This window comes from Hyalangium gracile, assembly GCF_020103725.1.
GTDB classification, from domain to species: Bacteria; Myxococcota; Myxococcia; order Myxococcales; family Myxococcaceae; genus Hyalangium; species Hyalangium gracile.
On record NZ_JAHXBG010000043.1, the window covers coordinates 1 to 56619 of the forward strand.

The following is a 56619-nucleotide window of genomic DNA, read 5'->3' on the forward strand; positions in this document are numbered from 1 at the left end:
GACTACGCGGGAGCGCTGGAGCACTACCGGCGAGCGCTGGCGATAGGTGAGAAGGCGCTCGGCAAGGACCACCCCACTGCCCGAGTCATCCGCTCGAATCTTGAGTCGGTGTCGCCTCAATAGCGTGATTCATGGAACTCTGAGTATCGCGGCTCTCTGATGAGGCATCCATCCGCAGATGCGCCGATAGGAAGGATGGGGGCACTGCTGCGGGGAGCAGCCCGGGGCACCGCGGGGCAAGAGGGCTGCTGGAGGGGGCCCCCAAGCCGATGCGCCTGGCCGCTGGAGCGGCCGTGCAGCCCCCTTCAGGCACACCCCTGCCAACACCGTGCTCCCAGAGGGACTCGGCCAAAGGCTGGCGCGCCTTGGCTACGGCTGGAGTGCGTTCACCCCCACCACGCGCTCTGGGGGGGCCCCCGCGCCGGGAAAAGCCTCGGCGGCTGCCAGGGCAGTGCCAGGTGCTCCAATATCGCCCGCACTGCCTGCCGCCCCGTCAGGTACGCCAGAACCCTGCGCCGGCCCCCACACCGCGGGCAGCAGAACACTTCCAGCGCGAAGGTACGACGCAGAAGCCCGGCCCAATCCACCCTCGGCGCTCGCTCCTTTCTCGGCTCCTGCCTCGCGGGTGCCAACGGCGGCGCGCTGACCTCTTGCGGCCCGGCCTCCTCTACCTCCTCTGCCCTCGGCCACGCTTGGGGGACCAGAAATGGCCGCAGTTTGGCGCCGGGCGCGAAGATGCCGTGGAACCTCGTGAGGTTTGTCCGAGGTGGAGGCACCAAGGATGCCACACGCCGTAGAAGTTCCAGCCCGGTGAAGAGCAGGTGCGTGGTGCCGTCCGGCTGCGGGCGCTTCATGCGGTAGCGGATGCGGCCATCCTCCGCTCGTGACAACCGCTCCAGCGCCAGCGCGCCCCGCGCCCCGTAGCGGCACAAGCGCTCCAACCCCTGCCTGTCGTTGGCGTGAAGGTGCGTGTTGGCGTGCAGGCTGAAACCCTCCTGCATTGAACACCGGGGCTGCTTTCGCGGAGGGGGGCGTACCTCCACCTCTGCCCAGCGCAGCCGCTGCTGCAGCCCGTGCGCCTGGTACGCTTGCCGTGCGTCCTCTGGCCCTTGCGCGGGCAGTGCCCCTCTTTTCTCCAGCAGGCGCAGCACCCGGTGGCGTACCCACCTCAGCAGCCGCTCCACCTCTGCTTGCGTGGGCGGGGACAACGGCTCGAAATGCACTCCGCCCTCCCCTGGCACGAACACCCCGTCCGGCACCAGCGCGTGGAAGTGCGGCGTCACCTGCAACGCCGAGCCGAAAAACTGGATAAACGACACGGCCCCAGTCTGCCCCCCACGCAGGCTCTGCCGCCGGGCCCTCCGGCGATGCAGGGCGAACACCGCACGCAGGAAGACGGTGAGTACGTCCGAGAGCAGTCCCACCTCCTTCAGCAGTACCCACCGCACCCGGTGAGCAAAGGACAGCGTCCACTGCCGGTAGGGCACGTGTGGCAGCACGTTCTCCACCAGGTGCACCGCCGTCACATGCGCCCGCTTCGCGTTACAGGAGGGACACACCCCACGCCCCTTGCATGAAAAAGCGACGAGGAGCTCGTCCTTGCAGTTCTCGCATTGCACCCGCGCGAAGCCGTGCGCCAATACCCCACATTCCAGGTACTTGGCGAAGTCCCGCTCCACATACCGGGGCAAGCCTCTCCCCATCTCACTGGCCTCCGCCAGCAACGTGGCGAGGTGATCCCTCACCGCCTCGTACAGCACCGTCCCCTCCGGCTGCCTCCGCCGGTACTCCCACCCACGCTCCTGCACCTGCCCCTCCCCAACTCCACCTCGCCACTCCAGCGCACACCCTACCCTCCGCCTCCCACGGGCCTCCCGCGAGCCCTGCGAAAGGACTCTCGCCTCACGGGTCTCCTACATGGGGGCTCCAGCGGCGCCGCCCCCGCAACCGCGTTGCTCACCCAGGCCAACGGGGTCGGCAGATCGTTCGCGGAGCATCCAGACAACCGCTCTTTCCTCCCTTCACTTGGCTGCGCGGCGGCGCTCCCGCCGACATGCTCCGGGGCAAGCTGGCGCTCCCTCTCCAGCGTCCCCCCACGATTCTCCACGAAGGACCGGAGGTGGATGCTCGATGCACTCCGCACGACCGTCTCCGCCCAGAGCGACGCCGTCCTGGGTGGCAAGCGGCGCCGCACCTACCCGCCTGCTGCGATGCTGATCGCGTGCTGCGTGGAAGTGAGCAGGCTCATGTCCGTCCCGAAGACCCGCTCCGCCATGCCTTCCCAGGCTCTTAGTTCGCAGCCGAGTGCTTGGGCCTCCACTTGGCGTGGCACCCATGGAAGTTCTTGTAAACACTTGGTGATTCCGGTTGCGCTCTCGGGCCTGAGGCCACGAACGTGTTCGCAATCCGCACCGAATGGGGAGCAGAGAACGGAAGGGCCTCGAGCGAAAGTTCGAGGCCCTTTTCTTTTGCCCTCCCTTGCGGAGCCTGGGGGCGAGCGCTTGCCCGGTTCAGCGAATTACGAAGCACGCATCCGTGGCGAAAGTTCGTCTTTCTGGAGGGATGCAATGAAGGAAGCAAAGTCAGCGGCCAGGAAGTAGAGGTTGCGCTCACCTGCCTGCGCATACCCGTCCCAGTAGAAGACGGCCCCTGCGCTCTCCCCCGTCACCGCCAGACAGACCTTGTCCACCCCCTCGGTGGTGGCGATTGGAAGCTGGCTGGCCGGAATTCGATCTCTGAACACCGCGAGGTTCCAATCGAGATTGCACGACTCGACAGGATCCTTCAGCCCGAAGAACACATGGATGCGCCCCACCGAGTTGCCGCTGAGGCCAGGGATCGTCAGCAGATCGCGCTCGGGGCGCCCCCCATTCGTGGCCAACAGGAACTCTCTGTAAGCCGCTGGGAGGCAGAGCCCGTGCTCCTTCTCGAATGACGTGAGCTCTCCCTCACCGAGCGGAGGCCCCCCCTCAAACGTGCGCAGTGCAGCCACCCTCATAGGTCTCCCGAGAAGCCGCCGGTATGTCCCGTCTTGGCATGAGTCTCCGTAGGAACCAACTGCATGGTCGTTCGGTCTTGGTGATGGTGCCAGGTCATGCCCTTGGGAGTCTCCCGCAATCCCGCAGCAGCATTCGCGGCGGCGAAATCCCGAGCCCGAGAGCCCGTATATGTAATCTTGACCTCGGCTTTGACGGCCCCGGCCGCTCTGAAGTCAGGATAGCCCTCAGCATCGAACGGAACCCCCGTCACGGGGTGCCGTTGACCCGCCAGATGAGCATTCCGGATGGGAATATCGAGGAGAGGGGCCCCCTGTGTAGCAGCCGCTCCCCGGAGCGGCTGCGCAGCGCCAGGCTTCGCCGGGTTCCCTCCCCCAGGCTCGGGCTTCGCTTGGGAGAACACAGCCTGCGCCCGGGCCAGGTCGCCACGGGCCTCATGGAGGGCCACGGAGGCCCGCTCTCCCCCAGCGGCCACCATGACGGCCACCTCGCGACGGCCTTGAATCAGCAGCGCCAACTGCCTGACTCCGTCCTCCCCCAGCCGCACCCGCAGCCGTTCCGCCACCTCCTTCAACCCCTGCAAGCGCAGCTCCGGCACCTGGAGCCGCATTCCTCCCTCCCCTCCGCCCACTGCACCTTTGGCATCAGGGAGGTAACGCATTCCCTTGCCTCCAGCGTACAGGCTCACCAGCAGCGCCGCGGGCGCCAGCTCGCGCGTGGCCTGCTCGTACTGGCCCTGCGTCAGCGTGTACAGCCCATGCCCCGTCCCCGCCGCCAGGTGGCAGAAGCCCAGCGGCACGCCGAAGGTCAGGTGATCGAAGAAGCCCACCACCTGGTTGCCTGGAGCCAGACGCGCTTCGGTGAGGGTCCGCTCTGTCTCGTCAAAGGCCTCCTGGTAGGGCGGTGGCAGGTGGGCTCGCGTACCGTACACGCCGCTACCGCGCGCCCCATCCACCACGGGAATGGTGGCGGCCACGTCGTCGACGGCGCGGATCAGGCCCCGCCCCACGTCGCTGGGCTGTTCGTCCCGGTCCGGGTAGTTCGAGAGCTGGAAGCCACGCCGCGCCAACGCCTCGCGCACCGCCTCCATCTGCCCCAGCGTCTGGTCCAATTGCTTGTCCCTGGCCAGCAGCACCAACAGCTCGTGCACCTCGTCATCGAAGGCGGTGTCGAACAGGAAGAGGGTGAGGGCGGCCCGCGAGATGACCCAGAAGCAGCTCATCCGCTTGGTGATGCAGCGCTGGAGAACCGAGCGCGTCTACGAAGACCTCAAGGGCGAGTTGGGCCTTGACCACTATGAAGGCCGCCGCTTCCCAGGTTGGCACCATCACGTCTCCGTGGCTCTGTGCTGCTACGCGTTCATCGTTGCCGAACGTGTGCGGCGTTTTCCCCCCTCGGCCCAAGGGACGGTTCAAGCCCACCCGCAGCTCCTCTCGGCCTGAGCGCCACTTCCACGACAGCTTCATTTCCGCGCGCCTCGCCATGGCTCGGGTGATCGCCACCTGGTTGCCTCGGTGCCCCACCTGCCATCGCTCCAACTCCCATCACTCCTCACGCAACCGACCAGGTCTCCCCCTTCACCCGGCGGGGCCCTGACGCAGTAGTGCTAGGGGCGCCTCTGACGGAGAGGTCTCCCAAGAAAGGTTGGCCGCTTTTGAGGCGCCCGTGCGTCTTCTCCCCGGAACCTCTCACCCGATATCGGCCCTCATGCCCCCTGGCCCCCGACTCGCCCTCCTGACCGCGCTCGCGGTGTTCGCTCCGCTCCTCGCGGCCGGCAACCTGCGCCCGCGCCAGCCCCGGGTGCTCCGGGGGCGCTGCCCGCTCCCGAGGCGGCGGCCGTGCCACCCGAGGCGCCTGCTCCCTCCCGCCTCGAGGGGACGGTGCGCTCCCGGGGGACACGCATGCCCCTGGCGGACGCGGCGCTCTTCGTGGATGGCGCCCCCGAGCCTGCCGCGCTCACCGATGCAGCGGGGCGCTTCTCCCTCGAGCTGCCCCCCGGGGAGCACCAGGTGGAGGTCCGCGCCGCCGGTCATGATCGGCATAGCGCATAAGTCTGACCGCCGGCAGAGTAGCCCGCTGGCGCGGTGGCGTGAGGCTTCCGGCTGTCCGGTGGCATCTGCGCGCCCTTTCGAGGCGCGCACCTATGCTGCTCACCGAGAGCGCGACGGCGCGCTCGTCGGGCGAGCTGGCCTGGAATCCCACTCGCTTAGATCGCGCCGCGTACCTCGGGGCGACTCCGGACGGGATTGCGCGTGGAGATCTTCCGTGTCGGGCGCCTCGCGTTGCCGCTCCGGGCTGAAGCGGCGGTAGGCCCGCCGTGAGCGACGCCGAGATGGAGCCCAAGCCCTTCAAACCACCACCACCCACCGCCCGAACCCGTGCCACCTCCGCCAGCCTTCGCTGCAATCCGCGATTCCAATCTCTTTGTTTCACTGCACAACCCACCACCGGAGCACATACAGACATGAAATCCTTCAAACAAGGCCCACCAAAAATGTTGATGAAACGCCGCGCTTTCCTCACTGGTGCGGCTGTACTTGGCGCCAGCACTGGATTGTCCGCGTCGGCCCTCACGTCATGCGCCCCCGGCGGCTCGGACATCTGGCTCCGTGACCAAGACCTGCCATTTATCGGGGCGGAGGAGACCTTTTCGACTCCCGAGTTGTTGATGCTGAACTCCATCAACGAGGAGCACATAGCGTTCCTTGAGGAGATAGGTCTTTCGGATCTAGGCGAGCGCCGCATAGGCGATATGGACGAGGGGGGGCTCAACGTTCAAATCCTCTCTGCGCACACGCCGTCAGTACAAAATGTCCCGGGCCAGGAGGGCATCGACTTTGCCTATCGTCTCAACCGGCAGCTTGTCGAAGGGCCAATGGCCCGTTATCCGGGCCGCTTCAAGGCTTTCGCAACCTTGCCCTTGCAGAGCCCGGAGGCGGCTGCGGACGAACTGGAACGCTCGGTTCGGGAAGACGGCTTCTTGGGCGCGCTGACCAACGGGCACATCGGGAAGAAATACCTCGACCATCCCGAGTTTGAGCCCGTTCTGGCGCGTGCCCAAGCTCTCGATGTGCCGATCTACCTGCATCCCGGCTATCCAGCCGACGAAATCTTCCAAATCTACTACAGCACGACACGGTCGGAATACACGACCGAGAACCAAGACTATATTTTCAGTGGGTCTGGATATGGCTGGCACCAGGAGGTGCTGACCCAATGCATCCGGATGATCACGTACGGGGTTTTCGACAGATTCCCCAATCTGAAGATCATCATCGGTCACATGGGCGAAGGCCTTCCGTTCTACTACGAGCGGATCGCCCGAGACATGGGCGAGCCGACCGAAAACTCGCTTCAGAAGCCCTTTGAGCAGTACTTCCAGGACAACTTCTGGTTCACAACCAGCGCGTTCTTCCAGGATGAACTGCTCCATCTCTTGCTGAAGTATATCAGTGTGGATCGAGTGATGTTCGCAACCGACTACCCCTTCGCAGGCATCAAAGAAGGGACCGACTGGTTCCGAGCAGTCGATCTTCCGCGTGAGGATAAGGAAAAGATAGCGTTCCGCAATGCCGAGCGACTGTTCGGCATAAATATCTGACACACCGGCTCCGCACCGCGGTATCCCGCCCGTTCTCGTGTCAACGGTGGCGCAACAGCAGTGACTTTGGCTGTACCGTGAAGGTAAAGCCAAAGCCATGGGCGATCACCTGAGGCCCGCTGGACCTCCCCGATTTGGTGGACAGTCGGTCTATGCAGCCCATCCCTCCGTGTGCCAAGGCTCCTCGCGCTCTCTTTGCTGTTGATACTCACTCTTCGGACTCGACGCCACATAGTCAGGCTTCCACAAACTCCTCGAAGGGTCCGTCACGAAGGCAGCAGGTGGCTACGAAGCTGTTCTGGCAGGGATCCAGCCCCAGGTGGCGCAGGGAGTCCTTGAGCACCTCAAAGGTGAAGCGGTCCCTCACCCGGCGCGCGTCTCCTCGTACCCAGCCGCCGAGGCGCCGGGTTCCGGCGCCGTCGCCAAGAGCGGCACGACCATCCAGGTGAGCAACGCGAGCGGCACCCGCCCATCTTGTCACGCGCCGTGTCCGGGCCGAGGGACATTCCTGGCGCTGGCGACTGCCGGCCGCAGGTCTCCCGAGCGCGCGGCAACAGGCCGGGGAGTCAACGGCGGAGACGATGCGTGTCCGGCGCCTGGGAAGGTGGCTGCCCCAGCGCCCGACGCGCGAGTGACGCCGTCGAGATCAGCACCAGCAGAGACAGACACCCCCAGAGTTCGCAAGACATACTCATGTGCCGATTCCCGAAAGGTGCACGCCAGGCCGTGCCGCCCCCGAACGAGACAGGCTCCAGGGAGCATGCCGAGCCGACGTCGGGAGAGTGGTTCCGAGGATGAAGACGCAGAAGTGCAGCAAAAGCGGCCAACATCCTTCGGATACTCGCTCCAGTCCCTGGTGCGGGGTTACGCCCCACCCAGGAGCTTGCGGTGGCCGGTTTTGAAGGGGCTGTGCGTCCTTTCCTTCAACGAGTATGCAGTGAGGAGTCATCACGGACAGATGGAGCACCCAGCGGATGGACGTCGAGGCCGCCTTTCGCATGTATTTCCCCCGCATCCGGGAGAAGTGTCGCCGCATGCTGCGCGATCCCGGAGATGCCGAGGACGTGGCCCAGGAGACCTTCATCCGCCTCTGGAAGGCGAACCTGCAGGGAGGCGATGCCCGTCGAGTCATCGCCTGGGTGTACCGAACCAGCTCGCGCCTGGCGCTGGATCGGCTTCGCCGGCAGCAGGCGGGCCCGGAGCGGGTCGTCGATGAGCTGCTGTGGAGCGTGCCGGAGGACTCCCACCCCGAGACACGCGCCGAGGATCGCCAGCGGCTCCTGCAGTTCGCGCAACACCTGCCGCAGGACGAGCTGGAGATGGTGCTGCTGAGCAGAATGGATCGCCTGACGTATGCGGAGATCGCCGAAGTCTCACAGGTCTCGGAGCGGACCGTGCGACGCACCCTGCGGCGCTTCGAGGACCGCGTGGAGCAACTTCGACAGGGGCTGGAGCCATGAACCCAAAGGTCGAACACCCGTCGTACCTGGAGCTGGACCGTGTCGGGCTGGGCCTGGCGTCCCCCGCCTCTCAAGAGCATGTGCGCCGGTGCGGTGAGTGCAGTGCCTATCTGGAGCGTCTGGTGCGCACGGAGCCCCTTCCGGCCTGGGTGCAGGTCCTGCGCGAGCCAGCGCCTCCCGCGAGGATGCGCGCCCCCTGGTGGCGATTGCTGCCGCCGCTGCTGGCGACGGGGGCGCTCGCGAGCGCGCTGCTCTGGCTGCTGCCCGCGAGGAACCCGCCGGAGCCTGCCGCTCCCTATGTCGGTGTGAAGGGCGTGCCCGCCGCCACCGTCTTCATCAAGCGCGGCGACCAGGTGCGCGAGTGGGACGGAGCGCGCCCGGTCCTCCCAGGCGACAGCCTTCGCCTGCGAGTGAGCGCCTCCGGCTACCGCCATGTGTGGGTGGGGACGCGCGCTCCTGGGAGCGATTGGATCCCCCTCTACGAGGGGCCGCTCGCCGAGGGCGAGACGCTGCTGCCGGCGAGCTGGCGCGTGAATGCCACCGGGGATGCCGAGGTGCTGACCCTCCTGGTGAGCCGCGATGGCCTGGAGGGTGCGGCGCTCGAGCGCGCCCTTGCCGATGCTCCGCAGGGTGCCGAAGCATGGCTCATGGAGCTGCGGCTGCCCAAGACACCCGGGCCCTGAGGCGGCGACGCGGCGCGTTGACGGTTCCCACCCTGTGCACGCACCGCCCTGTCCAGGTCCGATGGCGCCAGGGGCGCCTCTGACGGACATGGCTCCCGAGAAAGGTTGGCCGCTTTTGAGGCGCCCGTGCGTCTTCTCCCCGGAACCTCTCCGTGGGAGGACGGGACCCTCGAGGGCAGGCCCCCCCTTCGGGAGCTGGCGGAGCTTTCACTCTTTCCATGAGCCCACAGGGAGGCCATGTGTCGCGAGCCTGGAGGTCGAACGCGAGATGAGACCTGCTTCGCGAGGGAAGGCATGGCCCCGCGTCTGCCGACTGCTGCTCGTGCTCCCCCTGCTGTGGGGGACGGCGCACGCGACGGAGCGGGCCCCCGCGCGGGCCGCGGTGGTGGTGGGCGCGAACGCGGCGATGGGCAGGCGCGCCGCCCTGCGCTATGCGCACGAGGACGCGCGCAGGATGGCGGAGGTGCTCACCCAGCTTGGAGACTTTCCTGCCGAGCAGGTCCAGGTCCTGCTTGATCCCGACCCGGGCCAGGTGCTCTCGGTGCTCGATGCCCGGCTGAAGGAGCTGGGGCGGCTGCCAGGCGAGACCCTGCTGCTCTTCTACTACTCCGGCCACGCGGATCAGCACGCGCTCTACCCCGGGGGACGCGCGCTGCCCCTGGAGGCGCTGCGCCAGCGGCTGGCGGGGAGCGGGGCCACGGTGCGCCTGGGCATCATCGACGCCTGCCGCGGGGGGGGCTGGACCCAGGCCAAGGGGCTGGAGCAGGAACCGGCGCCCTTCGAGGTGAAGCTGCCGCTGGAGCTGCGCAGCGAGGGCTCGGCGCTCATCGCCTCCAGCTCCGGCCTGGAGAACGCGCACGAGGCCGAGGTGCTCGAGGGCTCCTTCTTCACCCATCACCTCGTCGCGGGGCTGCGCGGCGCGGCCGACCAGACGGGGGATGGCGAGGTCTCCCTCCAGGAGGCCTTCTCCTATGCCAAGGAGTTCACCGTGCGCGACACGGCGCTGCTGGGCAGGGGGCCGCAGCACCCCAGCTTCGACCTCAACCTGCGGGGCAGGGACGATCTGCCCCTGACCCGGGTGGATGCCTCCGGCAACCGGCTCGTGCTGCGCCAGACGAAGGGCCCCCTGCAGGTGATGCGCGCCTCCACGGGGACGCAGGTGCTGGAGATCCCCGAGGGCCGACGCACCTCATGGCTGGGACTGGGGCCGGGCAGGTACCTCATCGTTCGCAGAGAGGAGGGAGGGGAGACGTTCGCGCGAGAGGTGGTGCTGACCGCTGGGCAGACGCTGGTCGTGGACGAGAGCAGCCTCACGGGCGTGCCCTCCCCGGTGCTGGCGCGCAAGCTGCTGGACGTGGAACGGCCGCCACGGCGGCGGGTGCTGTCGGCGATGTTCGTCCCCATCTATGACAAGGATCGTCCGGCGCTGGGCATCGAGTTCGAGCACACCCTCGGCACCCGCTGGTCAATCGCTCCCAGCGCCAACATCTCGTTCGCCGGCGATTTCGGCACGGTGCTGGTCGGACGCTTCTTCATGTCCGGCCAAGCACCGGAGGGGTTCTTCCTCGGCCCGCTCTGCGCATTCCACCGGACGAAGACCGTCCATGAAGGCGCCATCTTTCACCGCAGCAACTTCATCCTGGGGGGAACGATCGGCTACGCGCACATCGTGGGCAGCCGGCTCCTCCTGTCAGCGAGCCTGAACACCGGCGCGACCATCCTGGATGGCGACGAGCTGGGCTTCTGGGAGTGGGTGAACACAGCGCACATGAGGGTCGGCTTCGCCTTCTGACGCAACGCACCCGGTCAGCCGAACGCCTCGGGTGGAGACGATCCGCGAGAAGCGCGGGATTTCGATCGCGCTGAGCGAGATCGCCCGGACCGCCGCGGCGCCTCAAGTCCTTTTCAATTCAAGGCGTTACCGCGCCAGACGAGCCGCAGTCACGCGAATCGCTGGCCCGCGTTTTCGGGAGATCGCTTCCATCCTCTGAAAGAGGAGCGCGCCACCCAAGGCGACCTCTCCGCGCGTCATGGCGTTGCCGAGTTCAGGCTGGTGGACGTCGAGCGCCAGCGTGGCGACGTGCCGCCCACGCAACCCGTGCCTGAGCCGCGCATTCCGCTGGATTCCAGCTGGTAGGTCCGCCGACGACGGTTCCCGCTCAGCGGAGCTGCTACCTTCACCGGAATGACCTCTCCCCCCCCCTCCTGCGAACACCGGACAGTGCGCGGCTCTCCTGGACGAACTGCGAAGGTTCGTTCAGGAGCGGGAATGGGCGCAGTTCCACGATCCCAAGAACCTCTCGATGGCAGTCGCCTCCGAGGTGGGCGAGCTCGTGGCCCTACTCCGCTGGGTTCGGAACGACGAAGCCGACGCATTCGTTCGCCAGCCAGAGAATCACGCGCGCCTCAGGGCGGAAGTCGCCGATGTCGCCATCTCCCTGCTGTTGCTGTGCGATAGAGCTGGCATCGACCTCCAGCAGGCGATCCTCGACAAGCTCGAGGTCAACCGCAGGAACTACCCCGTGGAGAGCACCCGCGGTCGCGCGGAACGCCCCGAGCGCCATCGTCCCTGAGCGTGCCAGGGTCCCTTCTTCCGTCCCTACCTCACGCGTCCTGGTGAAAAGACAGAGCAACTACTCCGCTTCGCGGTGGCCGTCCCCATGGGTCGACCGCCTTGTCCCAGCGAGGAGCGGTTGTGTCTCTGTACTTTGTCCCAGCGAATCGCCAGAACCTGGAACTCTCGATCGAGCAGGACGTTCCCCCCGAGCGGCTTGCCCCCTTCGTGCCGGACGATGTCATCCGGGAGATCCAGGATCGAGCAGGAATGGAGGGCATCCGATGCTGGGCGATGACTCCCACCAAGCGCTCCATCTTCGATGCCATGCACCCGGGGGACATCGTCCTCATGTCGGAGAAGGGGACCAGACGCTTCACGCACTGCGCGCAGGTCACCTTCAAGCTCGAAAGCAAGGCGCTCGGCGACGACCTGTGGCCCATCCGGGGGGAAAAGTCCTGGGAGCTGATCTACTTCCTGCGAAACATCCGTCGCGTCAGCATTCCCAAGGCTGAGTTCGTGATCAGGTTCGGCTATCAGCCCAACTTCGACGTCGCGGGGGCTACGCTGGTATCAACTGAACGGGTCCGGGACTTCGAAGCAAGACATGGTCCTATCGAGGACTGGTTCGATCTCCCCTACTTCCGAGAGGAACTCCCGGAGGACCGCGTAGAACTTCATGATGAAGTGATCAGCGACTACTCGGCCGACAACGTCGCTGTTGTCACCAAGCGACGTCGCCTGCACGCGAAGTTCGCGGCGAAGATCAAGGCGAACTATGGAGCCGCCTGTGCCATGTGCGGCATCACGGAGCAGGACTTCCTTGTCGCAGGTCACATCGTCGCCTGGTCGGAGGACGAGAAGAACCGACTGAACCCGGCCAACGGGTTGTGCCTCTGCGTCCTGCATGACAGGGCATTTGAGCGCGGCTATCTCATCATTGATGACGGGTTCCACATCCGGATGAACCGCCACATCCACCCCGACTCGCCCTTGGGGAACCAGCTGAAGCAGCTGGATGGACTCCGCCTCCGCCTTCCTGTCAGCCATCCTCCAGACCTGGAGCTTCTGAAGCGGCACCGGGACAAGTTTCCGCTATGGAGCGGATAGGTGGTTCGGTTTTCGGACTCGACGCGCTGGATGTTCCGCGAGCCCACAGGTGTTACCAAGCAGGCTGGTTGGTGGGTGCATGGGCGGGGTGGTTGATGGGATATGGGAGAGCGGCGAAGTGCAAGGAACGTTGATGGGAAGAAGGGCGCGGCGAGCCATCCTCGCGTGTGACGGCTCGCCGCGAGCAGAGGCCTACGCGGCCGAGAGTACCTGACGGTCGATGACGGCGCGCACCAAGTCGCAGTCGAGGAGTTTGCGCTTGCGGCGCGCGCCCTCGCGCAGGCAGAGGGAGGCCAGCCGATCGAGAGCGCGGTGAGCCCCCGCACTGGCCTCGTGAAGCAGGGCGACGGCGTCCTGGGGGAAGAGCTCGCGCTCGCAGCCGGCCAGCTTGGCACGCCGCCTGCCACGAAGTAGTGCGGCCTGTCACGCCCGATCAGTGAGCTGACCGACGGTGCTCATCGGACGGATACGCTCGTCCAGCTCCGACTCATACTGGTCGATACACTCGAAGAAGCCCTCCATCAGCCGCGTGCGTCGCATCGAGGGTGAAGCGCGACGTGCGGTGAACCACGATGATGCTGATGGTGCTCGTCGGCTGCAGCACGTCACCGAGGGGCCGCTGCAGCACGGGCCTCCTCCGGTCCGTGCCGGAGGCTCCTCGCCTGCCCCGCGCTCCTCCTACTCGCCCGCCTGAGCGACTGCATCTCCCCCGCGGCCCCAGCGGATGCAGCCCGCTGGTGTCTTGAAAAAAGGCGCGCGGGCAGTCAGGAGCGCTTCCGTGCGCGAGCCGGTTTCCGGGCGGCTCGCGTCACCTGGCGCGGGCCTTGGCCGAGGGGTGGGATCACCACATGAAGCGCGGCATAGAGGTAGAAGTCGGTCTCGCCCCCCTCGTTGCCGAAATACCCGGTGGCGCTGTACGCACCGGAGTGGAAGAGCTGAACGACAGGTTCCTCCGAGGAGGCACTGTCCGCATCGCCCTCCACGGTGCGCGGCTTCACGGGGCCGTTGAACTCTGGCGGCGAAATGACCCACATCACTCCGAACCCCTGGGGCGCGTCCTCGTGAGCGGCGATGGGGAGGGCTTTCTCGAGCAACCACGGGTCCAGCAATCGCTCATCCAGCAGCTCTTGTTCTTCTTCGGTTGGGAATCGCTTCAACCGCCAGGTCTCATCAGCGCACATCTCGATGAGGTAGGGCTGAAGTGAAACAGGCAGGCCCGCCCTGAGCGCTGCCGCGGCCACCTCTTGATCGCGTCCTTTCAACCTGTGAAGGGCTGCGCCCCTCTGGGTCAGCGGCGGCAGCGTGCGCCGGAAGGCTGCTTCGTGGCTGTACATGTGGAAGCAGGGGAAGCCGAGCACACCGCCCCGCGGAAGGAAGTGGCGATCCGCCAGTGCTCGCTCCAACCCCTGCTGGAGCCGCTCCGCGGCTGCGCCAGAGGGCCTGGGGGCCGTGATGGCACCCTCCCCCCGGTAGAGGAGGTAGGTCAGCGTCACGCGCAGCCCCATCCACACCTTGTCGATGGCATGGTCCACGTCACCGAAGAAGGCCGCCCAGTGGATGCGCGAGGGCTCTGCCTGTTCGCTGATGTCCTGCCCCCAGTCGAAGACCTTGTGCGCGCCGCGGTGCGTGAGCACGAGCTGACCGTTGAAGAACCGCGAGGGGAGGCATACCACCAAGGTGCCCAGCATCTGGCTGCCTCGAGGCGTGTCCTTGTGAGGCTCGAAGTGGCCCTCCGTCCCGTACACGTTGACGTTGTACAGCACGGCGGTGAGGGGGGTAGGGTCGCCAGGGCAGAGCTGCTGGCGGACGACTTCAAGCACGCCGGAGGCGGCCGGATCGAAATTCAGGACGGTGAATGCCCCGCCTTCGGCCTTGAGGTGGAGGGCATCACGCACGCGGCGGTTGTACAGCGTCTTCCTGCCCTTTCCGAACGGGGCCGGCGAGCAGCGGGCAAGCAGCGGCTCAAGAGCGGTGTGTGGATCCGCGCCACGCTCCAACCGCGAGATGGGCACCTGCACTCCGTCCTTGAAGCGCAGTGTCACCGGAGCTTCGGGCACGAGTGTGCCGCTGCAGACGAAGGGCGCGGAGATGCCGTGGACGAGGTTGCTCAGCTCCTCGATGACAGTTTGTTGATGCGCTGAAGACTGAGGGATTCGATGGGGCATGGAAGGAATGTGCTCCCCTGGGTAGGGCCGCCGGCATGATACCTCAAAGGTATGGCTGGCTTCTTCCGGAACCGGAAGCTCCCCGGCGGTGCAAGGCTCTGACCCTGGCGTGGAGCCCGGGAATCCCAGAGAGCCCTTGCGCAGCTGGCTGCTCACGAAGTGCCGCCTGTCGAGCGGTCCGCTCGGTCTCTCATGGACCTTGCCGACGCGCTACTCTTGAGCCGCCATGACCGAACCCAGCGAACACGAGTTGATCCGCAACGTCGCGTGCGATGTCGTGGGCCGCCGCGATGGCACCTTCCGCATCGAAACGACCAACCGCGGCGAGGCAGTGACGCGACGGACTGCCCGGCTCTAATAACCGGCGGCCGCAGGCATGCGTAACGAAGGGTGGAGAGCATGTCGGCGAAGGAAGGGCGCACCTTGTGGCGGTACCAAGGACGGCACTGCGGTTTGTAGAGGACGTGCCCGTGCTGGGCGAACCACAGCACCGTGAGGCTATAGAGGAGCATGGCCAGCGGTGCTGTCCGCCGCACGGCCAGACCCCTGGTGGGTGGTCCACAGGCTCTTTCCATCCAGGCTCACCACGCCCATGGGAAACGGCAGCCTCGGAGTGTTCGGGTCCTTGAGCACCTGCTGCACCTACGCCCTCACCGTCTGCCGCAGGCCGTCCGGGGGCTGCTTCTCCAGCAAGCGCCACAGCGTCGAGCCCACCACCGCTTGCGACAGCCCCAGCCGCTTTCTCGTCCGTGCCCCCACGTGACCTGGACGGTCATGTCCGATTCCGCTCACCCCCTCCTGCGCGTAACCTCGCGTCCCCAGGGGCTTCTTCCAATCCTCGCCCCTGAAGACGCATCTCAGGCCTGCACCTGGCACTGAAATCGCTGCTCATTGGCGACGCTCCTCCAGAGCGGCCTCAAGTCCCTGGTGCAGGGAAGGCGCTGCCGGGTTCTCATCGAAGGTGACGGTTCGCAAGGTAGCGTTGTGCTCGATGGCGGCTCGCATCGCCTCCGCCCCGCAATTCCCGATCGCGTTGTGGCTCAGTCGAAGAATCTTGAGTGATGCGTTGTTGCGAAGGGCGGCGCCGATGCTTGCCGCGCCGGTATCACCGAGCTTGTTGTGGTTGAGGCTCAGCGCGATGACTGAGTCGTTGGAAGCGAGTGCCTCTCCGATTGCGGCGCCGCCGACATCACCAATCTGGTTGCGCCCGAGTCCCAGCTCCACCAGCGACGCGGACGAACGAAGCGCCTCTCCAATCGCCTTGGCCCCATCGTCTCCCACCCGGTTTTCGTTGAGACACAGCGTTGTAAGCGAGGCATTCGCTCTCAGGGCAGCTCCAAACGCCTTACCGCCAACGTCCGCGATCTCGTTGTTGAACAGCCACAGCTCCCTGAGCGCGGTGTTGTTGAACAGTGCGTTCGCAATGGCTACGCCGCCAGCGTCCGAGATCTGGCAACCGCCCATTGTCAGGATGGAGGTCTTGCTGGTCCCGAGCGCCTCGGCGATAGCCGCCACCTCGCGTTGCTGAAGTGCGCCGTGGACCGTAACCTCAACCTGTCCCGCGCGCAGTCGCACCACTGCTTCGGCTGCGTCCACCGTCACGGCGTCCCGCCTACAGACGACGTTGATGAATGGGAGAGTCGCGCCATCGCCCGCGGGCTCGTCGATTTCGGACAACTCGACCAGGCCGTACGGACCGAACTCTCGCCTCACCGATTCGGCGTCGTAGAAATACATCGGAAGCCCAGGCAGTCGCTCGTACCAGTCGTCGCCGAGCCGTGGGCCCTGTCCGTACATGGGGGCCTTCTTCGAGATGACCGTGAAGATCATGTGCCCACCAGGCTCGAGCTGGCGGTAGCAGTCACGAATGAACTTCAGCCGGCCGCGACCATCGAGAAGGTAGGCGAGCCCATGGCAGAAGATGCCGTCGTACTTTCGGCGGTCGAAGGGCATGTCCGTGACCGAGCCGCGGACGATCGGAATCTCGAGTCCGAGTCGCGAACGAGCAAGCTCGATCGCCCTCTCCGAGATTTCGATCCCCGCCACAGACATCCCACGCTCAAGAAACGGCTTCGCATTTCTTCCGTAGCCGATGCCAGGTATCAGGACGCTCTTGACGCCCGCTCGAATGAATGTGTCGCACGCAGCCGAAGCTGACGCTGTCGGCGCGAGCCCCCACATCAGCTGCTTCTCGTTGAACGCTCCTTCCCAGAATTCGGTCACGATGGCTTCGCTCCTTGCTCGTATTGAACCGCGCGTGCTCTTTGGTGCGCCTCCACGATGTAAAGGACGCCACGCCGTGAGACGTCCCCCTGGCCGCCTTCGCCGCTCCGCGTCGTGACTACCGGAGGGACGACGCCCGCGACGAGACTCTCGCCGTCCACCTTGCCGCTACCCATGCTTGCTCCCGCCGCGGCAAGCGCCACGGATAGCGACCCGAGTCCGCACCTCCTCGCCCAGAGTCGCGAGCGTCACCTCGCCGAGGCGCTCGAGAAGGAGCGCCTCCGCAGCATCAAAGGACTTGCCAAGAGCCGCGTTGACCGCCTGTTCAACGACGCACCCGGGCGTCTCCGTTCGGTGCCCGATGGCGAGCAGCGACGGCAAGCCAAGCGCAGTGTAGATGTCGCGCAAGGTCACCTTCGCGAGATCGCAGGCAAGGGTCCAACCCCCGCCATGTCCCTTCTCCGACTGGACGTATCCCTTGTCACGAAGGCCGGCCATGACTCGCCGGATCACCACGGGGTTGGTGTCCATAGCCTTCGCCATCTGCTCGGACGTCAAGGGCCCCTCGTGCTGCGCCATGTGCAGCAGGACGTGAAGCACGCCCGAAAGTCGGCTGTCCCTTCTCATGCAACTTATGATGTTGCATGATTGGGCCGTGGTCAAGGGGACGAGCAGACGATCTCCTCGTTACGCGCCCGCCCGGCGGCTCTCCCCTTACAGCTCCCTCGACTTCGGGTCGGCGAAGAGTGGGGCCACGTCGCGCGCGCCGAGATGCGCGAGGTAGTGGCCGATGGCTCCCCAAAGGAACTCCATGCGGTTCTTGATGCCCTTCGCGCACCAGGCCTCGTCCATCTTGTCGGCGACGTTCGCCTCTGAGGCGTACGCCCATGTCCGATCCCAAGCAGCTCACGCCTGCCCTCGGTGGTGGCGGTCCAGGTCAGGTAGATCTGGCTGGAGTTCGTCGGGCTCGCCCCCCAGGCCCGTCGGCACCGCAGGCAGGGTGGAGTCGCCCTGATCTCGTCACCGGATCCGGCGGCGCCCTGGGCGGCTCGTTCAACCGCGGCCGAGCCACCGTGAGACCGCGGCGCGGATGTCTCCGTCTCCTGACCATGCTGGCGCGGTCGATCCTTCTCCAGGGGGCCTCGGTGAGGCCCACCTTAGTAGCGCCTGACGGCATCCGCGATCTCGGCGAAGCCCAATCCCTCCGTGCGGCCCAACCGGGATTAGCAGCCAGTCGGGCAGATCCCCTTCCTTGTCGACGACCCACAGTGCCGTGTTGAAGAAGGGACGTGGCGGCGCGCCGTGCGGAGCGCTGACGGTAGCGCCTTCCAGGGAAAACAGCACCAGTGCCAGGGCGTGGCGCGGCGCATCTCTCGGCGGGATGGGCTGGACTTTCTCGATGAGGACTTTTCGGCGCTCGTTCATGGACCTTCATCCCGGACCCCAGGACGGGAGGTCATACGCCACGCGCTGGAGTTGGCCTTCCGGTACCAGTTGGTGGGGCCCCTTGCGCCGTACAACCGCCGATAGAAAGGCTGGGGGCGCTGTTGCAGGGTGCGGCCCGGGGCACTGCTGGGCTGCAGGGGGTCTCGGGACGGGGCCCGTCAGACGTCTGGGCGTCGGGAAATGGCTTGAGGGGAACTCCACCGAGGCCTCGGGCCGCACATGGGTGGTCGGCTGGGACGGCACCATCTCGAGGCGCGAGCCAGCAACGGCTCGATGCCCCCCGTGGGTGCTGAGGGAGGTGGTCGACACGGCCCACGTGACCTCGCTTCGTCCTGAACCATGCAACCTGATGGAACACTCGCCTCGAACCCTCCCTTACAGGTAGGCTTAGAGCATGGAAAGTACCCGGAAACAAGCGAAGCTGAAGCGGCGGATGCACCGAAAGAAGAGGGCCGAGGACAAGCGCAAGGCTGGCGCCCTACCTGTCGTACTGCTCGAATCAGGCCAGGAGTCCTCACCGGTCGATGGCTCCAAGATGTCCGACGCCCTGGAGCAGGTGGCCAGACCCTTGCTGGAAAACATGCCGGACGAGCTGGGGCTCCACGGGACACGCACCGCCGTGCTGATGGCCGCTGCCAGCTGGAACGCCGCCGTCACCCATTCGCCCGAGGAAACGGAGCAGGCGCTTCAAGAACTGGCCCGCCTGTTCGCGAACGACTCGCCAACGCTTGAAAAGCTCACGCTACCTTTCCTCCGGCTGCTGGCGGAGCGCAAACGGCAGCTCTTTCCTCGCGATGACCGCCTCATCATGGAGGTGAACGTCGAGGACCGGGGCGACCACTTCTACCTCACCGCCTCGAGCATGCGACGGCCGCCTGGCTCCTCCCAGAGGAGCGGGTGAGGACGAGGCCGCCCCCAGCGCATGGCCCGCTCGGGCGCAAGTTGGTTCGCGGCCTCCAGAAGCAGCTGCAAGCGCGCGTGGTGGAGCAGCGCGCCTTCGCAGCCGCGAAGCAGTCGTCGCAGCAGCTCGCGGACTCCTTGGGCGGCGACGAGCGCCTACCCAACTGACAGGTCTCACTCACTCCATTCAGCGAGAAAGACTCCTGGATGATGCGCCAGGGAGATGCCGATGTGGAGATCGCTCCGGGAAAAACCGGCCGCATTGCCGTCGTCACGGACTATGGCTCGTTCGACGCGAGCACGGATGGGGGCAAGCTCGTCCTGGAGCTCTTTCGGGACGGAGGCCACCGACAAGTCTGCATCCAGTTAGTGCCCAGAGACCGCCGCTAGCCTGACGGTTGGGAGCCCTCCTCACCGTGCTGGGACTGAGCCTTGGCTGCGCCAGTTCCGACGTCTCCATCCGCCCGGACGGCGGCCCAGGCCCCCAGGACTGCCCCCAGAAGGCCTTGGAAGCCATGAGGATCCTCCGACTCCGTCCAGGAGACACCGCCAAGGCTGAGGTCGACGCCAACCAGCGCGCCGATGACTCCATCATGGTCAACGATGGGCCCGTCGAGAGCGTGTTGGCGAACGACCTCGGATACCTGCCTCCCACCACCCGCTTATACGGGCAGATCTGGACTGGGGGACCCAACGTGGTCATCCGCTACTACGAAGCCCGGCCGCCGGACGGAGACCCCATCCCCATCTGCGCTGTGGCTCGCCTCAGTGGTGGCGGGTTGCGGAAGCGGCCAAGGCCACGTCCCGGAAGCGCGGTGCTCGAGTTCTCCCGGGCGAGTGTTCACATCGTCGATGCCTTCCGCTGACCCGATCCCGCCAGGGGCAGGGGAGGCTTTGCTTCCGCCCAGTCGCCCCCTACCTGCCAGGAACCTCCTTCGTCAGCGAAGAAAAGGACGTCATCGAGGCCCTCGTCGAGGTGGCGCAAGAGGCACATTGGCGACGTCTCCACCGATGACACGGGCGAGCTGGGCCTGGAAGACGAGAGCAAGGTGCGGCTCAAGTCCCTCGTACATCCCGGTCAGTCATTCACCTATGAGTACGACTTCGGTGACGGCTGGCTGCACACGAGCCTGGTCGAGAAGGAGATGGAGCCCGACCCTCGCTTCTTCTACCCTCTCTGCATCGGCGGCGCACGGGCCTGTCCCCCTGAGGACTGCGGCGGCCCTCCAGGATTGGCGGCGTCTTCGACCCGGAAGGCTTCGATCTCAACCGCGTGAATCTGGAGTTCAGGTTCCCCCGCTGAGCTCTCAGGCCCAGGTCTCCTTCTCCAGAAGGTGGACCACGAGAGCCGCATCCACCTCGACATCGAGACCGACAACCTCGAGGCCGAGGTGAAGCGCCTCGAGGCGCTCGGCGCCCGCCGCATCGCCTTCGTCAAGGAGCGCTGGTGGGTCCTCGAAGCTCCCACCGGCCACCGCTTCTGCGTCGTCCAGCCCCAGCGCGGCTCCCTCGACGCGCGCGCTAATGCGTGGGACGGCTCGGCAACCACACGGTGAAGCGCGTCCCCTGCCCCTCCTCGGAGCGCACCTCGATGCGGCCTCCATGCGCCGCGACGATCTGATGCGAGATGAAGAGCCCCAGCCCCAGGCTCCCTCTCGCCCCAGCCCCCGCCTCCCGGCCCCGATGAAAGGGCTCGAACAGCCCGGGGAGCCGGTCGGCGGGGATGGGCGCTCCCTCGTTGTGCACCTCGAAGCACACCGAGCCCTCCTCCTCCCCCACCGTCACCCGCACCGGCGTGCCCGCCGGGCTGTGCTGCACCGCATTGCCCAGCAGGTTCGCCATCACCTGCGCCAGCCGGTCCGGATCCCCCTCCACCCGGCCCTCCCGCGCGCCTCGTAGCTCGAGGGCCCGCTCGGGGTATGCGGACTGGATCTCCTCCACCACCTGCCGGGCCAGCTCGCCCAGCTCCACCGGCCGCGGACTCAGCGGGATGCCCCCCACCCGGGCCTGCGTGAAGTCCAGCAGATCCCGGATCAGCCGGTGCGCCCGGTCCGCCGCCGAGTAGATGCGCGTGGCCGCCTTCGCCGTCCGCTCGTCCAGCTCCTCGCGCTTGATGAGCGTCGACGCCGACAAGGAGATGGCGTTCAGCGGGTTGCGCAGATCATGGCTGACGATGGCCACCACGTCCTCGCGCACCCGCACCGCGTCGCGCGCCTCCTGGTAGAGCCGCGCGTTGTCGATGGCCATCGCCGCCCGGTCCGCCAGCCCCTGCGCCACCACCTTCACGGACGGCCGGGCCATGCGCCCCGGCTCCGTCGAGGCCAGGTTGATCACCCCCAGCGTCCGGCCCCGGGCCTTCAGCGGCAGGATGAGCGCCGAGCGGGGAGCCAGCAGCTCCAGCACGGCCCGGTGCTCCGCGTTCCTCGCCGCGGCATCCAGCCACTCGGGGGTGATGTCCGCCGCGGTGGCCTGCCCCGTCTCGAACACCTTCGCCACGGGGCTCTCGGAGCCGAGCCGCGGCGGATACCCCATGGCCCGAAGCATGAACGCCCTGTGCTCCGGATTCCGGGCCAGCACCTCCAGCCGCTGGAGCTGCCCGTCCCCGCCCAGCAGGTCCACCATGCAGTAGTCCGCCAGGTGCGTCACCGCCAGCGAGGCGATGTTCTTCAGCGTCGTCTCCAGATCGAGCGACTGCGCGAGCACCGTGCCCACCTCCACCAGCAACGACTGCGCCCGCTCGGCCTCCTTGCGCTGGCTGATGTCCCGGACCATCCCCGTGAAGAGCCGGCCCCGCGCCAGCACCGTCTCACTGACGGCCAGCTCCATGGGGAAGATGCTCCCATCCTTGCGCTGGCCCCACACCTCGCGCCCCGTGCCGATGATTTTACGAACCCCGGTGCGCAGGTAGTTGTGGATGTACCGGTCGTGCTCGCTCCGGTAGGGCTCGGGCATCAACATGCTCACGTTGCGGCCCAGCAGCTCCTCCGGCGCGTAGCCGAAGAGGCGTGTCGTGGCCGCGTTGACGCCCTGCATCCGTCCGCCCTCGTCGATGGTGATGATGGCCTCCACCGCCGTATCCAGCACGGACCGCATCCGCTCGCTCGTCTCTCGCAGCGCCTCCTCCACCCTCTTGCGCTCGGTGATGTCCGTGGAGATGCCGCCCAGGGCCAGCCGTCCGCTCAGGCCGGGCATGGGGAACTTCACGGACAGGTAGGTGTGCGGCCCGTCCTCCTGGGGGATGCTCTCCTCGACCGTCACGGGCCGGCCCTCGGCCAGCACCTGGAGATCCACCTCCCGCAGGCGATGGGCCACCTCCGCGGGCCACAGCTCCAGACCGCTCTTCCCGAGCAGCTGCTCGCGCGGGCGCTGGTGCAGGGCCTCCATGTGGCGGTTGACGAGCAGGAAGTGGCCCTCCGCGTCCTTGACGTAGATGGCGGCCGGGGCGTGGTCCACGATGGCCTGCAGCCGCGCCTCGCTCTCGCGCAGCCGCTCCAGGAGCTGCGCCTGGACGATCAGCGAGGTGGCCCGCTGGCCCATGGTGCGCAGCAGCTGCTTGTCGTCGTCCGAGAAGTCGTACGCCGTGCGCGAGCCCATGTGGGCCACGCCGATCACCCGGCCCTCGTGGATGAGCGGCACCCCGTAGAGCGCGTGGATGCGCTGGCTGCGGATGAGCGGACTGCGCACCACCGGATCCACCTCCGCGTCTCGCAGGAGGAGCGGCGCCTGGCTGGCGGCCACCGTGCCCGAGAACCCCTCTCCCATCCGCACCGTGTAGGCCTCGAGATCCTCCTGCTCGAGGCCGATGGCGGCCCGAACGTGCAGCTCGTCCCGCTCGTCACGCAGGAGGATGGCCACCGAGTCCACCGCGGCGACCGTCTCCAGCAGCACGGTCATCAGCTGGGGCAGGAAGGTGTCCAGGTCCCCCGTCCCGAGCGCCGCGGAGGAGACCCGGTCCAGCGCCCTCAGGGTGCGCTCGCGGGCCTGGGCGAACCGGGCCGCCGAGGCGGCGATGACCTCGTCGATGGACTGGTCCATCAGCCGCACCTCCTGGACCGTGATGGCTCCGGCCACGTGCTGCTCCCACAGCCCGAGGATGGTGTCCCGCAGGAGGCTCAGCTCCTCGGCCGCCGTGCGCAGGTCATAGCCCTCGTCGAGCCGCTCCAGGGCATGCTTGTCCGTCAGCTCGCTCAGCTCTCGCTGACCGGCCGAGAGGCCGCCGCGGATGAGGTGGGCAATACGCGCGAGGATCCGGGGAACGTGGTCCCGCAGCACGGCTCCTTCCAGGCGCTCGGCCGCTGGGAAGCTCCGGACCCGGTGCTCCCACTCTCGCAGGATGGTGCGCAGGTGATCCTGGATGAAGTCACACAGACGGAGGCGCTCGTAACCCGTCTCGGTGCCTTGCTCGGCCATGAAGACAAGTTAGCCACCCTCCCGGCGAGGCTTCTGGTCTTCAATGAACGGCACCAGGGGCGAGCGTGCGGACAGGGGCCTCATCGCTGCCTGGGAGTGCTACGGTGGCCTCGTGGCGCACGACGAATCCATTGCGGAGCGGGTGAACCGGCTGGAGCTGCCGTTCAACGAGTTCGGTGTCGACCCGTATGGCATCTCCAAGAAGCACCTCGTCCTGGCGGGCTCCGCGCTCGCCTTCCTCTACCGGTACTACTTCCGGGTGAGGTGCTTCGGCATCGAGCATGTGCCGCCGCGCGGGCGGACCATGCTGGTGGGAAACCACTCGGGCGGCTACGCCGTCGACGGCGCCATGCTCATCACCTCCATGTTCCTGGAGATGAACCCACCCCGGCTGGCCCAGGGCATGGCCGAGAAGTTCATGAACCGCTTCCCCGTCGCCTCCCTCTGGACGAGCCGCACCGGCCAGTTCACCGGCCTGCCCGAGCACGCGCACCGGCTGCTGGAGGACGACCGGCTCCTCATGGTCTTCCCCGAGGGCGCGCGCGGCACCGCGAAGCTCTACCGCGAGCGCTACTCGCTGGTGGACTTCGGCACCGGCTTCATCCGCCTGGCCCTGCAGACGCGCACCCCCATCGTCCCCGTGGGCATCCTCGGAGGAGGCACCGCCGTGCCCACCGTGGCCAACCTCTACAAGCTGGGGCGGCTCGTCGGCGTTCCCTACATCCCCGTCACGCCCTACCTGCTGCCGCTGCCGCTGCCGGCTCCCGTGGAGCTGCACTACGGCGCGCCCATCACCTTCTCCGGCACGGGGGACGAGGATGACGACGTCATCGCCGGGTATGTGGAGCAGGTGAAGTCGCGCATCGCGGAGCTCATCGAGCAGGGGCGCGCGCAGCGGACCCGGAGGCTGGGAGCATGAGGGTCCTCATCCTGGGTATCGCCGGCGGCATCGCCCGCAAGCTGGCCACGCGGCTGCTCGACGCAGGGCACGAGGTGCTCGGCATCGACGTGCGCCCCTGGTCGGCCGCTCCCAAGGGAATCGAGTTCCACCGGGTGGACGTGCGCAAGCGGGCCGCGGAGGACGTCTTCCGCCGCCGCCGGCCCGAGGCCGTGGTGCACATGGCCACCGTCACCGCCCTCAGCGTGAGCGGCGGGGAACGCGGCCGCATCAACCTGGACGGCACCAAGGCTGTCTTCGATCACTGCCGCGACTACGGCGTGAAGCAGGCCCTCTTCATCGGGCGGCATACCTTCTATGGGGCGGCGCCGGACTCGCCGCTCTACCACTCCGAGGACGAGCCGCCGCGCGCGCTGGAGAAGGTGCCGGAGCTGGCGGACCTGGTCGCCGCCGATCTCTATGCGGCCACCGCGCTCTGGCGGATGCCGGAGCTGACCACCGCCGTGCTGCGCTTCGTCTATACGCTGGGAGCCCCCGGCACCGGGACGCTCGCCAGCTTCCTGCGGGGGCGGCGGGTGCCGATGGTGCTCGGGTATGACCCGCTGTTCCATGTGATGCAGGAGGAGGACGTCGTCACCGCCATCCAGCTCGCCCTGGAGAAGCGCATCCGCGGTATCTTCAACGTGGCCGGCCCGCCGCCCATGCCCTTCTCCGTCATCATCCGAGAGACGGGGCGCACGCCGGTGCCGCTCCCGACGCCACTGCTGGCGCGGCTGCTCGGGCGCTTCGGCTTCCCTCGCCTCTCCCAGGGCACGCTGTCCCACATCAAGTACCCCATCGTCGTGGACAACCGCCGCTTCCGCGAGGCCACCGGCTTCCAGTACGCCAACGATGAGGGCCGCATCCTCCGCATCTTCCGCGAGGCCTCGCCGCCGCCCGGCTCGCAGGGTTGAGGCAGCCCGGCGCCCGAGGAGGGAGGGCTGGTGGTCCAGTCTCCGGGCAAGGGATGCTATGTCCGGGCGTCCCCCTCGAGGCGCTTCTCGCGCGAACGCATGGAACACTCCCTCTACATCGTCCCGCGTTGGGCGGGCAGGCCTGATACCGACTTCTACTCGTGGCTCGAGGCGCGGCTCCTGGAGAGCCCACAAGGCTTCTCCTCGGTGCGCGCGCTGGACATGCCCAATCCTTCCCAGCCCACCATCGACGCGTGGGTGGGCACGCTCGCCGCCGCCGTGGGCCGCACCCCTTCGCCCTCCACGGTCCTCATGGGGCACAGCGTCGGGTGTCAGACCGTCATCCGCTACCTGGCGACCCTCCCGCCCGGGCAGGTGATCGACGGCGTGCTGCTCGTGGCCGCGTGGTGGGACGTGGACAAGCCGTGGGAGAGCCTCGTGCCGTGGGTGGAGACGCCCGTGGAGCTCGAGCGCGTGCGCGCCGCGGCCCGCAAGTTCGTCGTGCTGCTGTCCGACAATGATCCCTTCACCTCGGACTACGCGCGCAACCAGCGCCTGTGGGAGGAGCGGCTCGGCGCCACCGTCCTGCTCGCCCCGGGTGCCCGCCACTTCAACAACCCTCGGGAGCCCGCCGTGCTGGAAGCACTTCGCTCGCACTTCGGCTCCGACACGAACGCTCGGAAGTGAGGCCCATGGAACCCTCGACCCAGGCCCCTGCCCAGGAGTTCCTCCGGGACACTCCCTCCTTCCTCATGCTCGGAGCATGGGAGGTGGGAGGCACGAGGTTCGAGCTCGTCAGTCGCCGCCGACTGGACACCCGCCAGGTCATCCCCTACTTCGAGCATGGGGGCGAGCTGCACGTGGGGGTGCTCCAGCGCCGTCGCGCCTCCCGCGCCTTGCGCCGGGGTCCGCTGTTGGGCCTGGAGCCCGTGGGCATCGACTTCGCTGGCGTCGACGAGACGGGCGACATCCTCGAGTACGGCCGCTCCGTCTTCAATGCGCGCACCCACGTCTCCATGGACGACCAGCGCCTGAAGATCCCCCTGCCCAGCTACGCGCGCTCCATCGGCTACCTCACCGAGCTGGTCCTGCCCCTCTTCGTCGCCATCCACCCACCGCCTTCCTCGAAGATCGACGTGGAGTGGGACGGCGCGCGCCATCGCCTCCTCTTCCGTCCGGTGAAGACGCTGCTGCGCGAGCTGGAGACCGGCGTCCATCTCCACAGCGAGGAGCTCGCCCTGCTCCTGCGTGCCCTCGTGGGCCCCGAGGCCCCGTCGAGGCGCATGGCGACCGAGGACTCCCCCGGAGCGAGGGCCCTGCTCGAGCGGGAGCCCGCGCGGCTCTGGGATGCGCGGCGGCTGGCGGCCTTCGTCGAGCGCGCACCCGACGCGGAGACCGCCGCGCGGTTTCAGCGGAAGTCTCCGCCAGCGGGCGCGGACCTCTGCTTCCTCCGCACCTGCCGCGTCCATCTGGATGATCAGTGGTGGGAGGTCGTCACCCCCGCGATGAACCAGTCGCTCGTGGTCCTCCCCTTCGTGCGTCACGGCGCGGAGACCTACTTCCTCCTCTGGTCCGAGGTCCGCCCGGCCGTGCTGGAGCGCCGGGTGCTCCAGCCTCTCTATGATCTGCCCATCCATCCGCACTACGTGAACGCCACGGGCTTCTTCCTCACGGCGCGCGAGATTCGCACGCTGGAGGCGAACACCGGAGTGCCGGAGCTGGTCGCCAGCCGGCTGAGCGCGGCGCTCGGGCAGCCCGTGGGAGTGCGCTCGCTCCAGTGGCTGGGGCGCGGCGGGGAGCCGGCCCCGGCGGTGAGCAGCGAGGTGCGCCATCGCGTCGCCTGTGAGCTGGATGTCTCTCAGATCCAGGCGCTCCCGGAGGACGTGTTCCTCATCCGCGCCTCCGAGCTGTCCCGCGCCGTGGCCGAGGGTCGAGTGCGGGATCCCGTCATCGTCTCCGGGTTGCTCTCGCTGGGCGCCGAGCTGGGAGTGGATCCCTTCGGTGAGGCACGCACCGCTCCCGTGGCGTCTCGCGTCACGTTCCTCGACACGATGACGCATGGCTCGACGGTGCAGCGGCGGCTGCGGACGTACTCCTCCATCGAGCAGGAGCAGCTCCAGGCCCCCACCTACGCGCGGCTGATGACGCTGCTTCAGCACGAGTACGGCGTGCGCGTGGCCTATCCGCGGAACGAGGCGGACCGCTCCTTCTTCAAGGCCGCGTTCCGCGTCTTCATGGCCGCCGACCGAGGCGAGAACCGGGCGCTCCAGGGGCTCCACTGGTCCCATGACGCGTTCCACTTCGCGCTGGGCAACTACACCCTCCCAGCCCCCACGGACTTCGAGCGCTGGTACGTGAGCGGCGAGCCCATCCCGCCCGCGCCTCCCGCCGAGGGCCCGCTCTTCGAGCAGTACGCCCGGGCGCTGAAGTCCGCCGAGGACGAGGCCACCTTCTTCAGCTTCTGGACGCTGTACCACGAGGTGTTCTCGCTGAGCCGGCACGTGAGCCAGCTCACGTACTACGCGGCGCTGCGAGACATGGGCATCACCGATCGCCCGACGAGCCGCGCCATCTTCGACGCGGTGACCAGCCGGGCGGAGATCCCTCCCGAGGTGGAGCGCAACGAGACGTACCGGAACCGCAAGGACGTGAGGGACCTGTTCGAGTACATGCGCGGCTTCCGGGACTACCACCTGAACGACATCCGCGAGGCCTGGAAGTACGCCACGCGCGACGTGTACCGGGGCTTCTTCCTGCGCTTCGGCCTCTACTCGGGAGACACGGACAGCTACGTGCGTGGCGTGAAGGCCTTCCAGTCCCGGCTGGATGCGTATCCTCCCGGCCTCAACCCGCTGCTGGCGCAGTGCGCGGACGCACGGGTAGGGCTCGCGCTGCGCGTGTTCGATGGCACCAAGGCGCTGAGGCTCGTGCGAAAGGCCCTGGAGGGAGAGGGAGAACCCCTCCGTGAGCTGCGGCGGAACTTCCTGCACGGCGTGGCCGAGCCCTACTTCAATGCGCTGGAGGAGCAGCAGCGAGCCCTGGAGGGACTGCGCGCCCAGGTGACGAACGCGGAGATGGTGCCGCGCAACGAGCACCTCCATGGGGACATCCAGGCCCTGGCCTCGACGGTGGAAACACTGCGCGCACGGCTCTGGGACGAGGTGGAGAAGACCGGGTTGCTGACGCCCGAGGCGGTGGCCGCCGAACGCGTCCGCGAGCTGCCTCGATGACCTGGCCTCAGGCTCGCACGTCGTTGAACCCGAGCCCCACGGACACCTCCGAGGCACTCAGCCTGCGCCACGCGCCGACGGGAACATCCAGCACCAGGCTCCCGACCGCCACCCGGTGCAGAGCACGCACCGGGTGCCCTACGGCCGCGAGCATGCGCTTCACCTGATGGTGACGGCCCTCGGTGAGCACCAACTCCACCTGCTCCGGACCGAGCAGCCGCGCTCCCGCGGGGCGCGTGGGCCCGTCCTCCAGCACCAGCCCCTCCCGAAGCCTCGCGAGCGCCTCCTCCGAGGGCCTCCCCGCCACCTCCGCCACGTAGCGCTTGGGCAGGTGCGTCTCCGGTGAGGTGCCGTGCTGCACCACCCGCTCGTCATTGGTGAAGAGCAGCAGGCCGGTGGTGTCCCGGTCCAGCCTGCCGATGGCGTACCACTCGAAGCCCTGCAGCTCCGCGGGCAGCACCGCCCGCAGGCGCTCGAACACCGTCCCCACGCCCTCTGGATCCTTCCCCGCGACGATGACGCCGGCGGGCTTGTGGAACATCAGCACGAGCAGCGGGGCCTCCAGCTCGCACAGCCGCCCGTCCACACGCACCTCCACTCCTGGCTGGACCGGTGCGAAGGGCTCGCGCTCCACCTGGCCGCCCACCTCCACCCGCCCCTCGCGGATGGCCCGCTCCGCCTCCGTCCGAGGCATCACCCCCGCCCGCCCCAGCGCCCGCGCCAGCCAGTCCGCCCGGCCCCCAGGCGACACAGGGCCCTTGCGCAGCCGCGCCGCCTCCAGCCATCGCGGTGTCTTCTTCCGACCCAACGGTGTCCCTCGCCTCCTCCATTGATTCCCCCGTCGATCCTCCGTACAGCCCCCGCGCTTCATTCCTCCCTGTCTACCCTCCGAGATAGCGCTTCGGGCGAGCGGCCCACTCCCGGTCGAGGATGGCGTGGATGAGCGAGTCCACCCACTCGCCCTTGAGGAAGGAGTTCTCCCGGAAGTGTGCCTCCTGACGGAAGCCGAGCTTCCGCAGCACGCCCACGGAGCCATGGTTGCGCGGATCGCAGTCCGCCCACACGCGGTGCAGTCCAAGCGCTCCGAAGCCGAAGTCCAGGATCGCCTCGCAGGACTCGGTGATGTAGCCCCTGCCCCACTCGGAGCGATGGACGACGTACCAGAGCGCACCCTCGCGCAGCTCGGCATCCACCACCTTCAGTCCGCAGCGGCCGATGAGGCGCCCGTCCTCCCGAAGCACCACCGCCAGATCATGGATGCGCCGGGGCGTCTCCCGCGCCGTGGCCATCGAGTCCTGGATGTACTTCAGGCTCTCCTCTGGCGTCCGGACGCCGTGGGACTGGTAGCGGACCACCTCCGGATCCGACTCGTACGGCCAAGTGGCGCGCCAGTCCTCCTCCTCGAACTCGCGCAGTCGCAGACGGGGGGTGAGCAGTTCCATGGACGCGCAGCGGATGCCACCGGGGTCCAATCGTCAAGGCCCAAAGGGTCTGCCTGTCTCGAGCACCAAGGCGAGGTTTGACTCACCCCGGCAGCTCTGCCATGTGCGGCGCGTGATTCCGCCCGAGCAGTCCTCCGCGTTGCGCGAGCCGCCCCCGGGCCCGGTGGTGGGGTTCATCCTGCGACTGGGTCAGGCCCTCCACCAGTACGGCACTCCGGCCCACCGGCTGGAGGAGCAGCTGCGCCAGGTGTCCGAGCGCTTCGGCGTGGAGGCGCGCTTCTTCTCCACCCCCACCTCCATCTTCGCCTCCTTCGGCCGACCCGAAGCGCTCCAGACGAGCCTCATCCGCGTGGAGCCCGGCGAGATGGACCTCGAGCGGCTGACGCTGCTGGACGCGCTCGCGCAGGAGGTCATCCACGGGAGGCTCGCCCCGGACCAGGGCGCGCAGCGGGTGGAGTTCATCCTCCAGTCGCCCGTGCGCTATGGGCGCCTCATCACCCTGCTCTGCTGGACGGTCGCGGCCGGCGCCGCGGCTCGGCTCTTCGGCGGAGGGGCTCGGGAGATCGGCGTGGCGGCGCTGAGCAGCCTCGCCATCGGCGTGCTGGATCAGCTGACGCACCGCAACCTGCGCGCCTCCCGGGTGCTGGAGCCCGTGGCCGCGCTGATGGCCTCGGCCCTGGCCGTCGCCGCGGCGAGCGTCCTCGGTCCGATGTCCATCCAGGTGGCCACGCTCTCGGGGCTCATCGTCCTGCTGCCAGGGCTCGGGCTCACCGTGGCCATCAACGAGCTGGCCACGCGGCACCTCATCTCCGGCACCTCCCGGCTGACGGGCGCGGCGCTCGTCTTCCTCCAGCTCACCTTTGGCGTGGCCCTGGGGCAGCGGCTGGCCGAGCTGCTGCCCGTGCCCGCCACCGTGCTGCCCGCCTCGCCCCTGCCGTTCTGGACGGCGGTGGCGGCGCTGGTGGTGGCGGCGCTCGCGGTGAGCGTGCTCTTCCGCGCACGGCCCGAGGACATCGGGTGGATCGTCGCGGCGGGCGCGCTGGCCTTCGGTGGAGCCCGGCTGGGAACCCGGGGGCTCGGCGCGGAGCTGGGAGCCTTCGTCGGAGCGCTGGCGCTCGGCATGGCCAGCAACCTCCTGGCCCGCGCGCGCAACCGGCCCGCCGTCGTTACCATCGTCCCGGGGATGATGCTGCTCGTCCCCGGCAGCCTCGGGTTCCGCAGCCTGGAGTCCCTGCTCGCCCGGGATGTGGTGTCCGGCGTGGGCACCGCCTTCTCCATGCTGCTGGTGGCGGTGGCCATCGCCGCGGGCCTGCTCTTCGCCAACGCGCTGGTGCCTCCGCGCCGGGTGCTCTGAAGCCCGGCCCGCCTCCGAGCCTCAGCGCCTGGCGCTCCGAGCCGCCTCCACCGCGCGGAGGATGGCCTCCGGCGTGGCCGGGGACATGAGCTGCACCTCCGTGCGCGGAGGCCCGAAGGCCCCGATGGCGTGCCGCAGCGCCGTCACCGCGCCGATGGCGAGCATGAACGGGGGCTCACCCACCGCCTTGCTCCCGTGGATGGTGCCGTCCTGAGGCGCGCGCTCCAGCAGCGACACGCGGAAGTCCTCGGGCGCATCGCCCAGCGCCGGAATCTTGTACGTGTCCGGCGAGTGCGTGAGGAGCCGCCCCTTCGTGTCGATGAGGACCTCCTCGCAGGTGAGCCACCCGAGCCCCTGGATGAAGCCGCCCTCCACCTGGCCCTTGTCGATGGTGGGCACCAGCGAGCTGCCCACGTCGTGGAGGATGTCCACGCGGCGGATCCGGTGCTCGCCGGTGAGGCCCGACACCTCCACCTCCACCACCGCGCTCCCGAAGGCGTAGTAGTGGAACGGCTTGCCCCGCCCCGAGTTCCGGTCGTACCCGATGCCCGGCGTCCGGTAGTACCCCGTCGCGGACAGCGACACCTGGTCCTTGTATGCGGCCTGCGTCACGGCCTCGAAGCTCACGGTCCGCTGAGGCTGCCCCGGGTGGGACACCTTCCCCCCCGCGAAGGCAATCCGCTCCGCCTCCGCGCCCTCCACCTGCAGCAGCTTCGCGGCGATGGGCCGCAGCCGCTCGCGCAGCGTGTCGCAGGCGTTCTTCACCGCCTGCCCGTTCAGGTCCGAGCCGCTCGAGGCCGCGGTCGCCGACGTGTTGGGCACCTTGTCCGTGGCGGTGTTCATCACCCGCACGCGCTCGACGGCCACGCCCAGCTCGTGGGCCGCGATGGCCCGCATCTTCGTGTGCAGCCCCTGCCCCATCTCCGTGCCACCGTGGTTGAGCTGCACGGTGCCATCCGCGTAGATGACGACGAAGGCTCCCGCCTGGTTCAGGAAGCTCGTGGTGAAGGAGATGCCGAACTTCACCGGCTGGTAGCCGATGCCCCGCTTCGTCCACCGCGAGGAGGCGTTGAACTGCTCGATCTCCGCCCGGCGGCGCGCGTACTCGCTGGAGTCCATCAGCTCCGCGTGGATGCGCGGGATGCGGTTGCCCTCCACCCGCTGGCCGTAGTGCGTCTCGCTCGCGGCGCCCTCGCCGTAGTAGTTGAGCCGCCGCACCTCGGCCGGATCCAGCCCCAGCCGCTCGGCGGCGCGGTTGATTACCTCCTCCACCACGTACATGCCCTGGGGCCCGCCGAAGCCGCGGAACGCCGTGTTGGACGGCTGGTTCGTCCGCGCCACGCGCCCCACCACCTCCACGTTGGGCAGGAAGTACGCGTTGTCCATGTGGAACAGCGCCCGGTCCAGGATGGCGTGCGACAGGTCATTGCTCCACCCGCCGTCGGACACCAGGTCGGCCTTGAGGGCCAGCAGCCGCCCGTCCTCGGAGAAGCCCGCGTCATACCGGGCCCAGAACGGGTGGCGCTTCCCCGTCTGCTCCATGTCCTGGTCGCGGTTGAGCCATACCTTCACCGGCCGCCGGGTGTAGTACGCACCCAGCGCCGCGAGCGCCGCGAAGGGCGCCGCCTGCGTCTCCTTGCCGCCGAAGCCGCCGCCCATGCGCGGCACCTCCACCGTCACCTGGTGCCGCCCCAGGCCCAGCACCTCCGCCACCTTCTCCTGCACCTCCGAGGGGTGCTGCGTGGAGGACCAGAGGCGCACCGCCCCGTCCTCCTCCAGCACCGCCAGCGACACCTGCGTCTCCAGGTAGAAGTGGTCCTGCGCCCCCGTCATGCACTCGCCCTGGATGCGCACCGGCGCGGAGAGCAGCGCCGCCTCCGGCTCGCCACGGCGGATGACGTGCGGAGTCGGGAAGAACGGGTTGGGGATGAACTGGTTCTGCTCGATGGCCTCGCGGATGGACAGGCACGCGGGCAGCACCTCGTACTCCACCTCCACCAGGGCGGCGGCCTTCCGACAGATCGCCGCGCTCTCGGCCACCACCAGCGCCACGGCCTGCCCCACGCAGAACACCTTGTCCGTCGCCAGCAGGGGCTCGTCGTGGGGGCCCTTCACCGGGCACACGTCGTTCACCCCGGGGATGTCCTGGGCGAACACCACCGCGTGGACACCCGGCAGCGCCAGGGCCCGGCTGGCGTCCCGACGCACCACGCGCGCATGGGCGTGCGGCGAGGCGATGACCAGGCCCGTCAGCAGGCCCGGGGGCGCGGGCAGATCATCCACGTAGAGCGCCTCGCCGCTGGTGTGCTTCAGCCCGCTCTCGTGGAGGGCCGGAGCATGCAGGGGGCTCTTGGACTCGGAAGGCTGCGGAGCAACTTCGGAGGGTATGGCGACCATCACATCACCTCACCTGGACCGTGGCGGCGTGGTGCTCCTGGAGCCGGGGTGACGGCTCTCCGAGCGTCTCCTGGAAGAACCCCCGGAGCAGGTTCTTCGCGACCTGCCCCCGGTACCAGGCCGAGCCGCGATGATCCGTCCTCGGCGTGAAGTCCTCATCCAGCCGAGCGAGCACCGCCTCCACGCTCGCCTCCGTCCAGGGCTGCCCCACGAGCGCCTCCTCGGTGCGCCGCGCGCGGGCCGGCCGGGCGGACATGCCCCCGTAGGCGAGCCGCGCCTCCACCACCCGCTCCGCCCCGTCCACCACCACCCGGAAGCCCGCGGAGACGGAGCTGATGTCCAGCTCGCGCCGCTTCGACACCTTGTAGGCGATGCTGCGCGCCCCCGAGGGCTGCGCCGGCACATCCACGAAGGCCAGGATCTCCCCCGGCTTCAGCGCGGTGCGGCGGTAGTCCACGAAGAACTCCTCCAGCGGCATCCGCCGCTCGCCCGCGCGCGAGAGCACCACCGCCTCCGCGCCCAGGGCGATGAGCACCGGCGCCAGGTCTCCAATCGGGGACGCCGTGCACAGGTTGCCGCCCACCGTCGCGCGGTTCTTGATCTGCCGGGCGCCGAAGTAGCGGATCATCCGCTCCAGGGGCGTGCACACGCCGCGCGAGTAGTCCTCCAGCTCCGTGAGCGTCACCGTCGCGCCCACGCGGTGCCCGCCCAGGCGCGGCGCCAGCGTGCGCAGCTCGGACAGCGCCTCCAGGGACACGAGCAGCGGCGGCTCCGCGTAGCGCTTCGTCACCTCCAGCGACAGGTCCGTGCCGCCCACCACGAAGCGCGCGCCAGGGTGCGCGTCGAGCACATCCCACAGCTTCTCGAGGGTGGCGGGCGTGAAGAAGCGCTGCTCCCCGGCCGAGTAGGAGAGCTCCATGGGCTCGGGCTTCGTCTCCGCCAGGGCGCGGGCGAAGCGATCCTTCGGGCCCAGGCCCGCCACGCGCGCGGCGGCATCCCGGATGGGCCGGTAACCCGTGCAGCGGCAGAGGTTGCCGCACATCTGCGCGTCCAGCTTCCAGGGCTCGTCGAAGTCCTTGCGGTGACAGGCCTCCAGCAGCGCCATGGCGACGCCCGGCGTGCAGTAGCCGCACTGCGAGCCCAGTGCACTGGCGAGCACCTTCTGCACCTCGTGGTACTCGCCGCGCTCCTTGAGCGCCTCCACGGTGTAGACGCGCTTGCCCTGCACCATGGGCAGCAGCAGCAGGCACGAGTTGATGGCCCGCAGCGCCTGCCCGCCCTTCCCGTCCTCCTCCAGCACGGCCACCGTGCACGCCCCGCAGTCGCCCTCCGCGCACCCTTCCTTGGTGCCCGTCAGGTGCGCCCGGTCGCGCAGGTAGCGCAGCACCGTGGTGGTGGGAGAGAGCCCCGACTCCTCGACGAGCCGGTCGTTGAGATAGAAGCGCAGCCGATCCATGTGTCTCCTGGCCGCCCCGGAGCGGCGGCTGCGGTGCAGTCTACCCCGGTCGAGGCCGCCTCCTCACCCCCGGGTGAGGTAGATAGCCGCCAGGCTGACGAGGAAGTAGGGGGCGATGCCCGCCGCCCCGGCGTAGTCCTTGGCCATGCGCTGGCCGAACAGGAGCGCCAGGAAACACACCCCCGCCAGCATGCTGCCCACACAGGCCACCTGGGGGCGCCCGGTGGCCACCAGCAGCACCACGCCCACGGCGCACAGCGCCCCCGCCACCACCTCCAGCAGGGTGAGGGTGAGCAGCATGGGCATCACCATCCCCCGGAGCACCGGCACCTTGGAGAACAGCTGCGTCTGCCAGCCCAGGTTGCCCTTCCAGTCGAAGACCTTGTCCAGGCCGGACTGGAGGAAGGTGATGGCCAGGTAGGCCACCGGAAGGATCTGCAGCATCCACATGGGGAACTGGGGCGAGTCGATCGACGGCATCGCCCTCACTCTACCCGGCCCGCGCGCATTCCCAAGCCCCGCTTCACCGTGCGGAATTCGGCGTTTCCGGCCGCTTTCCCCTTCCCCCCCGGCCCAGGGGACCTAATGTCGTCTCGCTATGGCTACGGACCTGGTCGCCCGCCGCGTGTTCGCGGGCCTCATCGTGCTCTCCATCTTCCTGCTGGCCCTCGTCGTCCGCCCCTTCGCCAAGGGCTTCTTCCTGGCGGCGGTGCTCGCTGGAGCGCTCTACGGGGTCCACAAGCGGCTCACCCGCGCCTTCCGCGGACGGGCCAGCATCTCCGCCGGGCTGCTCTGCTTCGGCGTCATCGTCGCCCTGCTGCTGCCGCTCACCGGCTTCACCGCCTTCCTGGTCAGCGAGGCGGTCGACGGCATGCGCTTCATCCAGGAGACGATCCGCACGGAGGGTGTGGAGGGTCTCACGGAGCGCCTGCCCGGGCCGGTGCGCAACCTCGCCGAGCGGATGATGGATCGCCTCCAGGTGGAGGAGCTGCGGCTGGACGAGAAGCTCCAGGAGCAGGTGAGCACCCAGGGAGGCACCGCCGCCAAGGCGGTGACGGGCGTGGTGGCCGCCACGGGCTCCTTCGCCTTCCAGACGGTGATGATGCTGATCGCCTTCTTCTTCTTCCTGGTGGACGGCAAGCGGCTGGTGGAGTGGCTCGAGAAGGTCTCCCCCCTCAAGAGCGGGCAGACCGAGGAGATCCTCCTCGAGTTCCGCCTCGTGGCCACCTCCGTGCTGGTGTCCTCGGTGGCCACCGCGGGGGTGCAGTCGGTGGCCGCGCTCGTGGGCTACCTGATTGCCCGGGTGCCCGTGCCCTTCTTCTTCGCCGCGGTGACGTTCTTCCTGGCCCTGATTCCCGCCATCGGCGCGGCCGTGGTGTGCTTCGCCGCCGCCGGCATCCTGCTCATCACCGGCCACCAGTGGATGGCCCTCTTCCTGGCCGTCTGGGGCGTGGTGGTGGTGGGGCTGGTGGACAACATCGTCAAGCCCCTGCTCGTCAAGCGAGGCCTGGACATGCACGGGGGCATCGTCTTCTTCGCGCTGCTGGGAGGCCTGGCCATGTTCGGGACGGTGGGCCTGCTGCTCGGCCCGCTCATCGTCGCCTTCTTCCTGGCCCTGATTCGCATCTACGAGCGTGACTACGGCCGCTCCGCCGCTCAACCCTCGGCGCCGGCCACCCCGCCCACGTGAGGTGGGGCGGGGCCCAGGTGCCTACCAGGAGCGGACCGGGATGTCCCACATGCTCTCGAAGTCCTCGATGTCCTCGGCGCGGGAGCGTCGGGTGGGGCGCAATGCCTGAGGACGCTCCGGCAGCTCGCTCGAGGACGGGAGCTCCGACACCAGAGACACCGGAAGCGGCGCGTTGAGGCGCAGCGCGTCAGGGACGATGTTGGCTTCAGATGCGGTCTGCATAAGCCCCCCTCGATCGGGTTCCGAGATGTCGATTCGGGTGATGAGCAATCACCGTGCCGCCCTTGAACACCCTGCCAGCCACAACCTGTCACTCCTACGCCCCACCTCGGCCTCGCCTTCTACGAATGAGGACCGAGGAAGTTCCATCGGCGGAGCAGGTGGCAGGGCGTTCGCCCCGAACACCACGCACCCTAGCGAACAGGGCTGACACGTCGAGTTCTCACCCGCCACGTCACATCGCCAGAAGGTCCGCACCGAACCTGGCGAGCGGCTCCCGGCCCAGGACATCCCTGGCGGCTGATCAGCCACGTCCCACGGAAATCCGTCGCCAGACAGCCACGGTCGTCCAGGAAACCGGCACTCCCTCGCGGAGACGACACGCCTTTGACACGGAGCGTCATCCCGCCACGCTCCCGCGGCCTCAGCGTCCCGAGCCGGACTTCGCGGGCGCGGCGCCGCGCTTCGCCGGGCGGGCGGGGGCTTCGGCGGCGGGGGCTGGCGCCAGCGTCTTGAAGGCCTCCTTCAAGGCCCCGGGGGTGCTGGCCAGGCCGGCGGCCATCTTCGTGGCCTCGGCGGGCGCCAGCTTGCCGAGCACGCTGCGCTCCAGGTGCTGCTCGATGAAGCCCTGAGCGGTCTCCACCTTCAGGTCCGTCACCTGGCCCTTGTCATCCACCACGGGCACCAGGCGCGGCGCGGTCATGAAGAGCACCGACGGCACATCCGCGGCCTTCACGCGCTGGGCCACCTCGTCGCGCAGCTTGGGATCGAACTTGATGCCCTTCTGCGTCACCAGCTCGCGGATGCCCTCGTAGTCGCCGGTGGCCTTGATGACCATCAGCTTGGAGAGCAGCTCGCCCACCGCCGCGCGCATCTTGTCGTAGTCCACCACCGTCCAGTAGGTGCGCCCGTTCTCGGTCACCTGCTTCACCGCGCCCTTCTCGATCATGAAGTTCACGGCCATGTGGTGGCCGCGCTGGTGGTCCTCCTCGAACGAGTCCCCCTTCTCCACGCGGGACAGGTTGGTCAGCCCCTCCACCAGGTAGTCGCGGTACATCTGCTGGGCGATCTTCAAGGCGTCCGGAGACAGCTCCGTCAGCGCCGGATCGAACGCGTGCCACAGCGCGACGAGGTCCGCGCGGGCCTCCTCCAGCGTGTTGTCGTACTCCTTGAGGTAGTACGAGGGCGGCTGCTTGCCGAGCTTCTTCTTGTCGCTCTGGCCCGAGGCGTGGCCGAGCACCTCGTGGAAGGCGACCAGCCACTTGCGCGCGGCAACGGAGTACTTCTCGGCCTGGGCGCGCTCCTCGGGCGTCCGGGAGAACTCGAGCGCCAGCGGCAGGCGGCGCAGCGCGGAAGCCGCGTCCATCACGTTGGCGACCAGGATGCTCTTGCTGCCGTACTTCTCGCGGATGTGCTGCTCGTTGGGCAGGTTGATGCCGGCGGGCGGCGTGGGATGGGTGGCGACGAAGTCCACGGCCTTGGCCACCGGCAGCGTCACCTTCTTGCGCTTGTAGGTGTCCGGCCAGGGCATCCGGTCCTCGAAGTACTGGGCCCGCTTCGCGATGAGCTCCATGATCTGGTTCTCCGAGGCGTTGCGGTAGTTGACGAGCGCCTCCCACTGGCCCTTCTGCCCGCGCGGATCCACGTACGTCTCGATGAAGCCGATGTTGGCGTCCACCACCGTGTCCGCCTTCAGCCAGGCGATGTTGTAGGCCTCCCAGTCCTTGAGGTTGCCCGTCTGGAAGTAGCGGATGAGCCTGGCGAGCACCGGCTTCTGCTTCGCGTTGGCGGACTTCATCGCCTCGGTGAGCTGGGCGATGACGCGCGTGAGCGGCTCCGCGTAGAGCCCTGGAGGGATCTTCTTGTCCCCGGCGCGGAAGATCTGCTCCACCAGCTTGCCGTTCTCCTTCACCACGCGCGAGTTGAGCGGGTTCTTCTCGGAGAAGCGCTCCAGGTCCTTCAACGTCACGCCGGGCCCATAGGAGGTGCTCGCCGAGGCGGTGAGCATGTCCTGGCCCTCTGGCGGCGACTTGGCGGTGAGCGCGGGCTCGAAGGACGCATCGAAGATCGTCGGCTGCAGCTCCTTGATCCAGGCGCGCAGGGCGTACTCGTCCTTGGCGCCGAAGGTGTAGCCGGCGCGGAAGGCGCGCACCGCCGCGGCATCCAGCTCTCCCGCGGTGAAGTCGGGGACGAACTTCCGCCCCGTCACCTGATCGTGGTTGCCCGTCTCTCCATAGAAGCGCGTGAGGTACGACGTGAGCCGCTTGTCGAACAGGCCCGGACCGCCGGCGCCCTCCAGGCCAAAGAGGTAGATGCCCTCGATCAGCCGCTTCACCTCCAGCAGCTTCCAGCCCAGCTGGTCATAGGCGATGTCCTCGCCCGCGTGGGCCGCGAGCGTGAGGAACCAGGCGACCCGCTTGTCCTCCGGAGCCAGCCCGGCGACTCCCGGAGCGAAGATCTGCGCGACGGCCTGGTTGCCAGTACGCCCCTTGAGGAACGAGGCGGCGGAGGCGGGGCCAGTCGTCTTCGCGGGCTCGGCCGGCTTCGCCTGCGGCGCTGCGGCGAGCACGGAGAGCAGGAGGAGGGCGTACATGCGGGCTCCCAGGACAGGAAAGGACGAGGGGCCTCGCAGTTAGCACCCGCGCCCGTTTGGTGCCAGTTTGAGATTGCATTCCCAAATCCCGAAAGGACCCAGGCCATACTCTCCGCGTGGGTCCAGCTTGATCGCCGCGGCGGCGCTGCTGAGCGGCAGCACCCTGCCGCTCACCCGCAGGCTCCTGCACCGCTCAGCCGCTGGTCACCCGCAGGGGCGCGGAGAGGGGGCGCTCCTCGCAGTCTCGGGCGGTGCCGTCCTCCCACGCCAGCATGAGGAACTCCGCCGGCCCGTCGAGCGCGATGATGGGGTGGTGCCAGACGCCCGCGTGGTAGTTCACGCCCTGCCCCGGGCCGCAGAGGAAGGCGCGCAGTTCGGAGAGCACCGGCTCGCCGCGCTCATCGCTCGGACACACCACGACGAGGAAGCGCTGGCACGCCAGCGGCACGAACATCTGCGTGGAGCACGGGTGGCGCTCGACGAGGCGCACCTCGAAGGGCAGCGCCTTCGCCACCGAGCGGAACACCGCGAGGTTCGGCTGGGCCTCGGGCCGGCTGCTGGTGAGCCGGGCAATGCGATCGTAACGGGTGGCCGTCCCCTGGTTGGCGCTGCTGCCCCCCCCCAGGTCCAGGCCGATGACGTCTCCAAAGGGAGCGAACGCCTCCCGCGTGAGGGGCTGCGCCCGAAGTACTTCCCGCATGCTCGGTTCTCCTAGCGAGGCCGAGCCTACGACAACACGAACGCCCGAGACCATCGAGGGTCCCGGGCGTCCGTGCCACACCCGTCGGTCAGGCGTGGGGCTCGCGCGCTAGTAGGCGGTGCCGTTCGCACGCTTGCCCGGCGAGGACGCGGTGCCGCCCACGCTGGTGTGCAGCACGAACGTCCCGCTGCTGGAGCCGTCCGGGCTCCGGTTGGCCGACACGCCGTCCGTCCCCGTCACCGTGGAGCCGAAGGTAGCCGTGGCCACCGTGGTGCCCGCCGAGTTCTTCACCGTCACCGTCTCGCTGCTGTTGGACAGGTTGAGCGAGCCCGTGGACGCGGCTACCGCGTTGGTCAGGCCCGCGGGAATGCCCGCCGCGCCGCCGAAGATGACCACCGCCTTGCCCGCCGCCAGGCTCGAGCCGCTGGGGAAGGTGTGCCGCAGGCCCGCCGCGTCGGAGACCGTCCACCCGGACAGATCCACCGTCGTGCTGCCCGGGTTGACCAGCTCCACGAACTCGCCGTTCACGTCCGAGCCGGCCTCGTTGATGAGCACCTCGTTGATGAAGACGGTGCCCGTGCCGCCACCGCCGGAGGTGGTGATGGTGAAGGCCGCGGCGCTCGAGTCCGTCACGGCCGCGTTGGCCGCATCGCTCACGCGCACCCGCGCCGTGGTGGTGGCGCTGCTCGGCACCGTCCAGGGGTAGCTGCCCGCGGAGGCCGCCGTGCTCGAGGTGATCACCGTCCACGTGCTGCCGTTGAGCGTGTACTCCAGCTTCACGTTCGTCACGCCCGTGGCCGACCAGGTGATGGACTGGCTGCTGCCGCCCGCCCAGCTCTCACCGCCATTGGGCGAGCTCAGCGTGACGCTCGCGCTGACGGTATCCCCGGGGATGAGGAAGTCCTTGATGACGGCCATGTGCTGCATGTTGGTGGCGCCGCTGTCACCGCTCAGCGCCGGGGAGATCTCCGCCAGGGGCGAGTACACGCGCGTGTCCACCACCAGGCCCGAGGAGAAGGTGCTGCCGCCAATCACCGTGGCCACCTGGTACTGCCGCAGGTCGCCGTCCACGAGCACGTGATCGTACGGCTTGCCGCGGGCCGCGTTGGTGTTGGTGTTGCCGTTGCGATCCGCCGGATACGGGCTGGCCGTCGACACCACCTGGGAGAAGGTGCTGAAGCAGGACTCGGAGCGGCTGTCGGTGTTGAAGTCCCCGCCGATGGCCAGGTAGTCCCCCGTGGGGATGTTGGCCTTGATGAAGTTGACCAGGTTGGTCGCCTCCGTGTTGCGCACGCTGCTGCTCGCCGTGAGCAGGTGCACGCTCACCACCCAGAGATCCTTCGGGCCCGGCACGTCGATGCGCGCCCACGCGAAGTCCCGGTTGCTCACCTGCGTGTCGTCCCACTCGCCTGCGGCGATGATCGGCCAGCGGCTGATGACGCCGTTGGGGATCTGCGCCCCGGCCTCCCGGTAATACGAGAAAGTCGTACCAAAGGCGTTGTTGACGAAAGTCCGGATGGCCGTCGCCGAGTTGTCGCCGTAGTTGAACTCCTGGATCATCACCACGTCCGGCTTCGTGCCCTTGAAGATGCGGATGCCCTCGCCCGGGTCATAGCTCTGCAGGTTGCCGCTGGTGGTGTTGGCCGCCATGAGGCGCACCGGCGTGCTCACCGCGAACTGCTGGGTCTCCAGGGTGTCACTCTCCACCCCGTCCACTTCGGCGCCGCCGCACGCCGCGAGCACCAGGGAGAGCACAGCCGCCAGGAATCGACGGTCCAGCCGCGTGGGCCTCGAGGAGGTTTCAGTCTTTCTCACGATGTATTGGGTCCTGCCCCGAAGCGGAGCGATGAGGGTTTCACAGCTAGACCTGTCTGCGAGCGAGGCGAGCACTCCTGCTCCGCCCCTTGTCCTTATCGCCCTGCGTCGAGCGCACGTTGCGTGACGCCCGGGTGAATTGCTCCCACACCCAATGCAGTCACATGGGACCCCGCCCCCGGAATCCGCCGAGAAGTGAACGCAAGGTTTGCGCAAGGTTTTCGTGTTCTTACGGGTTCACGCAGTTTCTGCGCGTCCAGGAAAGCCCTTTCGGGAAGGTGTCGCGTGGCACCGGCATTGCTGAGGGTTGGGGTACACCCCCCTCCGTATTCACATCCATGAGCACGCCCCCCGTCTCCACCCACCCCCCCTCTGATCTGCGCCTGGTTCCCGTCGAGTTTGCCCCCGAGACGTTCTGGGTCGGCAAGAGAGATCCCGGCAACATCTTCTACGCCAACCCCTACCTGCGCCGCTTCCGCGGCGTGGATCCGAAGACGCAGAAGCAGAGCGAGTTCAACCTGCTGATCGATCCCGGCTCGAGCAGCGACTTCTCCACCATCCACACGAAGGTGACGTCGCTGATCGGCGGACTGGAGCGCCTGTCCGCGCTCTTCATCAACCACCAGGATCCGGACGTGGGCTCGTCCGCGTCGATCATCTCCGCGCGCTACGCTCCGCGCGCCGGCATCGTCTGCTCGGAGGACACGTGGCGGCTCATCGTCCACATGAACCTGCCGCGCAACCGCTTCATCGCCACGGAGAAGTTCGCCCAGGGCCTGAACGTGCCCACCGGCCACCGGCTGATCCCGGTGCCCACGCCCTTCTGCCACTTCCGCGGCGCGGTGATGCTCTATGATCCGCAGACGCGCGTGCTCTTCTCCGGCGACCTGTTCGGCGGCCTCACCGACGCCAACGCCCAGGGCCTGTGGGCCGAGGAGTCCGACTGGAAGGGCATCCGGGCCTTCCATCAGATCTACATGCCGGTGAACGCTGCGCTGGCGCGCGCGGTGGCCACCATCCGCAAGCTCCAGCCCGCGGTGGAGATCATCGCGCCGCAGCACGGGCGCATCGTCCGCGGAGCGCTCGTCTCGCAGTTCCTGGAGCGCATGGAGCGGCTGCAGGTGGGCCTGGACATCATGGACGAGGCCCAGGACCGCACGCACCTGCAGGCGTGGAACTCGGTGGTGGATCGGGTGCTGACGCTGGCGCGCGGCTACCTGGGCACCTCCGTGGAGACCAAGCTCGCCACCAGCCCGGAGCTGTCGGACACCGCCGCCTTCGACGGCAAGCGGCTGACGGTGAACCGCATGGGCAAGTGGACCCTGGAGCACGTGGTGGATCTGCTCTGCCAGGGAGAGCCGCCGGAGATCGCCGGTCCCATCCTCGTCGAGGCCACCAGCGCCGCCGCCGAGTACAACCTGCCCACCCCCCACCTGGACATCGAGGGCAACGCCGCACCCGCCCACGTGTCGCTGCTCACCAGCTGAGGCGTGACACACGCTCGCTCGGCTCAGGACATGGCAGACAGATGGAGACTTCAGTGAAGGACAAGGACGAAGCCTCGGCGTTGAGCTACCTGGGAGGCGGGGGTGTCTCGCCACGCCTCTCGCTGGCGCGCACGCCCTCGGGGACGTTGATCCAGGGCGCGGTCACCCCCTCTCCCTCCGAGCCCGCCTCCGTGCGTGGGCTGGTGCCGGGGCAGGTGGCGGCGGGCCGCTATCGCGTGGAGCGGTGGCTCGGCGCGGGCGGCAGCGCGGCCGTGTACGCCGCCACGGATCTCCAGACGCACGCGCCCGTGGCGCTCAAGCTGCTGACGGCCTCCAGTCACGACGGGACGCTCGTGGCCCGCTTCCGACAGGAGCTGGAGCACGCCCGGGTGCTCGATCATCCCAACGTCCTGCGGCTCCTCGACGTGGGGACGGATGGCGACCGGCACTTCCTCATCTCGGAGCTGCTCCAGGGGATGGACCTGAGGCACCGCCTGCAGGCGCACCGCCCCACGCTCGCCGAGTCCCTGCGCTGGCTCACCCACGCCGTGTGCGCGCTGGAGCACGCGCACGAGCGCGGGGTGCTGCACCGGGACGTGAAGCCCGGCAACCTCTTCATCACCCACACGGGCGTGCTCAAGCTGATGGACTTCGGGCTCGCCAAGAGCGAGCACGTGGCGGGCGTCACCGCCCAGGGCGCCGTCTTCGGCACGCCGGAGTACATGGCCCCGGAGCAGGCGATGGGTGAGCCGGTCTCCCCCGCGACGGACCTGTACTCGCTGGGGATCGTGGCCTACGAGCTGCTCACCGGCCAGCTGCCCTTCCGCCACACGCAGCCCGTGCCGCTGATGTTCCTGCACGTGCAGCAGCAGCCGGTGCCCCCGCGCACCCTCAACCCCCAGCTCCCCGAGCCGTTCGAGAAGGTCGTCCTCAAGCTGCTCGCCAAGGCGCCCGACGCTCGCTTCAGGAGCGCCTCGGCGCTCCGCGCGGCCCTGCGAGAGCTCTGGCCGCTGGTGCTGCCCGCCTCGCCCATGACCCGCCCGGCGCGCACGCCCAGCCCCCGGCTCCAGGTGGTGTGAGCACCGTCACGAAGGTGCTTCCCTACCCGCCCGGTAGGGCTATGGTGCGGGTCTCTCGAGAGTGGAGGAACTCGCGCATGCCCCAGATAGACAGCCTGGCGGAGTACACCCTGGAGTTGCTGGAGCCGCTCGGGCCGGTGCAGGCGCGCTCCATGTTCGGCGGGTGGGGCTTCTATTACGGCGGAATGGTCTTCGCGGTCATCGTCGAGGGACGGTTCTACCTGAAGGCGGATGAGGTGACGCGCCCGGCCTTCGAGGCGGCGGGCTGCCAGCCCTGGACGTACGACGGCGGCAAGGGCAAGGGCCCTGTCCAGATGCCCTACTGGACGCCTCCAGAAGACGCGAGCGACGACGCCCACGCGCTGCTGCCCTGGGCCCGTCGCGCGGTGGAGGCCGCGCAGCGGGCCGCCGCGAAGAAGGCCGCGAAGAAGGCCCCCGCCGCGAAGAAGTCGGCCGCCGCGAAGAAGGCCCCCGCCGCGAAGAAGGCGCCAGCTCGCAAGGGGGCGCGGGCCTCGCGCCCGGTCAAGCGGTCTTGATGGCCGCGGCGGCCTGGAGCCCCAGCTCGCCCACGGAGATCTCCCGCATCCGGAACTTCTGCACCTTGCCCGTCACGGTGAGGGGGAACTCCTCCACGAACTTCCAGTAGCGGGGGATCTTGAAGGTGGAGATCTTCCCCGTGCAGAAGGCCACCAGCTCCTTCTCGGTGAGCGCCGCGCCCGGCTTCACCTTCACCCAGGCCATCACCTCCTCGCCGTACTTCTCGCTCGGCACGCCGATGACCTGGGCCTCGCTCACGCCCGGATGGGTGTGGAGGAACTCCTCGATCTCGCGCGGGTACACGTTCTCTCCGCCGCGGATGATCATGTCCTTGATGCGGCCGACGATCTTCACGTAGCCGTCCGCGTCCATGGTGGCCAGGTCCCCGGTGTGCATCCACCCGGCCGCGTCGATGGAGCTCTTCGTGGCCTCGGGGTTGTTCCAGTACCCGAGCATCACGCTGTAGCCGCGCGTGCACAGCTCGCCCGGCGAGCCCCGCGGCACCACCGCGCCCGTCTCCGCGTCGACGATCTTCACCTCGATGTGCGGGTGGACCCGGCCCACCGTGGAGACGCGCCGGTCCAGAGGATCATCCAGCGCGCTCTGGGTGGACACGGGCGAGGTCTCCGTCATGCCGTAGCAGATCGTCACCTCGCGCATGTTCATCCGCGACTGGACCTTCTTCATCACCTCCACCGGGCACGGCGAGCCCGCCATGACGCCCGTGCGCAGGCTGGACAGGTCGAACTCCCCGAACCGCGGGTGGTCCAGCTCCGCGATGAACATGGTGGGCACGCCGTACAGCGAGGTGCAGCGCTCGGCCTGCACCGCCTGGAGCACCGCCAGCGGATCGAACGCCTCGCCCGGCACCACCATGCACGCGCCGTGGCTGGTGCAGGCCAGGTTGCCGATCACCATCCCGAAGCAGTGGTAGAAGGGCACGGGGATGCACACCCGGTCCGCCGGGCCGTAGCGCAGCGTCTCCGCGATGAAGTAGCCGTTGTTGAGCACGTTGTGGTGCGACAGCGTGGCGCCCTTGGGGAAGCCCGTCGTGCCGGACGTGTACTGGATGTTGATCGGGTCATCGAACTGGAGCGCGGCCTCGCGGTCCGCCAGCGTGCGCTCGCTCACCTTCGCCCCGTTGGACAGCAGCAGCCCCCAGTCATCCTCCAGCACCAGCGCCAGCCGCAGCTCCGGGCAGCGGGGGCGCACCTCCTCCAGCATCTTCCGGTAGTCGGACTGCCGGAAGCCGCTCGCCAGCAGCAGCACGCTGGTGCCGGACTGGCGCAGCGAGTACTCCAGCTCCGACGACTTGTACGCGGGGTTGAGGTTGACCAGGATCGCTCCCACGCGCGCCATGGCGTACTGCGCCACCACCCACTCGAAGCGGTTGGGGGACCACAGCCCCACTCTGTCTCCCTTCTCCACCCCCAGGGCAATCAGCCCCCGGGCTACCTGGGTGGTGAGCTCCCAGAGCTGCCGGTAGGTCGCCCGGAAGCCCTGGGACAGCACCACCAGCGCCTCCGCGTCGCCGTGGCGCTCCACGGTGCGGCGAAGGTTCTCACCGATGGTCTCTCCCAGCAGCGGGAGCGTGCTGGTGCCATGGACATACGAGGGAGCGGTGGACATGGGCCGATCCTCGCCATGCGCCGCGCCGCCCGCAACGAAGTGCTGCGGCGAGCAGTTCGGAGGCGTATCCGTTATAGTGGAAAAACCTCCGCCACTCCCATCAAGAGGTGGGGTAAGGTCCGCTCCCCCATGGATGCCCCCTACGACAGGCTGCTCTCGGTCCTGCTGGAAAGCCGCAAGCGCCAGTGCTTCCCCCCGGAGATTCGGAGCGCGGCGCCCGAGTTCGTCCAGCAGGTGCTGGGGCTGCTCTTCCCCCACTTCGCCGAGCAGCTGGAGTGCAACGCGGCCGCCATCCAGCGAGACGTGATGACGGTAGAGGCCTACCTCGTCCGGCTGCGGTCGATGCTGGCCGCGCTCTATCCGGAGGTGGATGCCTCCATTCCCCAGCGCTTCATCGCGCAGCTGCCGGACATCTATGATGCGCTGCGCCAGGACGCGGCGGCCATCCACGAGGCGGACCCGGCCGCTCGCAGCGTGGACGAGGTGATCCTCACCTACCCGGGCTTCTACGCGATCGCCATCTTCCGCGTGGCGCACGCGCTGCACGTGCTGGGGCTGCCGCTGCTGCCGCGGCTGCTCACCGAGTTCGCCCACCAGCGCACCGGCGTGGACATCCACCCGGGCGCCACCATCGGCCGGCGCTTCGTCATCGATCACGGCACCGGCGTGGTGATTGGCGAGACGACGGTGATTGGCGACGGGGTGAAGATCTACCAGGGCGTGACGCTGGGCGCGCTGGTGGTGCAGAAGAACCTGTCGGACAAGAAGCGCCACCCCACGCTGGAGGACGACGTGGTGGTGTACGCCAACGCCACCATCCTGGGCGGAGACACGGTGGTGGGCCGAGGCACCGTCATCGCCGGCAACGCCTGGCTCACGCAGAGCGTGCCGCCCCAGTCCATCGTCACCCGTCGCACCGAGGTCCGCCACCGCAACAACGACGCGGACCTGGGCGAGCTCGAGTTCCACATCTAACCCCTGCGCAGTCCCCTACCCGCGAGGCCCACCGCATGAAGGCAGCAAACATCCTGCAGACCATTGGCAACACGCCCCACGTCCGCGTCAACCGGCTCTTCCCGTCGCGGGTCGAGGTCTACATCAAGCTGGAGCGTGCCAACCCGGGCGGCAGCATCAAGGACCGCATCGGCCTGTCGATGATCGAGGACGCCGAGCAGCGGGGCATCCTCAAGAAGGACAGCGTCATCATCGAGCCCACCTCGGGCAACACGGGCATCGGGCTGGCGATGGTGGCGGCGGTGAAGGGCTACAAGCTCATCCTCGTCATGCCCGAGTCCATGAGCCTGGAGCGGCGCCGGCTGATGGCGGCCTACGGGGCGACGTTCGAGCTGACGCCTCGGGCGCAGGGCATGAAGGGGGCCATCGCGCGCGCGCAGGAGATGGTGGCGCAGACGCCCAACGCGTGGATGCCGCAGCAGTTCGAGAACGAGGCCAACATCGAGGTCCACCGCCGCACGACGGTGAAGGAGATCCTCGCGGACTTCCCCGAGGGGCTCGACTACATCATCACGGGCGTGGGCACGGGCGGCCACATCACCGCGTGCGCCGAGGAGCTGAAGAAGGCGTGGCCCAAGCTGAAGGTGTTCGCGGTGGAGCCGGCCAAGTCGCCCGTCATCAGCGGCGGCGCGCCGGGGCCGCACCCCATCCAGGGCATCGGCGCGGGCTTCATCCCGAAGAACCTGCACACGGCGGCCATCGACGGAGCGATCCAGATCCCCGAGGAGGAGGCGTTCGAGTTCGCCCGCCGCTCGGCGCGCGAGGAGGGCATCTTCGTGGGCATCTCGTCGGGGGCGGCGCTGGCGGCGGTGAACCGCAAGCTCAGCGACATCCCCGACGGCAGCCGGGTGCTGACGTTCTGCTACGACACGGGCGAGCGCTACCTCTCCATCGAGAACCTGTTCTGAGCGAGCGCCTCACGCGCGCCCGCGCAGCATGAGCCCCCAGTAGAGCCGCGGCAGGCCGTACTTCTTCATCAGCCACATGTCGCGCCGCTCCTGGAGGGTGTCGATGAGCGGGAAGCTCGGAGTGGGCTTCCCGTCGTAGTCGAACTCGGCGAGCAGCAGCTTGCCGTACCCCGTGGTGAGCGGGCACGAGGCGTAGCCGTCATAGCGCGCCTCGGGCTTGCGGCCCGCCATCACCGCCAGCAGGTTCTCCACCAGCACCGGCGCCTGCTTGCGGATGGCGGCGCCCGTGCGCGAGGTGGGGAGGTCCGACGCGTCTCCCAGCGCGAACACCTCCGGGTAGTCCGGGTGCTGGAGCGTGTACTTGTCGGCCTTCACCCAGCCCTTGCACGGCCCGTCCGCGTGCGCCAGCGGGCTGCGCTGGATGAAGTCCGGCGCGCTCTGCGGCGGCGTCACGTGGAGGATGTCGTACGGGATGACGACCTCGCCCCGGGAGCCGTCCTCGCGCGTCACCTCGAAGACGGCCTCGCGCCGGTCCCCTCGCACCTCCACCAGGTTGTGCTGGAAGCGGGTGTCGATGCCGTAGCGCTCCACCACCTGCTGCAGCACCTCGGCGAACGGCTTGACGCCGAAGATGGCCTTGCCGCCCGAGCCGAAGATGATCTTCGCGCGCTCCCGCTTCCCCGTGCGCCGCAGGTGGTCGGCCGCCAGGTACATGATCTTCTGCGGCGCTCCGGCGCACTTCACCGGAGTGGACGGGTGCGTGAAGAGCGCGGTGCCTCCGTCGAAGTCCTGGATCATCTTCCACGTCTTCGGCGCCAGCTCGAAGTCGTAGTTGCTGGAGACGTAGGGCGTCCTCAGCGCCTCGCGCAGGCCGCGCACCTTGTCCCAGTTGAGCTGGATGCCCGGCGCGACGACCAGGAAGTCGTAGCCCACGCGCAGGCCCGACGCGCAGCGCACCTCTCGGGCGATGGGGTCCACCTCCTCGGCTCGATCCTGAATCCAGCGCGTGCCCTCGGGAATGAAGTCGGCCTCGTCGCGCACGCTGTCCTCCGCGCGCGCCGCCCCCGCCCCCACTAGCGTCCACAGCGGCTGGTAGTAGTGCTTGCGAGAGGGCTCGATGACGGCCACCCCCGTCACCCCGAGCCGCCGCAGCCGAGCGGCCACGGTGATGCCCGCCGTGCCTCCTCCAATGAGGAGGACGCGGAAGTGCTCGCGCGCGGGCAGCAGGGCCAGCGGCGCGGCGAGAGCCTGGGAGCTCGATACGGTTGTCATGGGTCTTCTCCGGATCCCTGAGGGGTTGTCTCAAGCTCTTCGTCAGAGCATGGCGCGTGCCAGCGGCCCTGCTCCGGGCCCACCCCGGGGAGTCCTCCAGGCCCCATCGACGGAAACCTCCGCTGAAACGGTGGCTGAAACGTCTACGAAACAATCTGCAACGCGGGCAGTGGTCCCCCGGGCTATGACTCCGTCATGAAGGAAACGTCCCCGAGACAGGCGCCCCCCGAAGAAGTGCTGCGGCAGGCCCTGCGGGCGCTCGAGGCCGCCGCCGGCCCCACGGTGTTGCTCGATGCACAGGGCCGGGTGCTCGCCCTGGGAGCCGAGGCACGAGCCCTGCTGGGTGAGCCGCTGTCTTCCGGGCAGCGGTTTCGCGAGGGTTTCGCCTGCACGGAGGAGGAGCTGCGGACGCTCCTCCGCTCTCAGCGCGAGGCGATCTTCGCGCTGGGGAGTGCACAGGGGCGCGGGAAACCCCGCTCGCTCCGGGTTCGAGCCACGACGCTCACGGAGGGAAACCGGAGCGTGGGCCATGCGGTCCACCTGGCGCCCTGTCATGTGGACCCGAACACCCGGGAGGAGCTCTTCCACGGGCTGTGGACGCAGGATTTGCGCATGCGTCGGCTCTTCCGAATCATCGAGAAGGCCGCGCGCACGGAGGCCAGCGTCCTGGTCCGCGGAGAGAGCGGCACCGGCAAGGAGCTGGTCGCCAATGCCCTGCATGCCCTCTCGGCCCGAGCGCGAGGTCCCTTCCGGGCCATCAACTGCGCCGCCCTCTCGCCCTCCCTCCTGGAGAGCGAGCTGTTCGGCCATGTGAGGGGGGCCTTCACGGGCGCCGTCCGAGACAGCCCCGGCCACTTCCGGCTGGCCCAGGGAGGCACGCTCTTCCTGGACGAGGTGGCGGAGCTGCCCCTGGAGCTGCAGGCCAAGCTGCTGCGCGTGCTGGAGACGCGCACCGTCATCCCCGTGGGCGGCCGCGAGCCCGTCTCCGTGGATGTGCGCATCGTGGCGGCCACGCATCGGGCCCTGCGTCGAGAGGTGGAGCTGGGGCACTTCCGGGCGGACCTCATGTACCGGCTGCGGGTGGTGCCCATCTTCCTGCCCGCGCTCCGGGAGCGGCCGGGGGACATCCTCCCTCTGGCGGAGCGCTTCCTGACCGAGCTCAACGCGCGCGGAGGCCGGCAGGTGCTGCGGCTCTCGGCCCGGGCCCGCCGCCAGCTCCAGGAGTACGCCTGGCCGGGCAACGTGCGCGAGCTGCGCAACGTGATGGAGTACGCCCACGTCATGGGCGAGGGCCCCGCGCTCACCGAGGCCGAGCTGCCGCCGGAGTTCAACGAGCAGGCCCGCCCGGTGCGGCTGCCCCTCGCTCCCGAGAGCGCCAGCGCCGCCCCCGCGGAGCCGGGCGACATCGGCCCGGAGGACATCCGACGGGCGCTCGAGCAGACACGGGGCAACCGGGCGCGCGCCGCCTCCCTGCTCGGCATCAGCCGGGTGACGCTCTGGCGGCGGCTCCGGGAGGCGGAGGGAGCGAAGGGCCGCTGAAACGTTTCATGCAGCGTTTCAGCAACGGAGCCGTGGACTGCAACCTGTTGAATCCTCTCCTGCTCCCGGGCCGCATATCCATGGCACGGGACTGGCACTAAGGGGGGACAGGAGGCATGACCCATGATCTTCCGTCAGCTCTTCGATCCCGAGTCCTCGACGTACACCTACCTGGTAGGCGACCCTGTCTCCCGCTATGTGGCCCTCATCGATCCGGTGCTCGAGCAGGTGGAGCGGGATCTCACCCTCATCCATGAGCTGGGGCTGACCCTGACGCATGTGATGGAGACGCACGTGCACGCGGACCACGTGACGGGGGCGGGCCAGCTGCGCGAGCGGACCGGGTGCCTGGTGGTGGCGAGCACGCTCGGCGCCTCCTGCGTGAACATCCACGTGCGGCACAAAGACGTGGTGCGGGTGGGCGCGCTCTCCTTCACGGTGCTCGCGACGCCCGGCCACACGGATGACAGCGTGAGCTACCTGCTGAACGACCGCGTCTTCACCGGCGATGCCCTCCTGGTGCGCGGCACGGGGCGCACCGACTTCCAGAACGGAAACGCGGGGCAGCTCTACGACTCCATCACCCAGGAGTTCTTCACGCTGCCGGACGAGACGCTGGTGTACCCCGGCCACGACTACAAGGGCCGCACGGTGACGACGATCGCCGAGGAGAAGCGCTTCAACCCGCGCCTGGCGGGAAGGGATCGCGCCTCCTTCGTCCAGCTCATGGGCGAGCTGAACCTGCCTCCGCCGAAGAAGCTCGAGCTCGCTGTTCCCGCCAACCGTGCCTGCGGGCGGGCGCTCGCGCCTCCCCAGGCCTGAGCCCTCGGCGGCACACCGTTCCACCTCGAACCGTCCCTCTCCACGGGAGAGGGGCACGGGAGCTCCCCATGCCTTCCGCGCAGATCCACTCCATCCTTCCCCGTGAGCTGGGATCCCTTCCTTCCACGGCGCGCCGCATCGATGTCCGCGAGCCCGCGGAGTTCGACGGCATGCTCGGGCGACTGCCACGCTCGGAGCTCGTCCCGCTCGCCACCCTTCCCGGTGCCGCCATGGCATGGCCGCGAGACGTGCCGCTGCTGCTCATCTGCCGCTCGGGAGCGCGCTCCATGAAGGCCGCGCGGATGCTTGCGGGGCAGGGCTTCACCGCGCTCTACAACCTGGAGGGAGGAATGCTCGCGGTCCATGAGGCCGAGCTCCCCGTGGAGGGGCCGGGCGTCGGTCCGCGCGTGAGCGCCGGGCAGGCACGCGACGCCCTGTGCGCCGCGGCGCGCGAGCTCTATGGAGCCCTCACGCCTCCTCCCTGCGAGAGCCTCTTCGAGGGGCCCTCCGCCTTCCCCCAGCCGGAGCGCGCCACGCTCCTCCAGGCGCTCGAGCGGCTGGGTGCGCGTGCTCGCGCGGATGGGCTGGCCTCGGAGGCCATCGACTACACGCTGCGGCGGATGCGGGACCTGACGGCGCTCGTCGAGGACCGAAAGGGAGCCTCGTCGTGAGCATGCTCCTGCTCGGCGCGCTCCTCTCGCTGCTGGCGGGCGTGTCGCTCGGGCTGCTCGGCGGAGGCGGCTCCATCCTGACGGTCCCCATCCTCGTCTACGTGCTCGGGGTGGAGCCGCGCGGCGCCATCGCCACCTCCCTGGTGGTGGTGGGCCTGACGAGCGCCACCGGCACGCTGTCGCACGCCAGGGCCGGGCGGGTGGAGTGGCGGGTAGGGCTGCTCTTCGGCGCCGCCGGTATGCTGGGCGCGGCCCTGGGAGGACGCGTGGGAAGGTTCGTTCCCCCGACGCTGCTGCTCGTCGCCTTCGCGGCCATGGTGCTCGCCACCGCCGTGGCCATGCTCCGCAAGCGTCCGGAGCCCGCGATGGCGGCCGTGACGATGCCCGAGGCGCCCGTGGAGCGGCGCCTGTCCGTCGTGCTGCGCAATGGCTTCGGCGTGGGACTGCTGACGGGCCTGGTGGGCGCGGGCGGTGGCTTCATGGTTGTTCCCGCCCTGGCCCTCTTCGGGGGCCTGGCCATGCCGGGCGCGGTGGCGACCTCGCTGCTGGTCATCACGCTCAACTGCGCGTCGGGGCTCGTCAGCGCGCTCCTGAGCGGCGCGCCCGTGGACTGGCTGCTGGCGGGAGGCATGTCGGTGGCCTCCATCGTGGGCTCGCTCCTCGGAGCCCGGCTGGGCCACGGACTGTCCCCCGAGGGACTGCGCAAGGGCTTCGCGAGCTTCATCGTGGCACTCGGCGTCTTCATCCTCGTGCGCGAGCTGTCGGGCCTCTTCCACCTGTCCTCGGTGCGGGCGCTCGCGCTGGCGGGCGGCCTCTCCCTGGGAGCGCTCGTCCTGGCCCTGCTCCCGCTCGCACTCCGGCGATGGCTGCGCGAGCCCCCCTCCGAGCCTCGCGAGAACCTCACCCGCCCGTGAAGTCACGCACCATGCGGACCAGCCGCTCCAGCTCGTCCGGCCGGTTGTAGAAGTGGGGGGAGATACGCAGCCGGCCCCGGCGGAAGGAGAGCGTCACCTCGCGCTCGGTCAGCCAGCCGTAGAGCTGTCGCGGATCCCCGCTGGGGGGCAGGAACGTGAGGATGCCGGCACGGTGCTCCGGCGCCGGCCCCGTGTCGCAGCCCAGGGCCCGCAGCTCCGCGTCCAGGGCCCGCAGCAGCTCCCGGATGCGGGCCTCGATGGCGTCCGCGCCCACCTCGAGCAGCAGCTCCAGCGCGGCCCCGAGCGCATAGATGCCCGTGTAGGAATGGCTCCCCTCCTCCAGCTTCAGCGCGTCCGAGCGCAGCTCGAAGTGGGAGCGGTGGAAGTTCCATGCGTCCGTGGTGCTCCGCCACCCCACCAGCACGGGGCGCAGCCGGGGCAGCACGTCCTTCCTCGCGTACAACATGCCGATGCCGGAGATGCCCAGCATCCACTTGTGGCTGTCCGCGCTCAGGAAGTGGATGCGGCTGCGCTTTACGTCCACCGGCAGGCAGCCCACGCTCTGGATGCCATCCACGCACAGCAGCACTCCAGCGCGCTCGCACAGGGCGCCCACCGCGTCCAGGTCCGTCCGGTAGCCGCTGGCGTACTGAACGGAGCTGACCGCCACCAGCCGGGTGCGCGGCGTGAGCGCCGCGGCCACCGCCTCCGGCGTGACGCCTCCCTCGCTCGCGGCGATCTCCCGCACCTCCACGCCTCGATCCTTCAGGTGCAGCCAGGGATAGACGTTGGAGGGGTACTCGAGCGACGTGGCCACCGCCACCTCGTCACCGGGCCGCCAGTCCAGCCCCTCGGCCACCAGCCCCAGCCCGTGGCTGGTGTTGCGCACGAAGGCGATCTCCTCCGGCTCCGCGCCGATCAGCCGCGCCGCCAACCTCCGGGTGTGCTCGGCGCGTGCCTCCCACTGGCGCTCGTGCCGCACGCCATGGTGCACCACGTCCTCCATCCACTCCCGCACGGCGGCGGCGGCACGCAGGCTGGTAGGAGCCACCCCCGCGTGGTTGAGGTACAGCTGCTTCTCCAGGACGGGGAACTGGGCGCGGTAGGAGTCGAAGGACGGAGTCACTCCGCCACTCTAGCGGCCCGGCGGCGAGCCCACACGGGCACCAGCACCAGCAGCAACCACCCGAGAGCTCCACCGGACGCTCCCGCCTGGCAGCCACCGTCCCTGCGGAGCTGCTCCTGCACGGTCACCGTGAAGGTGCAGCTCGCCGTCTGCTGCCCCGCGTCGGTCGCCGTGGCGGTGACGATCGTCTCCCCCACCGGGAAGGTACTGCCGGGCTCATGGCTGTAGCGGATCGTCGTCTCGATCAGGTTGTCCTTCGCCGTCGCCTCGGGGAAGCGCACCACCGCGCCCTCGGGCTTGGAGGCAGTCGCCTGCTGGGACCCCGGACAGGTGATGGACGGCGGCTCCGCGTCGATGTTCTTCACCCAGAAGCTGCACTCGGCGCTGTGGCCCGCCATGTCCCTCACCTCGAGCGTCACGCGCGTCTCTCCCACCGGGAACAGGCTCCCGGGCGGGTGCTCGGTGATCAGCTCCGGGTTCGGCGTGCCGACGTCCTCCACCGTGTACTGATAGTTGACGGGAACAGGCTCCGCGCTCTGGGCCGGGAACACGATGTCCCTCGGGCAGGTGAGGCGCGGCGGCACCGTGTCGCGGACGGTGAGCGGGAAGTGGCACTCGGTGGTCCTTGCCCCATCGCTCGCGACGACGTCGATCATCGTCGTCCCCAGCGGGAAGACGCTGCCGGGAGGCTGGCTGTAGCTCACCGTGAGGTTCGAGGCGGCCGCATCGCTCGCCACCACGAAGTAGTTGGCCAGGGTCCCGGAGGGCCCCGTGGCCTCCTGCACCACGGCCTGGGGGCACACCAGCACCGGCGGCGTCCTGTCCTGGACGTTGATCTGGAAGGTGCACGTCTTGCTGTTCCCCGCCGCATCCGTCGCAGTGATGGTGACGGGCGTGGTCCCCAACGCGAAGAAGCCCCACAGCGCCGGGCTCGAGCTCACGGTGGGCACCGCCACCGCGTCATCGAACACCAGCGCGGGAGGGCTGGAGAAGAACGCGCCCTGCGGGTTGATCGCCTCCACCTCCTGGGTGCCCGGGCAGGTGATGACGGGCGCGAAGCAGTCCACCTCGTTGAGCGGGAGGGAGAAGAGCACCTCGCCCAGGGTCGGGTGGGTGGCCGCGAAGAAGAGCCTGCTGCCCGAGCTCGTCATGTCGCGCGGGTTGGAGCTCGCCGCCTGCGGACCGATGTCCGTCAGCCGGGCCACTCCTACCTCATCGATCTTCCAGAGCTCGCTGCCGGAGATGCCGTCGTTGATCTGCGCCAGGAGGACTCCGGGACCCGCCGCCAGCTTCGCGGCGATCAGCCCGTCCGAGCCTGGGATGAAG

51 protein-coding genes and 2 pseudogenes (1 of these 53 only partly in view) are annotated in these 56619 nt (G+C 68.7%); 30 read left to right on the forward strand and 23 right to left on the reverse strand.

What is annotated here, in order from left to right:
* Window positions 1-123: tetratricopeptide repeat protein (locus KY572_RS48300; protein WP_407660122.1), on the forward strand; the 123-nt coding region annotated here is incomplete at its 5' end.
* A 263-nt stretch (window positions 124-386) separates the two neighbouring features.
* On the opposite strand, the gene KY572_RS44990 is transcribed toward KY572_RS48300, so the two are convergent.
* The 3 genes from KY572_RS44990 to KY572_RS45000 all read right to left on the reverse strand — a co-directional run bounded on the left by KY572_RS44990 (window position 387) and on the right by KY572_RS45000 (window position 4218).
* Window positions 387-1760 (reverse strand): transposase, encoded by a 1374-nt coding sequence (locus KY572_RS44990; RefSeq protein WP_224249969.1) that lies wholly within the window; start codon window positions 1758-1760, stop codon window positions 387-389.
* Between the two features lie 758 nt (window positions 1761-2518).
* A complete protein-coding gene (locus tag KY572_RS44995) occupies window positions 2519-2992 on the reverse strand; it encodes an SMI1/KNR4 family protein (protein ID WP_224249970.1) in 474 nt (157 codons plus the stop codon).
* A gap of 2 nt (window positions 2993-2994) precedes the next feature.
* On the reverse strand, window positions 2995-4218 hold the full coding sequence (locus KY572_RS45000; protein WP_224249971.1) for an HNH endonuclease: 1224 nt from the start codon (window positions 4216-4218) through the stop codon (window positions 2995-2997).
* On the opposite strand from KY572_RS45000, the pseudogene KY572_RS45005 reads away from it, so the two are divergent.
* The 8 genes and pseudogenes from KY572_RS45005 to KY572_RS45040 form a co-directional block, all read left to right on the forward strand.
* A pseudogene (locus tag KY572_RS45005) lies at window positions 4202-4438 on the forward strand (IS701 family transposase); the annotation flags it as partial. The gene KY572_RS45000 and the pseudogene KY572_RS45005 sit on opposite strands and share 17 nt — an antisense overlap.
* 396 nt (window positions 4439-4834) lie before the next feature.
* Window positions 4835-5047 (forward strand): carboxypeptidase-like regulatory domain-containing protein, encoded by a 213-nt coding sequence (locus KY572_RS45010; RefSeq protein WP_224249973.1) that lies wholly within the window; start codon window positions 4835-4837, stop codon window positions 5045-5047.
* 413 nt (window positions 5048-5460) lie between these two features.
* Complete coding sequence (locus tag KY572_RS45015; protein ID WP_224249974.1) at window positions 5461-6597, forward strand: amidohydrolase family protein; 1137 nt, start codon at window positions 5461-5463, stop codon at window positions 6595-6597.
* Between the two features lie 974 nt (window positions 6598-7571).
* Window positions 7572-8057, forward strand: coding sequence for an RNA polymerase sigma factor (locus tag KY572_RS45020; RefSeq protein WP_224249975.1), 486 nt, complete (start codon window positions 7572-7574; stop codon window positions 8055-8057).
* Window positions 8054-8740, forward strand: coding sequence for a hypothetical protein (locus KY572_RS45025; protein ID WP_224249976.1), 687 nt, complete (start codon window positions 8054-8056; stop codon window positions 8738-8740). The genes KY572_RS45020 and KY572_RS45025 overlap by 4 nt, the downstream gene beginning before the upstream one ends.
* Window positions 8741-9008: 268 nt before the next feature.
* Window positions 9009-10532 (forward strand): caspase family protein, encoded by a 1524-nt coding sequence (locus KY572_RS45030; RefSeq protein WP_224249977.1) that lies wholly within the window; start codon window positions 9009-9011, stop codon window positions 10530-10532.
* Window positions 10533-11043: 511 nt separating this feature from the next.
* On the forward strand, window positions 11044-11313 hold the full coding sequence (locus KY572_RS45035) for a MazG-like family protein (protein WP_224249978.1): 270 nt from the start codon (window positions 11044-11046) through the stop codon (window positions 11311-11313).
* A gap of 122 nt (window positions 11314-11435) precedes the next feature.
* On the forward strand, window positions 11436-12404 hold the full coding sequence (locus KY572_RS45040; protein ID WP_224249979.1) for an HNH endonuclease: 969 nt from the start codon (window positions 11436-11438) through the stop codon (window positions 12402-12404).
* A gap of 764 nt (window positions 12405-13168) precedes the next feature.
* Here the strand turns inward: KY572_RS45040 and KY572_RS45045 are convergent.
* Entirely contained in the window at window positions 13169-14569 is a 1401-nt protein-coding gene (locus tag KY572_RS45045) for a hypothetical protein (protein ID WP_224249980.1), read from the reverse strand.
* A gap of 226 nt (window positions 14570-14795) precedes the next feature.
* On the opposite strand from KY572_RS45045, the gene KY572_RS47635 reads away from it, so the two are divergent.
* Window positions 14796-14927 (forward strand): hypothetical protein, encoded by a 132-nt coding sequence (locus KY572_RS47635; RefSeq protein WP_263452520.1) that lies wholly within the window; start codon window positions 14796-14798, stop codon window positions 14925-14927.
* 7 nt (window positions 14928-14934) lie between these two features.
* Here KY572_RS47635 and KY572_RS48340 read toward each other — a convergent pair.
* The 5 genes and pseudogenes from KY572_RS48340 to KY572_RS45065 all read right to left on the reverse strand — a co-directional run.
* Window positions 14935-15111: pseudogene (locus KY572_RS48340) on the reverse strand (IS701 family transposase); the annotation flags it as partial.
* Between the two features lie 100 nt (window positions 15112-15211).
* Window positions 15212-15361 carry a hypothetical protein gene (locus tag KY572_RS45050; protein ID WP_224249981.1) on the reverse strand — a complete coding sequence of 50 codons (150 nt, stop codon included), beginning with the start codon at window positions 15359-15361 and terminating at the stop codon, window positions 15212-15214.
* A 96-nt stretch (window positions 15362-15457) separates the two neighbouring features.
* Window positions 15458-16792, reverse strand: a complete 1335-nt coding sequence (locus tag KY572_RS47990; protein ID WP_224249982.1) for a methyltransferase domain-containing protein — start codon at window positions 16790-16792, stop codon at window positions 15458-15460.
* A 168-nt stretch (window positions 16793-16960) separates the two neighbouring features.
* Window positions 16961-17419, reverse strand: coding sequence for an Rrf2 family transcriptional regulator (locus KY572_RS45060; protein WP_224249983.1), 459 nt, complete (start codon window positions 17417-17419; stop codon window positions 16961-16963).
* Between the two features lie 87 nt (window positions 17420-17506).
* A complete protein-coding gene (locus tag KY572_RS45065; RefSeq protein WP_224249984.1) occupies window positions 17507-17644 on the reverse strand; it encodes a hypothetical protein in 138 nt (45 codons plus the stop codon).
* 988 nt (window positions 17645-18632) lie between these two features.
* Between KY572_RS45065 and KY572_RS45070 the strand changes: the two genes are divergently transcribed.
* From KY572_RS45070 to KY572_RS45090, 5 genes are all read left to right on the forward strand, one after another.
* Window positions 18633-19139, forward strand: coding sequence for a hypothetical protein (locus KY572_RS45070; protein WP_224249985.1), 507 nt, complete (start codon window positions 18633-18635; stop codon window positions 19137-19139).
* A gap of 206 nt (window positions 19140-19345) precedes the next feature.
* Window positions 19346-19528, forward strand: a complete 183-nt coding sequence (locus tag KY572_RS45075) for a DUF2381 family protein (RefSeq protein ID WP_224249986.1) — start codon at window positions 19346-19348, stop codon at window positions 19526-19528.
* A 125-nt stretch (window positions 19529-19653) separates the two neighbouring features.
* Window positions 19654-20004, forward strand: coding sequence for a hypothetical protein (locus KY572_RS45080; protein WP_317987985.1), 351 nt, complete (start codon window positions 19654-19656; stop codon window positions 20002-20004).
* A gap of 126 nt (window positions 20005-20130) precedes the next feature.
* The gene (locus KY572_RS48305) at window positions 20131-20415 is read left to right on the forward strand and encodes a plasmid pRiA4b ORF-3 family protein (RefSeq protein WP_224250017.1); all 285 of its coding nucleotides are present in this window, start codon (window positions 20131-20133) and stop codon (window positions 20413-20415) included.
* A complete protein-coding gene (locus KY572_RS45090) occupies window positions 20416-20694 on the forward strand; it encodes a VOC family protein (RefSeq protein WP_224250018.1) in 279 nt (92 codons plus the stop codon).
* On the opposite strand, the gene KY572_RS45100 is transcribed toward KY572_RS45090, so the two are convergent.
* Window positions 20660-23548 carry a PAS domain S-box protein gene (locus KY572_RS45100; protein WP_263452521.1) on the reverse strand — a complete coding sequence of 963 codons (2889 nt, stop codon included), beginning with the start codon at window positions 23546-23548 and terminating at the stop codon, window positions 20660-20662. The genes KY572_RS45090 and KY572_RS45100 overlap by 35 nt on opposite strands.
* A 112-nt stretch (window positions 23549-23660) precedes the next feature.
* On the opposite strand from KY572_RS45100, the gene KY572_RS45105 reads away from it, so the two are divergent.
* The 4 genes from KY572_RS45105 (at window position 23661) to KY572_RS45120 (ending at window position 28629) form a co-directional block, all read left to right on the forward strand.
* Window positions 23661-24467, forward strand: coding sequence for a lysophospholipid acyltransferase family protein (locus KY572_RS45105; protein ID WP_224249988.1), 807 nt, complete (start codon window positions 23661-23663; stop codon window positions 24465-24467).
* Window positions 24464-25399 (forward strand): SDR family oxidoreductase, encoded by a 936-nt coding sequence (locus KY572_RS45110; protein ID WP_224249989.1) that lies wholly within the window; start codon window positions 24464-24466, stop codon window positions 25397-25399. The genes KY572_RS45105 and KY572_RS45110 overlap by 4 nt, the downstream gene beginning before the upstream one ends.
* A gap of 99 nt (window positions 25400-25498) precedes the next feature.
* The gene (locus tag KY572_RS45115) at window positions 25499-26086 is read left to right on the forward strand and encodes an RBBP9/YdeN family alpha/beta hydrolase (protein ID WP_224249990.1); all 588 of its coding nucleotides are present in this window, start codon (window positions 25499-25501) and stop codon (window positions 26084-26086) included.
* A gap of 5 nt (window positions 26087-26091) precedes the next feature.
* Window positions 26092-28629 carry a hypothetical protein gene (locus KY572_RS45120; protein ID WP_224249991.1) on the forward strand — a complete coding sequence of 846 codons (2538 nt, stop codon included), beginning with the start codon at window positions 26092-26094 and terminating at the stop codon, window positions 28627-28629.
* A gap of 7 nt (window positions 28630-28636) precedes the next feature.
* Here the strand turns inward: KY572_RS45120 and KY572_RS45125 are convergent, their stop codons facing one another.
* Both KY572_RS45125 and KY572_RS45130 read right to left on the reverse strand, forming a co-directional pair.
* Window positions 28637-29437, reverse strand: a complete 801-nt coding sequence (locus KY572_RS45125; protein ID WP_224249992.1) for a pseudouridine synthase — start codon at window positions 29435-29437, stop codon at window positions 28637-28639.
* A 73-nt stretch (window positions 29438-29510) separates the two neighbouring features.
* On the reverse strand, window positions 29511-30071 hold the full coding sequence (locus KY572_RS45130; RefSeq protein WP_224249993.1) for a GNAT family N-acetyltransferase: 561 nt from the start codon (window positions 30069-30071) through the stop codon (window positions 29511-29513).
* A 115-nt stretch (window positions 30072-30186) separates the two neighbouring features.
* On the opposite strand from KY572_RS45130, the gene KY572_RS45135 reads away from it, so the two are divergent.
* Window positions 30187-31425 (forward strand): threonine/serine exporter family protein, encoded by a 1239-nt coding sequence (locus tag KY572_RS45135; RefSeq protein WP_317987987.1) that lies wholly within the window; start codon window positions 30187-30189, stop codon window positions 31423-31425.
* Between the two features lie 21 nt (window positions 31426-31446).
* Here the strand turns inward: KY572_RS45135 and xdhB are convergent, their stop codons facing one another.
* The 3 genes from xdhB to KY572_RS45150 form a co-directional block, all read right to left on the reverse strand.
* Window positions 31447-33822 carry a xanthine dehydrogenase molybdopterin binding subunit gene (gene xdhB / locus KY572_RS45140; protein WP_224249995.1) on the reverse strand — a complete coding sequence of 792 codons (2376 nt, stop codon included), beginning with the start codon at window positions 33820-33822 and terminating at the stop codon, window positions 31447-31449.
* A 4-nt stretch (window positions 33823-33826) separates the two neighbouring features.
* Entirely contained in the window at window positions 33827-35278 is a 1452-nt protein-coding gene (xdhA, locus tag KY572_RS45145; RefSeq protein WP_224249996.1) for a xanthine dehydrogenase small subunit, read from the reverse strand.
* A gap of 63 nt (window positions 35279-35341) precedes the next feature.
* Complete coding sequence (locus KY572_RS45150; RefSeq protein WP_224249997.1) at window positions 35342-35758, reverse strand: DoxX family protein; 417 nt, start codon at window positions 35756-35758, stop codon at window positions 35342-35344.
* A gap of 118 nt (window positions 35759-35876) precedes the next feature.
* On the opposite strand from KY572_RS45150, the gene KY572_RS45155 reads away from it, so the two are divergent.
* The gene (locus tag KY572_RS45155) at window positions 35877-36968 is read left to right on the forward strand and encodes an AI-2E family transporter (RefSeq protein ID WP_224249998.1); all 1092 of its coding nucleotides are present in this window, start codon (window positions 35877-35879) and stop codon (window positions 36966-36968) included.
* Between the two features lie 21 nt (window positions 36969-36989).
* Here the strand turns inward: KY572_RS45155 and KY572_RS45160 are convergent, their stop codons facing one another.
* The 4 genes from KY572_RS45160 to KY572_RS45175 all read right to left on the reverse strand — a co-directional run bounded on the left by KY572_RS45160 (window position 36990) and on the right by KY572_RS45175 (window position 42295).
* The gene (locus KY572_RS45160; protein WP_224249999.1) at window positions 36990-37190 is read right to left on the reverse strand and encodes a hypothetical protein; all 201 of its coding nucleotides are present in this window, start codon (window positions 37188-37190) and stop codon (window positions 36990-36992) included.
* A 421-nt stretch (window positions 37191-37611) separates the two neighbouring features.
* Window positions 37612-39780, reverse strand: coding sequence for a dipeptidyl peptidase 3 (locus KY572_RS45165; RefSeq protein ID WP_224250000.1), 2169 nt, complete (start codon window positions 39778-39780; stop codon window positions 37612-37614).
* 193 nt (window positions 39781-39973) lie between these two features.
* Window positions 39974-40480 carry an ureidoglycolate lyase gene (locus tag KY572_RS45170; RefSeq protein ID WP_224250001.1) on the reverse strand — a complete coding sequence of 169 codons (507 nt, stop codon included), beginning with the start codon at window positions 40478-40480 and terminating at the stop codon, window positions 39974-39976.
* 108 nt (window positions 40481-40588) lie between these two features.
* The gene (locus KY572_RS45175; protein WP_224250002.1) at window positions 40589-42295 is read right to left on the reverse strand and encodes a lamin tail domain-containing protein; all 1707 of its coding nucleotides are present in this window, start codon (window positions 42293-42295) and stop codon (window positions 40589-40591) included.
* A 338-nt stretch (window positions 42296-42633) separates the two neighbouring features.
* On the opposite strand from KY572_RS45175, the gene KY572_RS45180 reads away from it, so the two are divergent.
* The 3 genes from KY572_RS45180 to KY572_RS45190 all read left to right on the forward strand — a co-directional run bounded on the left by KY572_RS45180 (window position 42634) and on the right by KY572_RS45190 (window position 45397).
* Complete coding sequence (locus KY572_RS45180; RefSeq protein WP_224250003.1) at window positions 42634-43782, forward strand: oxygen-binding di-iron domain-containing protein; 1149 nt, start codon at window positions 42634-42636, stop codon at window positions 43780-43782.
* 41 nt (window positions 43783-43823) lie between these two features.
* Window positions 43824-44861, forward strand: a complete 1038-nt coding sequence (locus KY572_RS45185) for a serine/threonine-protein kinase (protein WP_224250004.1) — start codon at window positions 43824-43826, stop codon at window positions 44859-44861.
* 77 nt (window positions 44862-44938) lie between these two features.
* Window positions 44939-45397 carry a TfoX/Sxy family protein gene (locus KY572_RS45190; protein WP_224250005.1) on the forward strand — a complete coding sequence of 153 codons (459 nt, stop codon included), beginning with the start codon at window positions 44939-44941 and terminating at the stop codon, window positions 45395-45397.
* On the opposite strand, the gene KY572_RS45195 is transcribed toward KY572_RS45190, so the two are convergent.
* Window positions 45384-47027 carry an AMP-binding protein gene (locus KY572_RS45195; protein WP_224250006.1) on the reverse strand — a complete coding sequence of 548 codons (1644 nt, stop codon included), beginning with the start codon at window positions 47025-47027 and terminating at the stop codon, window positions 45384-45386. The genes KY572_RS45190 and KY572_RS45195 overlap by 14 nt on opposite strands.
* A 129-nt stretch (window positions 47028-47156) precedes the next feature.
* On the opposite strand from KY572_RS45195, the gene epsC reads away from it, so the two are divergent.
* Window positions 47157-48002, forward strand: coding sequence for a serine O-acetyltransferase EpsC (epsC, locus tag KY572_RS45200; protein WP_224250007.1), 846 nt, complete (start codon window positions 47157-47159; stop codon window positions 48000-48002).
* A 35-nt stretch (window positions 48003-48037) separates the two neighbouring features.
* On the forward strand, window positions 48038-48949 hold the full coding sequence (cysK, locus tag KY572_RS45205) for a cysteine synthase A (RefSeq protein ID WP_224250008.1): 912 nt from the start codon (window positions 48038-48040) through the stop codon (window positions 48947-48949).
* A 9-nt stretch (window positions 48950-48958) separates the two neighbouring features.
* Here cysK and KY572_RS45210 read toward each other — a convergent pair whose 3' ends face one another.
* Window positions 48959-50221, reverse strand: a complete 1263-nt coding sequence (locus KY572_RS45210; protein WP_224250009.1) for an NAD(P)/FAD-dependent oxidoreductase — start codon at window positions 50219-50221, stop codon at window positions 48959-48961.
* 195 nt (window positions 50222-50416) lie between these two features.
* On the opposite strand from KY572_RS45210, the gene KY572_RS45215 reads away from it, so the two are divergent.
* The 4 genes from KY572_RS45215 (at window position 50417) to KY572_RS45230 (ending at window position 54167) form a co-directional block, all read left to right on the forward strand.
* Complete coding sequence (locus KY572_RS45215) at window positions 50417-51760, forward strand: sigma-54 interaction domain-containing protein (protein WP_224250010.1); 1344 nt, start codon at window positions 50417-50419, stop codon at window positions 51758-51760.
* Between the two features lie 123 nt (window positions 51761-51883).
* Window positions 51884-52582, forward strand: coding sequence for an MBL fold metallo-hydrolase (locus KY572_RS45220; RefSeq protein WP_224250011.1), 699 nt, complete (start codon window positions 51884-51886; stop codon window positions 52580-52582).
* A 68-nt stretch (window positions 52583-52650) separates the two neighbouring features.
* On the forward strand, window positions 52651-53253 hold the full coding sequence (locus tag KY572_RS45225; protein WP_224250012.1) for a rhodanese-like domain-containing protein: 603 nt from the start codon (window positions 52651-52653) through the stop codon (window positions 53251-53253).
* Between the two features lie 2 nt (window positions 53254-53255).
* Window positions 53256-54167 (forward strand): sulfite exporter TauE/SafE family protein, encoded by a 912-nt coding sequence (locus tag KY572_RS45230; protein WP_224250020.1) that lies wholly within the window; start codon window positions 53256-53258, stop codon window positions 54165-54167.
* Here the strand turns inward: KY572_RS45230 and KY572_RS45235 are convergent.
* A complete protein-coding gene (locus tag KY572_RS45235) occupies window positions 54154-55293 on the reverse strand; it encodes an aminotransferase class V-fold PLP-dependent enzyme (RefSeq protein WP_224250013.1) in 1140 nt (379 codons plus the stop codon). The two genes, KY572_RS45230 and KY572_RS45235, sit on opposite strands and share 14 nt — an antisense overlap.
* Window positions 55290-56619, reverse strand: the 3' portion of a protein-coding gene (locus tag KY572_RS45240) for an ELWxxDGT repeat protein (RefSeq protein WP_224250014.1). The gene runs 1142 nt beyond the window's last position; only the last 1330 of its 2472 coding nucleotides appear in the window; its start codon lies beyond the right edge, outside the window; the stop codon is at window positions 55290-55292. Before KY572_RS45240 ends, KY572_RS45235 begins: the two co-directional genes overlap by 4 nt.

What these genes read in the sequence shown, in the direction of transcription:
- KY572_RS45000 (WP_224249971.1), bottom strand. Translation starts at nt 4,218, where the DNA reads ATGAGCTGCTTCTGGGTCATCTCGCGGGCCGCCCTCACCCTCTTCCTG.
- KY572_RS45015 (WP_224249974.1), top strand. Translation starts at nt 5,461, where the DNA reads ATGAAATCCTTCAAACAAGGCCCACCAAAAATGTTGATGAAACGCCGC.
- KY572_RS45020 (WP_224249975.1), top strand. Translation starts at nt 7,572, where the DNA reads ATGGACGTCGAGGCCGCCTTTCGCATGTATTTCCCCCGCATCCGGGAG.
- KY572_RS45025 (WP_224249976.1), top strand. Translation starts at nt 8,054, where the DNA reads ATGAACCCAAAGGTCGAACACCCGTCGTACCTGGAGCTGGACCGTGTC.
- KY572_RS45030 (WP_224249977.1), top strand. Translation starts at nt 9,009, where the DNA reads ATGAGACCTGCTTCGCGAGGGAAGGCATGGCCCCGCGTCTGCCGACTG.
- KY572_RS45035 (WP_224249978.1), top strand. Translation starts at nt 11,044, where the DNA reads ATGGCAGTCGCCTCCGAGGTGGGCGAGCTCGTGGCCCTACTCCGCTGG.
- KY572_RS45045 (WP_224249980.1), bottom strand. Translation starts at nt 14,569, where the DNA reads ATGCCCCATCGAATCCCTCAGTCTTCAGCGCATCAACAAACTGTCATC.
- KY572_RS47635 (WP_263452520.1), top strand. Translation starts at nt 14,796, where the DNA reads ATGACCGAACCCAGCGAACACGAGTTGATCCGCAACGTCGCGTGCGAT.
- KY572_RS45060 (WP_224249983.1), bottom strand. Translation starts at nt 17,419, where the DNA reads ATGAGAAGGGACAGCCGACTTTCGGGCGTGCTTCACGTCCTGCTGCAC.
- KY572_RS45065 (WP_224249984.1), bottom strand. Translation starts at nt 17,644, where the DNA reads ATGGACGAGGCCTGGTGCGCGAAGGGCATCAAGAACCGCATGGAGTTC.
- KY572_RS45070 (WP_224249985.1), top strand. Translation starts at nt 18,633, where the DNA reads ATGGAAAGTACCCGGAAACAAGCGAAGCTGAAGCGGCGGATGCACCGA.
- KY572_RS45075 (WP_224249986.1), top strand. Translation starts at nt 19,346, where the DNA reads ATGATGCGCCAGGGAGATGCCGATGTGGAGATCGCTCCGGGAAAAACC.
- KY572_RS45080 (WP_317987985.1), top strand. Translation starts at nt 19,654, where the DNA reads ATGAGGATCCTCCGACTCCGTCCAGGAGACACCGCCAAGGCTGAGGTC.
- KY572_RS45100 (WP_263452521.1), bottom strand. Translation starts at nt 23,548, where the DNA reads ATGGCCGAGCAAGGCACCGAGACGGGTTACGAGCGCCTCCGTCTGTGT.
- KY572_RS45110 (WP_224249989.1), top strand. Translation starts at nt 24,464, where the DNA reads ATGAGGGTCCTCATCCTGGGTATCGCCGGCGGCATCGCCCGCAAGCTG.
- KY572_RS45115 (WP_224249990.1), top strand. Translation starts at nt 25,499, where the DNA reads ATGGAACACTCCCTCTACATCGTCCCGCGTTGGGCGGGCAGGCCTGAT.
- KY572_RS45120 (WP_224249991.1), top strand. Translation starts at nt 26,092, where the DNA reads ATGGAACCCTCGACCCAGGCCCCTGCCCAGGAGTTCCTCCGGGACACT.
- KY572_RS45130 (WP_224249993.1), bottom strand. Translation starts at nt 30,071, where the DNA reads ATGGAACTGCTCACCCCCCGTCTGCGACTGCGCGAGTTCGAGGAGGAG.
- xdhB (WP_224249995.1), bottom strand. Translation starts at nt 33,822, where the DNA reads ATGGTCGCCATACCCTCCGAAGTTGCTCCGCAGCCTTCCGAGTCCAAG.
- xdhA (WP_224249996.1), bottom strand. Translation starts at nt 35,278, where the DNA reads ATGGATCGGCTGCGCTTCTATCTCAACGACCGGCTCGTCGAGGAGTCG.
- KY572_RS45150 (WP_224249997.1), bottom strand. Translation starts at nt 35,758, where the DNA reads ATGCCGTCGATCGACTCGCCCCAGTTCCCCATGTGGATGCTGCAGATC.
- KY572_RS45155 (WP_224249998.1), top strand. Translation starts at nt 35,877, where the DNA reads ATGGCTACGGACCTGGTCGCCCGCCGCGTGTTCGCGGGCCTCATCGTG.
- KY572_RS45160 (WP_224249999.1), bottom strand. Translation starts at nt 37,190, where the DNA reads ATGCAGACCGCATCTGAAGCCAACATCGTCCCTGACGCGCTGCGCCTC.
- KY572_RS45165 (WP_224250000.1), bottom strand. Translation starts at nt 39,780, where the DNA reads ATGTACGCCCTCCTCCTGCTCTCCGTGCTCGCCGCAGCGCCGCAGGCG.
- KY572_RS45170 (WP_224250001.1), bottom strand. Translation starts at nt 40,480, where the DNA reads ATGCGGGAAGTACTTCGGGCGCAGCCCCTCACGCGGGAGGCGTTCGCT.
- KY572_RS45180 (WP_224250003.1), top strand. Translation starts at nt 42,634, where the DNA reads ATGAGCACGCCCCCCGTCTCCACCCACCCCCCCTCTGATCTGCGCCTG.
- KY572_RS45185 (WP_224250004.1), top strand. Translation starts at nt 43,824, where the DNA reads ATGGAGACTTCAGTGAAGGACAAGGACGAAGCCTCGGCGTTGAGCTAC.
- KY572_RS45190 (WP_224250005.1), top strand. Translation starts at nt 44,939, where the DNA reads ATGCCCCAGATAGACAGCCTGGCGGAGTACACCCTGGAGTTGCTGGAG.
- KY572_RS45195 (WP_224250006.1), bottom strand. Translation starts at nt 47,027, where the DNA reads ATGTCCACCGCTCCCTCGTATGTCCATGGCACCAGCACGCTCCCGCTG.
- epsC (WP_224250007.1), top strand. Translation starts at nt 47,157, where the DNA reads ATGGATGCCCCCTACGACAGGCTGCTCTCGGTCCTGCTGGAAAGCCGC.
- cysK (WP_224250008.1), top strand. Translation starts at nt 48,038, where the DNA reads ATGAAGGCAGCAAACATCCTGCAGACCATTGGCAACACGCCCCACGTC.
- KY572_RS45210 (WP_224250009.1), bottom strand. Translation starts at nt 50,221, where the DNA reads ATGACAACCGTATCGAGCTCCCAGGCTCTCGCCGCGCCGCTGGCCCTG.
- KY572_RS45215 (WP_224250010.1), top strand. Translation starts at nt 50,417, where the DNA reads ATGAAGGAAACGTCCCCGAGACAGGCGCCCCCCGAAGAAGTGCTGCGG.
- KY572_RS45220 (WP_224250011.1), top strand. Translation starts at nt 51,884, where the DNA reads ATGATCTTCCGTCAGCTCTTCGATCCCGAGTCCTCGACGTACACCTAC.
- KY572_RS45225 (WP_224250012.1), top strand. Translation starts at nt 52,651, where the DNA reads ATGCCTTCCGCGCAGATCCACTCCATCCTTCCCCGTGAGCTGGGATCC.
- KY572_RS45230 (WP_224250020.1), top strand. Translation starts at nt 53,256, where the DNA reads ATGCTCCTGCTCGGCGCGCTCCTCTCGCTGCTGGCGGGCGTGTCGCTC.